The 57,671-nt window shown below is 58.2% G+C and carries 48 protein-coding genes and 1 tRNA gene (2 of these 49 only partly in view); 20 read left to right on the top strand and 29 right to left on the bottom strand.

What is annotated here, in order from left to right; genetic code table 11:
- On the bottom strand, window positions 1-281 hold the start of the coding sequence (bla, locus tag C7378_RS16085) for a class A beta-lactamase (RefSeq protein ID WP_131998994.1). It extends 643 nt beyond the left edge of the window; only the first 281 of its 924 coding nucleotides appear in the window; it begins with the start codon at window positions 279-281; its stop codon lies off the left edge, out of view.
- A 62-nt stretch (window positions 282-343) separates the two neighbouring features.
- Entirely contained in the window at window positions 344-1,000 is a 657-nt protein-coding gene (locus C7378_RS16080; RefSeq protein ID WP_131998992.1) for an NAD-dependent epimerase/dehydratase family protein, read from the bottom strand.
- Window positions 1,001-1,076: 76 nt separating this feature from the next.
- Between C7378_RS16080 and C7378_RS16075 the strand changes: the two genes are divergently transcribed.
- Both C7378_RS16075 and C7378_RS16070 read left to right on the top strand, forming a co-directional pair.
- Entirely contained in the window at window positions 1,077-3,053 is a 1,977-nt protein-coding gene (locus C7378_RS16075; RefSeq protein ID WP_131998990.1) for a M61 family metallopeptidase, read from the top strand.
- A 183-nt stretch (window positions 3,054-3,236) separates the two neighbouring features.
- A complete protein-coding gene (locus C7378_RS16070) occupies window positions 3,237-4,151 on the top strand; it encodes a LysR family transcriptional regulator (protein WP_131998988.1) in 915 nt (304 codons plus the stop codon).
- Window positions 4,152-4,232: 81 nt separating this feature from the next.
- On the opposite strand, the gene C7378_RS16060 is transcribed toward C7378_RS16070, so the two are convergent.
- The 4 genes from C7378_RS16060 to C7378_RS16050 all read right to left on the bottom strand — a co-directional run bounded on the left by C7378_RS16060 (window position 4,233) and on the right by C7378_RS16050 (window position 6,760).
- Window positions 4,233-4,970 carry a Crp/Fnr family transcriptional regulator gene (locus C7378_RS16060; RefSeq protein WP_131998984.1) on the bottom strand — a complete coding sequence of 246 codons (738 nt, stop codon included), beginning with the start codon at window positions 4,968-4,970 and terminating at the stop codon, window positions 4,233-4,235.
- Between the two features lie 51 nt (window positions 4,971-5,021).
- Window positions 5,022-5,534 carry a hypothetical protein gene (locus C7378_RS18010; RefSeq protein ID WP_243648306.1) on the bottom strand — a complete coding sequence of 171 codons (513 nt, stop codon included), beginning with the start codon at window positions 5,532-5,534 and terminating at the stop codon, window positions 5,022-5,024.
- A gap of 21 nt (window positions 5,535-5,555) precedes the next feature.
- On the bottom strand, window positions 5,556-5,891 hold the full coding sequence (locus C7378_RS18005) for a response regulator (protein ID WP_243648305.1): 336 nt from the start codon (window positions 5,889-5,891) through the stop codon (window positions 5,556-5,558).
- A 245-nt stretch (window positions 5,892-6,136) separates the two neighbouring features.
- Window positions 6,137-6,760, bottom strand: coding sequence for an NAD(P)-dependent oxidoreductase (locus C7378_RS16050; RefSeq protein ID WP_131998982.1), 624 nt, complete (start codon window positions 6,758-6,760; stop codon window positions 6,137-6,139).
- A 141-nt stretch (window positions 6,761-6,901) separates the two neighbouring features.
- Between C7378_RS16050 and C7378_RS16045 the strand changes: the two genes are divergently transcribed.
- Window positions 6,902-7,318, top strand: coding sequence for an Rrf2 family transcriptional regulator (locus tag C7378_RS16045; protein WP_131998980.1), 417 nt, complete (start codon window positions 6,902-6,904; stop codon window positions 7,316-7,318).
- Between the two features lie 16 nt (window positions 7,319-7,334).
- Here the strand turns inward: C7378_RS16045 and C7378_RS16040 are convergent, their stop codons facing one another.
- Complete coding sequence (locus C7378_RS16040) at window positions 7,335-8,681, bottom strand: sensor domain-containing diguanylate cyclase (RefSeq protein ID WP_165876853.1); 1,347 nt, start codon at window positions 8,679-8,681, stop codon at window positions 7,335-7,337.
- 220 nt (window positions 8,682-8,901) lie between these two features.
- On the opposite strand from C7378_RS16040, the gene C7378_RS16035 reads away from it, so the two are divergent.
- Together C7378_RS16035 and C7378_RS16030 are read left to right on the top strand one after the other, a co-directional pair.
- Window positions 8,902-9,432, top strand: a complete 531-nt coding sequence (locus tag C7378_RS16035) for a GNAT family N-acetyltransferase (RefSeq protein WP_131998976.1) — start codon at window positions 8,902-8,904, stop codon at window positions 9,430-9,432.
- Between the two features lie 110 nt (window positions 9,433-9,542).
- Complete coding sequence (locus C7378_RS16030; RefSeq protein ID WP_131998974.1) at window positions 9,543-11,621, top strand: glutaminase family protein; 2,079 nt, start codon at window positions 9,543-9,545, stop codon at window positions 11,619-11,621.
- Between the two features lie 44 nt (window positions 11,622-11,665).
- Here C7378_RS16030 and C7378_RS16025 read toward each other — a convergent pair whose 3' ends face one another.
- Genes C7378_RS16025 through C7378_RS16015 form a run of 4 tightly spaced genes read right to left on the bottom strand, consistent with a single transcriptional unit; the run spans window position 11,666 to window position 15,055 of the window.
- The gene (locus C7378_RS16025) at window positions 11,666-12,223 is read right to left on the bottom strand and encodes a hypothetical protein (protein WP_131998972.1); all 558 of its coding nucleotides are present in this window, start codon (window positions 12,221-12,223) and stop codon (window positions 11,666-11,668) included.
- A complete protein-coding gene (gene gltX / locus C7378_RS16020) occupies window positions 12,220-13,707 on the bottom strand; it encodes a glutamate--tRNA ligase (RefSeq protein ID WP_131998970.1) in 1,488 nt (495 codons plus the stop codon). The genes C7378_RS16025 and gltX overlap by 4 nt, the downstream gene beginning before the upstream one ends.
- Window positions 13,708-13,746: 39 nt before the next feature.
- Window positions 13,747-13,872, bottom strand: coding sequence for a hypothetical protein (locus tag C7378_RS18090; RefSeq protein ID WP_279388605.1), 126 nt, complete (start codon window positions 13,870-13,872; stop codon window positions 13,747-13,749).
- A 7-nt stretch (window positions 13,873-13,879) separates the two neighbouring features.
- Window positions 13,880-15,055 (bottom strand): M20 family metallopeptidase, encoded by a 1,176-nt coding sequence (locus C7378_RS16015; protein ID WP_131998968.1) that lies wholly within the window; start codon window positions 15,053-15,055, stop codon window positions 13,880-13,882.
- Between the two features lie 159 nt (window positions 15,056-15,214).
- Between C7378_RS16015 and lpxC the strand changes: the two genes are divergently transcribed.
- Complete coding sequence (gene lpxC / locus C7378_RS16010; RefSeq protein ID WP_424221498.1) at window positions 15,215-16,126, top strand: UDP-3-O-acyl-N-acetylglucosamine deacetylase; 912 nt, start codon at window positions 15,215-15,217, stop codon at window positions 16,124-16,126.
- A gap of 79 nt (window positions 16,127-16,205) precedes the next feature.
- Here the strand turns inward: lpxC and C7378_RS16005 are convergent, their stop codons facing one another.
- Window positions 16,206-17,468: a sensor histidine kinase gene (locus C7378_RS16005; protein ID WP_131998964.1), complete on the bottom strand. Its 1,263-nt coding sequence runs from the start codon at window positions 17,466-17,468 to the stop codon at window positions 16,206-16,208.
- A gap of 230 nt (window positions 17,469-17,698) precedes the next feature.
- On the opposite strand from C7378_RS16005, the gene ggt reads away from it, so the two are divergent.
- The 3 genes from ggt (at window position 17,699) to C7378_RS15990 (ending at window position 20,843) form a co-directional block, all read left to right on the top strand.
- Entirely contained in the window at window positions 17,699-19,438 is a 1,740-nt protein-coding gene (gene ggt, locus C7378_RS16000) for a gamma-glutamyltransferase (protein ID WP_131998962.1), read from the top strand.
- 36 nt (window positions 19,439-19,474) lie between these two features.
- Window positions 19,475-19,912 carry a DUF6526 family protein gene (locus C7378_RS15995; RefSeq protein ID WP_131998960.1) on the top strand — a complete coding sequence of 146 codons (438 nt, stop codon included), beginning with the start codon at window positions 19,475-19,477 and terminating at the stop codon, window positions 19,910-19,912.
- Window positions 19,913-20,075: 163 nt separating this feature from the next.
- A complete protein-coding gene (locus C7378_RS15990) occupies window positions 20,076-20,843 on the top strand; it encodes a sugar phosphate isomerase/epimerase family protein (RefSeq protein WP_243648304.1) in 768 nt (255 codons plus the stop codon).
- 78 nt (window positions 20,844-20,921) lie between these two features.
- Here the strand turns inward: C7378_RS15990 and C7378_RS15985 are convergent, their stop codons facing one another.
- The 4 genes from C7378_RS15985 to C7378_RS15970 all read right to left on the bottom strand — a co-directional run bounded on the left by C7378_RS15985 (window position 20,922) and on the right by C7378_RS15970 (window position 26,543).
- Window positions 20,922-24,509, bottom strand: a complete 3,588-nt coding sequence (locus C7378_RS15985; protein WP_165876852.1) for a TonB-dependent receptor domain-containing protein — start codon at window positions 24,507-24,509, stop codon at window positions 20,922-20,924.
- Window positions 24,510-24,961: 452 nt separating this feature from the next.
- A tRNA-Pro gene (locus C7378_RS15980) sits at window positions 24,962-25,038 on the bottom strand.
- Window positions 25,039-25,086: 48 nt separating this feature from the next.
- Complete coding sequence (locus C7378_RS15975) at window positions 25,087-26,010, bottom strand: cation diffusion facilitator family transporter (protein WP_243648303.1); 924 nt, start codon at window positions 26,008-26,010, stop codon at window positions 25,087-25,089.
- Between the two features lie 50 nt (window positions 26,011-26,060).
- Complete coding sequence (locus tag C7378_RS15970) at window positions 26,061-26,543, bottom strand: hypothetical protein (protein WP_131998952.1); 483 nt, start codon at window positions 26,541-26,543, stop codon at window positions 26,061-26,063.
- A gap of 316 nt (window positions 26,544-26,859) precedes the next feature.
- Between C7378_RS15970 and hslV the strand changes: the two genes are divergently transcribed.
- From hslV to C7378_RS15955, 3 genes are all read left to right on the top strand, one after another.
- Window positions 26,860-27,474: an ATP-dependent protease subunit HslV gene (gene hslV, locus C7378_RS15965; protein WP_131998950.1), complete on the top strand. Its 615-nt coding sequence runs from the start codon at window positions 26,860-26,862 to the stop codon at window positions 27,472-27,474.
- 28 nt (window positions 27,475-27,502) lie between these two features.
- Entirely contained in the window at window positions 27,503-29,053 is a 1,551-nt protein-coding gene (gene hslU, locus C7378_RS15960) for an ATP-dependent protease ATPase subunit HslU (RefSeq protein ID WP_131998948.1), read from the top strand.
- 95 nt (window positions 29,054-29,148) lie between these two features.
- Complete coding sequence (locus C7378_RS15955) at window positions 29,149-29,658, top strand: YciE/YciF ferroxidase family protein (protein ID WP_131998946.1); 510 nt, start codon at window positions 29,149-29,151, stop codon at window positions 29,656-29,658.
- A 23-nt stretch (window positions 29,659-29,681) separates the two neighbouring features.
- Here the strand turns inward: C7378_RS15955 and ligA are convergent, their stop codons facing one another.
- On the bottom strand, window positions 29,682-31,715 hold the full coding sequence (gene ligA, locus C7378_RS15950) for an NAD-dependent DNA ligase LigA (RefSeq protein WP_131998944.1): 2,034 nt from the start codon (window positions 31,713-31,715) through the stop codon (window positions 29,682-29,684).
- Window positions 31,716-31,859: 144 nt separating this feature from the next.
- On the opposite strand from ligA, the gene C7378_RS15945 reads away from it, so the two are divergent.
- From C7378_RS15945 to C7378_RS17780, 3 genes are all read left to right on the top strand, one after another.
- On the top strand, window positions 31,860-32,924 hold the full coding sequence (locus C7378_RS15945; protein ID WP_131998942.1) for a metal-dependent hydrolase: 1,065 nt from the start codon (window positions 31,860-31,862) through the stop codon (window positions 32,922-32,924).
- 107 nt (window positions 32,925-33,031) lie between these two features.
- Window positions 33,032-33,559 (top strand): DUF6580 family putative transport protein, encoded by a 528-nt coding sequence (locus C7378_RS15940; protein ID WP_131998940.1) that lies wholly within the window; start codon window positions 33,032-33,034, stop codon window positions 33,557-33,559.
- 177 nt (window positions 33,560-33,736) lie between these two features.
- Window positions 33,737-33,898 carry a hypothetical protein gene (locus C7378_RS17780; protein ID WP_165876851.1) on the top strand — a complete coding sequence of 54 codons (162 nt, stop codon included), beginning with the start codon at window positions 33,737-33,739 and terminating at the stop codon, window positions 33,896-33,898.
- Between the two features lie 6 nt (window positions 33,899-33,904).
- Here C7378_RS17780 and rocF read toward each other — a convergent pair whose 3' ends face one another.
- From rocF to C7378_RS15910, 6 genes are all read right to left on the bottom strand, one after another.
- Window positions 33,905-34,909 (bottom strand): arginase, encoded by a 1,005-nt coding sequence (gene rocF / locus C7378_RS15935; RefSeq protein ID WP_243648302.1) that lies wholly within the window; start codon window positions 34,907-34,909, stop codon window positions 33,905-33,907.
- 24 nt (window positions 34,910-34,933) lie between these two features.
- On the bottom strand, window positions 34,934-36,277 hold the full coding sequence (gene asnS, locus C7378_RS15930; RefSeq protein WP_131998938.1) for an asparagine--tRNA ligase: 1,344 nt from the start codon (window positions 36,275-36,277) through the stop codon (window positions 34,934-34,936).
- 276 nt (window positions 36,278-36,553) lie between these two features.
- Complete coding sequence (locus C7378_RS15925) at window positions 36,554-38,449, bottom strand: alpha-L-arabinofuranosidase C-terminal domain-containing protein (RefSeq protein WP_131998936.1); 1,896 nt, start codon at window positions 38,447-38,449, stop codon at window positions 36,554-36,556.
- A 157-nt stretch (window positions 38,450-38,606) separates the two neighbouring features.
- Complete coding sequence (locus C7378_RS15920; protein WP_243648301.1) at window positions 38,607-39,248, bottom strand: hypothetical protein; 642 nt, start codon at window positions 39,246-39,248, stop codon at window positions 38,607-38,609.
- A gap of 117 nt (window positions 39,249-39,365) precedes the next feature.
- Complete coding sequence (locus C7378_RS15915) at window positions 39,366-39,857, bottom strand: heme-binding domain-containing protein (protein WP_131998932.1); 492 nt, start codon at window positions 39,855-39,857, stop codon at window positions 39,366-39,368.
- Complete coding sequence (locus C7378_RS15910) at window positions 39,854-40,891, bottom strand: cytochrome-c peroxidase (protein ID WP_165876850.1); 1,038 nt, start codon at window positions 40,889-40,891, stop codon at window positions 39,854-39,856. Before C7378_RS15910 ends, C7378_RS15915 begins: the two co-directional genes overlap by 4 nt.
- 401 nt (window positions 40,892-41,292) lie before the next feature.
- On the opposite strand from C7378_RS15910, the gene C7378_RS15905 reads away from it, so the two are divergent.
- The 3 genes from C7378_RS15905 to dnaB all read left to right on the top strand — a co-directional run bounded on the left by C7378_RS15905 (window position 41,293) and on the right by dnaB (window position 44,237).
- Window positions 41,293-42,324 carry a YncE family protein gene (locus tag C7378_RS15905; protein ID WP_243648300.1) on the top strand — a complete coding sequence of 344 codons (1,032 nt, stop codon included), beginning with the start codon at window positions 41,293-41,295 and terminating at the stop codon, window positions 42,322-42,324.
- 62 nt (window positions 42,325-42,386) lie between these two features.
- Window positions 42,387-42,719 carry a PepSY domain-containing protein gene (locus C7378_RS15900; protein ID WP_131998928.1) on the top strand — a complete coding sequence of 111 codons (333 nt, stop codon included), beginning with the start codon at window positions 42,387-42,389 and terminating at the stop codon, window positions 42,717-42,719.
- A gap of 120 nt (window positions 42,720-42,839) precedes the next feature.
- Window positions 42,840-44,237, top strand: a complete 1,398-nt coding sequence (gene dnaB / locus C7378_RS15895) for a replicative DNA helicase (RefSeq protein ID WP_131998926.1) — start codon at window positions 42,840-42,842, stop codon at window positions 44,235-44,237.
- A 57-nt stretch (window positions 44,238-44,294) separates the two neighbouring features.
- Here the strand turns inward: dnaB and C7378_RS15890 are convergent, their stop codons facing one another.
- From C7378_RS15890 to C7378_RS15865, 6 genes are all read right to left on the bottom strand, one after another.
- Window positions 44,295-45,758: an efflux transporter outer membrane subunit gene (locus C7378_RS15890; protein WP_243648299.1), complete on the bottom strand. Its 1,464-nt coding sequence runs from the start codon at window positions 45,756-45,758 to the stop codon at window positions 44,295-44,297.
- On the bottom strand, window positions 45,755-46,930 hold the full coding sequence (locus C7378_RS15885) for an efflux RND transporter periplasmic adaptor subunit (protein ID WP_131998924.1): 1,176 nt from the start codon (window positions 46,928-46,930) through the stop codon (window positions 45,755-45,757). The genes C7378_RS15890 and C7378_RS15885 overlap by 4 nt, the downstream gene beginning before the upstream one ends.
- The gene (locus C7378_RS15880; protein WP_131998923.1) at window positions 46,927-50,193 is read right to left on the bottom strand and encodes an efflux RND transporter permease subunit; all 3,267 of its coding nucleotides are present in this window, start codon (window positions 50,191-50,193) and stop codon (window positions 46,927-46,929) included. Before C7378_RS15880 ends, C7378_RS15885 begins: the two co-directional genes overlap by 4 nt.
- 182 nt (window positions 50,194-50,375) lie before the next feature.
- Window positions 50,376-51,137: an SDR family oxidoreductase gene (locus C7378_RS15875; protein WP_131998921.1), complete on the bottom strand. Its 762-nt coding sequence runs from the start codon at window positions 51,135-51,137 to the stop codon at window positions 50,376-50,378.
- Entirely contained in the window at window positions 51,130-52,449 is a 1,320-nt protein-coding gene (locus C7378_RS15870; protein WP_131998919.1) for an FAD-binding oxidoreductase, read from the bottom strand. The genes C7378_RS15875 and C7378_RS15870 overlap by 8 nt, the downstream gene beginning before the upstream one ends.
- A 25-nt stretch (window positions 52,450-52,474) precedes the next feature.
- A complete protein-coding gene (locus C7378_RS15865) occupies window positions 52,475-53,929 on the bottom strand; it encodes a UbiA family prenyltransferase (RefSeq protein ID WP_131998917.1) in 1,455 nt (484 codons plus the stop codon).
- A 233-nt stretch (window positions 53,930-54,162) separates the two neighbouring features.
- Between C7378_RS15865 and C7378_RS15860 the strand changes: the two genes are divergently transcribed.
- Window positions 54,163-55,431, top strand: a complete 1,269-nt coding sequence (locus tag C7378_RS15860) for an MdtA/MuxA family multidrug efflux RND transporter periplasmic adaptor subunit (RefSeq protein WP_131998915.1) — start codon at window positions 54,163-54,165, stop codon at window positions 55,429-55,431.
- A gap of 15 nt (window positions 55,432-55,446) precedes the next feature.
- Window positions 55,447-57,671 carry the 5' portion of a multidrug efflux RND transporter permease subunit gene (locus C7378_RS15855; RefSeq protein WP_131998913.1) on the top strand. 889 nt of this gene lie beyond the right edge of the window, so 2,225 of the gene's 3,114 nt are visible here — the first part of the coding sequence; it begins with the start codon at window positions 55,447-55,449; the stop codon falls past the right edge of the window.

The following is a 57,671-nucleotide window of genomic DNA, read 5'->3' as shown; positions in this document are numbered from 1 at the left end:
CCATGGTCCACCTGCAAAAGAATCTTCCCCGCGGCCAGAACCTTAAAGGTGCTGCACATCGGGAAGCGCTCGTCTTCGCGATAACCGGCCCGCGTGCCGTGAGCCGTATCCAGATAAGCCACACCCAGCCGGCCTCCGCTCGCCTTCTCCAGATCTTCCATCTGCGCTCGAAAGGACTTTGTACGGGCAAAACCCGCATCAGCCGCCACAAGCCGGCCAGCGAGAATGACTCCCCCCGCTGCGCACACACTCGACCGAATCCACTCTCTTCTTGTAATCATATGGCTCCATTCGCCTCAAGCGAAAGATTAAAGCCTGTCTGCAGCGATCCTTCCAGCACCCTTCAGCCCCGCGCCAGCGCCTTGATGTCTTTTACCTCCAGCACCTGCCTCGGATAGTCCTTCAGCACGCTGTGAATCATTGCCAGCCCTACTTCCCGCAGGGTGCTTACGTGGTTCGGAAACAACAGGTGCAGCAATGGATAAATCCCGCCGATCACCCTGTAGTATCCCTTCACATTCCGCTGTCCCGCGGTCGGCTTCATAAAGCCGGGACGAAAGTTATAGACCTTCCTGAAGCCGCATCGCATCAGCTCGTTCTCGGTCTTTCCCTTCACGCGTGCCCACATCAGCTTTCCTTGTTCTGAGCTGTCAGTGAGCTCACCTGACACGAAATCGAAGATCATCTGCGGGTTCAGCCCTGCCAGCACCCGCGCAAAGTGCACGGTAATCTCGTAGGTCACATGCGTATATTCTGCTTCGCTCATGCCCCTTGAACTCACACCTGCACAATAAAAACAGGCATCGTAGCCGCTTAGCTGGCTAGTGCAGTCCTCAATACGCAGAAAGTCCGGGACGATGCACTCCTTCACCTTCGGGTGCTGCACCCCATAGGGTCTGCGGCTAACCAGCAGTACCGCCTCTATCGCCGGGTGCTGCAGGCATTCAAGCAGAACCCCTTCGCCGACCATCCCGGTCGCCCCCGTCAAGATGACTCTCATCGTCCCAACCTACCCTCCGGCCTGCACGCGCACAAGCGCAATCCACTCCCGGCCCGCTGCCATGCGATCATTTCTCATGAAGATTGCCCCGCGCTACGGCGCTTCGACTCTGCCCGCTGTTCTTCTTCTGTCTGCGATCCTTCCCGCAACCGCCGCCTTCGCGGCCAGGAAATCCAAGCCCGCACCAGCCGCAGCGCCACCGCAGGCGCCCATCCTGCTCCGCGTCGATATGACCGACGCTCCGCGCCATCTCATCCACGCGCATGAGCATATTCCCGTCGCTGCCGGGCCGCTCGTCCTCGAATACCCCGAGTGGATTCCCGGCAATCACCGCCCTACCGGCCCCATTGACAACGTCGCGGGCCTCTTCATCAAGGCCAACGGCCAGCCCTTACCCTGGCGTCGCGATGAAGTAGACATGTACGGCGTACACGTCGATGTGCCGCAGGGCGTGACCACCCTCGACGTTGACTTTGACTACCTCGTCACCCCCGGCGGTACTGGCGCAAGCGAAAACTACTCCACCAGCAAGAACCTCGCCGTTCTTGAGTGGAACTCCGTCGTGATGTACCCGGCTGGCATCCCCGTCCGCAACATCCCCATCACGCCGTCCATCACCCTCCCCGCTGGCTGGGGCTTCGGCACCGCGCTCGCACCCGCAGGTCAGGACATCAAGACCAGCAACGGCAGCACGCATCCGGCTGGCGGCGACTCCCCCCAGACGGCCAGCTTCGCCACCGTCGGCGTCAATATGCTGGTTGACTCGCCGCTTATCGCCGGCCGCTACTTCAAGGAGATTCCTCTCGCGCCCGGCGTCACTCCAAAGCACTATCTGGACCTCGCCGCCGACGCACAGGAGGACCTCGACCTCAAGCCCGCGACGCTCACCGCCATCAACAACTTAGTCCACCAGGCAGGGACCGTCTACGCCTCGCGGCACTACTACACCTATCACTTCCTCCTCAGCCTCAGCGATGAGATCCGCGGCGAGGGCCTCGAACACCACCAGTCGAGCGACAACGGCATCGAGGAGCACGGCTTCAGCGACCCTCAGCTCGCCATGCTTAACGCCGATCTGCTTTCGCATGAGTACACCCACTCCTGGAACGGCAAATATCGCCGTCCCGCTGGCCTCGCCACGCCCGACTACAAGACCCCCATGCGTGGCGACCTCCTCTGGGTGTACGAAGGCATGACCCAGTACTGGGGCGGCGTTCTCGCCGCACGCAGCGGCCTCTGGACGCCCCAGCAGTACCGCGACGCGCTCGCCTTCACCGCGGCCAACATGGACAACCGCCCCGGCCGCACCTGGCGCAATGTCGAGGACACCGCCATCGCCGCCTCCATCCTGCGCGGCGGCAGCCCCTGGTGGAGCAGCTGGCGTCTTTCTCAGGATTACTACCCTGAGGGCGACCTCATCTGGCTCGATGCTGACACCACCATCCGCCAGCTCACCCACGGCCAGAAGTCTCTCAATGACTTCGTCGCCATCTTCCTCGGCCTCAACGGCAACACCGGCCCCATTACCGTTCCCTACACCCTCGATGACATCGTTACCGCCCTCAACAAGGTCGTGCCTTACGACTGGCGCGGCTTCCTCACCTCCCGCGTCGAGTCGCACGAGGCGCACGCCCCGCTCAACGGCATCGAACATGGCGGCTACAAGCTCGTCTATACCGATCAGCCATCTGATTTTGAGAAGGCAGCCTACGGCCATCGCGGCGGTGTCGACTGCATCGCCTCACTCGGCATGCGAATCGGGAAGAACGGCGCCATCGCCGATGTCCTCATGAATTCCCTCGCTTACAAGGCAGGTCTTGGTCCCGGCGTAAAAATTGTCGCCGTCAACAACTTGGCTTACAGCGACGACCGCATGAAGCAGGCTCTCCGCGCTGCCAAAACCAGCCAGGATCCCCTCCAGCTCATCGTCACCAACACCGATGAGTTCCAGGTTGTCCATCTCGACTACCACGGTGGCGAGCGCTATCCTCACCTCGAGCGCGATTCCACCCAGCCCGACCTGCTCGACGACATCATCAAGCCGTTGAACTAACCCCTCATCGCCTGCCTGCGCCCGAGCCGCCCGGTTCGGACGGAGGCAGGCGGCAACTCCTATCCTCCCCATAAACGTCTTTTATGATCGACCCTCCCGTTTATTCGCGATATAAGCTAAATACAGCCCCCGAGATAGCTTTTCACCCCGATCGCTGCTGTTCTACTCGAACAGGAGGACGCAATGGACTTTGAGCAGTTAAGAACATTCCTTGAGGTCAGTCGGCTCAAGAGTTTCTCCCGCGCCGCCGAAAAGCTCGGCGTCACCCAGCCTGCCATCTCTGCGCAGATTCGCTCGCTTGAGAACGAGTCCGGAGCGCGCCTCTTCGACCGCGATGGAGGCAAGGTCACCTTCACCGCAGCTGGCAGGGTCTTCGAGCCCTTCGCCGAGCACTGTCTTCAGATGCACAGCCACATCATGGTCACCATCGGTGAGCTTCACCGCTCCCCGCGTGGCGAAATCTCCGTCTCCGCCAACGAAGCGACCAGCCTTTATGTGCTACCCACTGTCTTTGCTCAGTTCCGTCGCCAGTACACTCGCGTCGCGCTCAGCATCGTTCGCGCCGACCGCTCCCGCACCATGGAGGGAGTCCTCAACCGCGAAGTCGACTTCGGCATCGTCTCCGTTCCGGTCAAGGATCCGCGCCTCACCGTAGACATCATTCACAAGGATGAAGTGGTCCTCGTGGCACCTTCCGGCCACTCGCTCGTCCCGCGCGGCAACATTCGGCTGGAGGAGCTGCCTCAGCAGCCGCTGCTGCTGCCCAAGCAGGGCCGCCAGCGCGACCAGATCGACGACCTCTTCCGCAGCCACGACCTCAACCCCCGCGTCGGTATGGAAGTAGAGTCCAGCGAACTCCTCAAGCGGCTCGTCATCGCCGGCCTCGGCCTCGGCTTTCTGCCCCGCGCCAACGTCCTCACCGAGGAGCGCGCCGGGCTGCTCAAGATCCTCAAGGTTGATGGCGTCCGCCTCATCCGTGAACTCGCGCTCGTCTATCGCAAGGACAAGACCCTTACCCGCGCAGCTCACGCCTTTTTAGAGATAGCCACCGGCCGCGCCCGCCCTCACAACTCCCCGTCGGCAGCGAAAGCAAAGTAGCCCTCAAGCGAAAAGGATGTGCCACGTTGTAGTCGCGGCACATCCGTCGTATCGGTTCAGCGCACAAGCTCCGCAGGCTGGCTAGTTACAACTGACGGCTTTTGCTTTTTCCCGATGATGCGGCAGAGAGACGGTTTCAGTATTCTGTTCAGGCACCTGATCGTACAGAACCACATTCAGCAGCGATTTGTGTACCCGAATACGGCCGTTGTATTCGATGAAGCCGAGCTTCCTGAAGCGATTCATAAAGAAGCTCACGCGTGAGCGGGTTGTGCCGATCATCTCCGCCAGCGTCTCTTGCGTAATCTTTGGAATCAGGGTTTCGGGCTCTCCCTGCTTGCCGAACTCTGCCATCAGCAAGAGAATTCTCGCCAGCCGCTTCTCGCTTGAGTTGAAGAGCTGATCCACCAGATCCGCCTGCGTCCGCATACTGCGCGCCAGCATAAACTTCAGAAACAGATCTGAAAATACATGCTCATCGTGCAGCACCCGAATCATCTCATCTCTTTGAATCTTAAGTGCTGTACAGGCGGCAATGGCCGTAGCCGTAGCCATCCGCAGGCCGACGGCTCCCGCAATCGATTCCTCTCCAATAAAGTCTCCCGCTGAGAGAAGGGCGAGCGTCGCTTCCTTGCCCCGCGGGGAGACAACGGTGAGTTTTGCTCGACCCTTTTGAAGATAGTAGACGCAGTCCGCCGAATCCCCTTGAGAGAAGAAAGGATCCTTTGTCTTCAGGTGAACTATTCTGCGGCCTAACCCCGCGCTCGCGAGAAACGCGGCGGCGTCAAAGACATTGACAGCAGATGCTCCATCGGCCACTTGAAGGGCCTCCTAACGTCTCCGAACAGCTTACAGGGAGTGTTCTCTATCCTACGCTCTGCCTTCCGCAGCAGGTCCAATGCGCAGCCCCTCCGCGTCAGTAGGGTGGTGGCTCGATACAGCGACAAAGCGCGTCATTGCCTGCGCCAGCTGCGAATCCACCTCATCCGCTATCGCCATCACGCCCACTAGCAACAGGCTGAAATCCACCTTGTTGAGATTATTCTGCAATGTCTGAAAGATGCTGACCTGCAACATACGGGATTCCTCGACCAGCATGGCGGCGCTGTATCCCTGCCTTTGGCGTATCTCGCCGTGCTCACTGGCAGCGCGGGATACGAGAGCATGGGTGCCCAGAGGCAGTGGGTAGCGAAGCCGGGACACCAGGTCGCGGAACAACTGCGGCAGGTGAGCGGAGCGCTCCGCATCCTCCATCGGGATGCCTACTATGCGCGGCTCAACCTGAACCCGTTCAAGCCATTCGGCGATGGTGGATTCTGCCTCAGCTTCCAGGATGGTCGCGACACTCTCCATCACCCGCGCCGGCGCCGCCTCTTTCGCCAATCGTTGCCTGATCGTTGCAACCTATGTTTCGGACGCTAGCGGCTTGGTAAGGATTCCATCTGCCTGCAGCAGGATCGCTGACGCTGCTCCCTTCATCTCGGGATATCCGCTGAAGATGAGGGTGATCGCCTTGGGATGGGAGTGTCGCATTGCGCTTACAACGGTCAAACCATCCCCTGCGTCAGGCATGTGCAGGTCGCTCAGCAGAACATCGAAGACCTGGCTGTGGATGAGTCCCAGAGCCTCGTGCACACCGGCTGCCGCGACCACCTCAAAGCCGTTGTATTCCAGAATCATCTTGAGGGACATCCGGACACTCTGATTGTCATCAACAAGCAGAATTCTCGGTTTTGCCATCAGCGGATTATCACGCGGGGAGATTTGCTCTTCAAAGAGATACATCGATGCCTTTCTTGAAGATCTACGAACTTACATTTGCCCCTGCGCTAATCATGCCCCCTCGCGTGACCCAATTCTGTATCGTTTTGCTCTCTCCCCGCGCATGTCGATCGGATGCCGAAGGCCCCTCCCGGGCTCAGTCCGGCATGCCTTATACGCAAAAGGAGCACTGCGCCGCAGTGCTCCTGTGCGCCGTCCTCAGCCTAGTAGCCGATCGTAAACCGAGCCTTTTCATAGCTCGGCTTTTCAAGCTCGTCCACCAGGGCAATCGCATAGTCTTCCATTGAGATGCGGCTCTCGCCCTTGTCGTTCGCGATCAGGCTGCGGCTTCCCAGCCGGTATTTGCCCGTCCGCTCGCCAGGCTCGAAGAATGCCGCTGGGCTGAAGTAAGTCCAGTTAATATCGGAGGCCTCAAGCAGTGCCAGCGCCTTGGCATGCGATGTGGCAATGGGCACCCACGGCGCAGGCAGATGGCCTGACTCCAGCAGCGTCACCCCCGGCGCAACCTCCAGCGAACCAGCACCGCCCACCACGATCAGCCGGGGATTTCCCGCCTTGCTTACCGCCTCGATCTGCCGCTCCGTCACCCCAATCAGCTGGTCTGTGTCGTTCTGCGGAGGAGCGTACGCACTGATCACCGCATCCGCGCCCGCAATGATCTCCGCAATCCGGTCTGCACTGCTCAGGTCGTCGCTCTTGCTCTTCACTCCTGCCGCCAGCTTCTCCGGGTTCCGAACAACTGCCGTCACCTCATGTCCCCGCGCCTTCAACTCCTCATAGATACGCTGCCCCGCATTCCCCGATGCGCCATACAGTACAACTTTCATCTTGAAAACCTCTGAGTGGATTGATGCTGCTGTGTCTTGGATGAAGGGATCCAGAATCCGTCACAAAAAAAGTTACGCTAGCTCACCTGGTTCCAGCTCGTCCATCTTTCCGGCTTCTCCACCCCGCTGTATTGTCTTTGTATGAACTCCCGATTCTCGACAGCGGTTCACATCCTTACGCTGCTTGCATCTACGCCTCAGGAGCGGCTGACCTCGGAGTTCATCGCCGCAAGCGTCGGAACCAACCCCGTCGTCATCCGCCGCCAGCTGGCCCTTCTCCGGCAGGCCAACCTGGTTTCATCCAAGGGTGCCCGCGGAGGCGGCTGGGAACTGGCCCGCGACCCGGCACGGATCACCTTGAAGCAGGTTCGCACCGCGCTCGGCGTCGAAGCAGCCTTCCGCATGCACCGCAACGAACCCCATCCGAACTGCTCCGTAGGCCAGGGTATCCGCGGGGTCCTCGAGAACGTCTATGAAGAGGTAGAGAAGTCGGTTATGCGCAGCCTTGCGCACTGGACCATCGCTGACATGCTCAAGCGAATCGAGCCCAGCTCCTAGGCCGGGTTAGGCAATCTCAGCTGCCTTCTTCCCCGCATATTTGGAGTCCATTACGGCCCCGCCCCTTCACCATATACATCGAGGCATCTGCCTTCCTCAGCAGTTCATCGCTCCCGGCGCCGCAGTCGGGATAAAGAGCCAGTCCCACGCTGACCGTCACCTTGATTTCGCGACCCCCCAGCGGGATAGGTTTCGCTGCGCTCCGCACAATCTGCCACCCGCAACGCCGCACGTCCTCCAGGCTCTTGAACTCCGGCATCACGATCACGAACTCATCGCCCCCGATGCGCGCCACGGTATCGGTCTCCCGCACCGTCTCCAGCAAACGCTTCCCCACTGCCGCAAGCACCGCATCCCCCTCCGCGTGGCCATGCGCGTCATTGACTTCTTTGAAGTGGTCGACATCCAGGATGAAGACCGCCACCCTGTTGTTATGTCGCTGCGCATAGGCAATCGCCTGTTCCAGTCGGTCCCGCAACAGCGTGCGATTGGGCAGTCCCGTCAACTGGTCATAGTGCGCGAGATAGTGAACATGGTCCGTCAACCGCTTCTGCTCCGTCACGTCGCGGCTCGTAACCGCGATCCCGCTACCCAGCTTCACCACCTGCACACTCAGCCACGTCGCCTTGATTCGTTCATCGTCGAGATAGACCTCGCCGGTAAAGGGCGTTCCCGTGCGAACTACTTCCCTGTATCTCTCGATCAGCCCCGAACGGATTACAAACGGACGCTCCTCGGTCAGGATCTTCCCGATCATGTTTTCGCGACGTGTACGCAGCCGCCTCTCGGCATTCGGATTGATGTAGCTGAAGCGGAAATCCTTGATCTCTCCCTTCTCATCCGGCACGCCGTCGAAGAGGTAGAAGTCATCCAGGCTGCTCTCAGCCGCTGCCAGAAACTTGTCCCGCTCCATCCGCGCCAGGGCGGACCCTTCTCTCAGCGAACGCAGGTGCGGCAACACGATCAGCGCGCCACCTGCGGCCGCCATCGAGCCCAGAACCTGTAGAAACGCCGCGCCATCCTGGGTGAGCCACGGCGGTTCAGGCCACCGAACCGCCATCAATGCGCAGCGTTCGATCACAAAAAACATCAGGAAGGAAATGAGAACGTAATAGGTAAAGATGAAGCTCGGGCTCTCGCGAAACGAGTTCGCGATGCGCCACAAGAGCAGCAGGCACAGCACAACGGCTGCTCCCTCCAGCAGGCTATTCAGCGGAAAATGCGCAACCCCTAAACTGCGACCCGCCGCTTGCTTCAGATGGTAAGTAAGGATGCCCAGCGCCGCTGCTCCATAGAGAAACAGGGAAAGGCCCAGTCTGGCTCCCCTCCTTGCAGAGACGATCTTTTGGAGAAGAGCAGTCACCATTCACCCGGGGATAGAGGCCTGTCCGCTGGAGCGGCATAAGAGCAAGCATCAACTTCTGCCATGGGCAGCACGCTTCGCTCTGTTATCCATCAACTAACGGAAGAGGATTTATAAATCATTTTTTCAAATATCTCCACTGCAAAAGAGAGTTCAGTCGTCAGATCGCTCCTTATTCCTTTGGTAAGGCCCCATACACGCGGACAGATAATAATGGAGCATGCAACTGCGGGCCGCCCAACCGGAAGATGCACTCGGCGTCGCCCATGTCCACGTCCGCTCGTGGCAGGCCGCCTATCGCGGGCTTCTGCCTGCCGAATACCTCGACCGGCTTCGTCCCCAGGATTGGGCTTCGCGGTACGACTTCGGGAGCCCGGACGATTGCAAACCACAGACCATCCTCGCGACCGGGAAGGGATCCATCCACGGCTTTGTCACCACAATGCCCTCGCGCGATTCCGACCTGCCGGAGCACGGAGAGCTCTGCGCGCTCTATGTCGACCCCACCCAGTGGGGCCGCGGAATCGGCCTCGCGCTCATCACAGCTGCCCGCGCCCGCCTTCTTGAACAGGGCTTCCGTAATGCGCTCCTCTGGATTCTCGCAGGCAACGTACGCGGCGATCGCTTCTATCAACTGGACCACTGGGCCCCTGACGGTCAGCGGCGCACAGACACGGTATGGGGCATCACCGTAGACGAGCTTCGCTACCAGCGCTCCCTCGGAACACCACCAACTCCTCCCGGGCGTTAGCAGCGCACGCTCTCGCTTCCGGCAGTTGAAACGAATACCTAGGCCGTTCCGCCTATTCCGTTGGAGGCCAGGATTGATGTAGAACTGGTCGCTGGAGAACAGTGAAACAAATGAGATCGATCGCACGAAGCGCAGTTGTTTCCATTGCAGTTTTGATCGCGGGCGGGGGCAGCGCACTTCATGCGCAGCAGGAACGGCCTCCAGCGGTCCCGCTGATTGCACACGACCCCTATTTCAGCATCTGGTCGATGACTGACCACCTGACCGATGGGCCCACCCGCCACTGGACGGGTGAACGTCAGCCACTCACCGGCCTGATTCGTATCGACGGCAAGCTGTATCGCTACATGGGCGGCGACAGGCACAGCGCTACTCCCGCCATGCAGCAGACCGCGCTGAAGGTCTCGGCAACGCATACTGATTATGAATTCAGCGCAGCCGGCATCAAGCTGCAGCTCACTTTCTTTGCGCCAGCATTTCCGCAGGATCTTGACCTGCTCTCGCGGCCTGTAACCTACGTGAGCTGGAAGCTGAGTTCCACCGATGGCAAATCTCACCAGACGTCTGTGTTCCTTGATGTCGATCCGGTGATCGCCGTCGACCAGGACAACCAGAAGGTGACGTGGGGCAGATCGAATGATGGCGAGTTACGCGTCCTGAACGTTGGCTCACGCGATCAGCAGGTACTGAACCGCTCCGGCGATAACCTGCGTATCGACTGGGGATATTTTCACCTCGCCGTACCTCAGAACGAGCAGGCCATGCTGGTCAATGCAGCTGCCGCGCGGCAGAGCTTTGAGAAGACCGGCACGCTGCCGACAGCTGATGACATGGACATGCCGCAGACTCCCCGGGACGGCGCCGCTCATCTCGCGCTCGAATTTCCGGCGCAGGAGATCTCAGCAGCCCCTGTGACGAAACATGCTCTGCTCAGCTACACCGCAGGGTTCCAGATCCAATATCTCGGGCGCAATATGCGTCCCTATTGGCAGCGCAACAACGAAACAGTTGAGGCGATGCTGGCTGAGGCCGAGGCTCAATATAGCGAACTCGACCAGCGCGGACGCGACTATGACGCGAAACTGACTACCGATCTCACCAAAGCCGGTGGCGCGGATTACGCGGCGTTGGCGCTCCTCGCCTACCGGCAGACGATCGCGGCCCATGGGCTCGTCGCTGATATCGACGGCACGCCGATGCTCTTCGCCAAGGAAGACTTTTCCAACGGCGACATCGCCACCGTGGATGTTCTTTATCCGTCCGCGCCCTTCTTCCTCTTCTTCAATCCGAAGCTGCTTGAGGCCCAGTTGAAGCCGGTGCTCGAGTATGCTTCGCTCGCACGCTGGAAGTTCCCTTTCGCACCGCATGATCTGGGCCGCTATCCGCTCGCGAACGGCCAGGAGTACGGCGGCGGCGAGAAGACGGAAGAAAACCAGATGCCAGTAGAGGAGAGCGGCAATCTGCTGATCTGCGCAGCGGCTCTCGGACAGACAGAGGGCAACTGGCATGTTGCGCAACAATACTGGCCGCAGCTCAGTCAATGGGCCGCATACCTTCGCGAGAAGGGCCTCGACCCTGAGAACCAGCTCTCGACCGATGACTTCGCCGGACACCTGGCGCATAATGCAAATCTCTCCATCAAGGCGATCGATGCTCTGGCCGCCTATGCAGAGATGGCTAAGGCGCTCGGCCACGCTGATGTAGCCCGCGGCTACGCGGCTGCAGCCAGGGATATGGCGGCAAAGTGGCAGCAGATGGCGATTGACGGAGACCACTACAAGCTTGCCTTCGACAAGCCCGGAACCTGGAGTCAGAAATACAATCTGGTATGGGATCAGCTGCTGGGACTGAATCTCTTTCCTGCCAAGGTGCGCGAGACGGAAGTCAGCTTCTACCTGAACCACATGAATCAGTACGGAGTTCCGCTCGACAGCCGTGCCGATTACACCAAGCTCGACTGGGAGCTGTGGTCCGCAACGCTCGGGACACAGCAGCAGTTCACTCAATGGATGGGCCCCATCTATAAGTGGATCAATGAAACCCCAACACGGGTTCCGCTGACTGACTGGTACGACACGAAGAATGGCAAGCAGATCGGCTTCCAGGCGCGTTCAGTTGTTGGCGGCGTTTACGTCAAGGCGCTCTCTGACGCTGAACTCGCGAAAAAGTGGCGAGCTATGTCGAAGTAGCCAGGAAGGCCCCACTTCTCTAACCGGGAGGTGGGGCCTTCTGTTTAACTCAGTCGTTCGCCGCTACGCAGGTCGATCGTGAAGGGCACATCGCGGTCAGTAATCAGATCCCATCCGGCGCCATGCAGTCGATCTCCCTCCACTTCGCCAAGCTGGACGCCTTCTGAAGAGAGCCTGACGCTCTGCCATGCGAAACCCTCTGCGTTGTAGGCGAGAAGCGAATGATGCCCGGCAAGGAGCAGCAGCCCATGCTCAGGCAGAGCCTGCACAGCCAGCACCGGCCGATACTCAACCTGGACGAACTTCGCCGGGTTGAGCGTGTCAACGATGTAAGCATAGCCCCCCGCAACAGCGCACATCGCATCCTTGTCAGGACAGCTCCACACTCCGGTCGGTGCCGAGGGGTCGGCAAACCCGAGCGCGCAGGTAGCGAGAAACGTGTCGCCCTGGGCAGGCTTCACCAGCACTTCAAGAGCGCCACGTTCCACCTCTTCAGCCTGACGCGGATAGACAAATTGACGCGACGGAGGAATGAGCGGACGGCGCTCGAGCAGAGTAGCCGTCCACGTGTGAGGAAAGCTCAAGTCCACGGCTGCTGTCATGCGCCGACGAAGCGCTCAATGCGCGCGCGAATGTTGAGGATGGAAAGCCCCAGCTGGCTTCCCTCTTCAATCACGGGGATGAGCTTGTCGAACTCCGGCCCGGAATGCGCTCCGGTCAGAGCAATACGTACGGGGTGAAAGAGATCTTTACCTTTGGCTCCGGTCTCAGCCTTCACTTCATTCATCCACAGCTTGAACTGCTCTGGTGTCACCGCCCCGGAGAAAGCCGCCGCGCGCGCAGCAAACGCAGACAGCACCTTCTGCGCAATTTCACTGGAGAGAAGAGGCGCATTCTCAGCGTTTTGTTTGGCTGCGGTCTCGTCAAAGCGAAAGATGAACTGTGTCTTCTCGCTGAGTTGATCGAGCCGGTCGAGCGCCGGCAGAAAAAGCGCGATAAGTCGCTCCACCCATGCCTGCAGCGCAGGGCTGCTGGAGTCGGCAGGCGGCAAAGGGAGATGCGGCCACGCAAGTGCTGCCAGCCGCTGCGGCTCAGACTGTTTCAAGTAGTGACGGTTGAGCCAGTGCAGCTTGTCCCAGTCAAAGACTGCGGGGGAAGCGGTCACACGCTCCAGTTTGAAGACCCGCGTGAGTTCCTCGGGCGTAAAGGTCTCAGTCTTGCCATCTTCAGCACCCCAGCCGAGCAGAGCCAAATAGTTGACCAGCGCCTCCGGCAGAACCCCCATCTCTCGGAAGCTGGCGATCGAGGTTGCACCATGCCGCTTGGAGAGCCGCTCGCGGTCGCTGCCGAGAATCGTCGACAGATGTGCAAAGACCGGCACCGGCCATCCGAACGCCTCGTAGATAGCCACCTGTTTCGGCGTATTGGAGAGGTGGTCGTCACCACGGATGACGTGGGTGATCTGCATCAGCGCGTCATCGACGGTCACGACATAGTTATAGACCGGAACGCCGCTGGAGCGGACGAGCACCGGATCACTGACAGATTCGCTGGTGAACTCAACCTCACCGCGCACCAGGTCGTGAAAGCGAAGCGGACGCTCTGGAATGCGCAGACGCACGGCAAAGGACTCGCCTGCGCTGGCGCGAGCAAGGCTGTCTGCGGGGGAAATGCGGCTGCACTTGCCGGAATAAACCTGCGGCTGATGGAGTTCTGCCGCCCGGCGACGCTCAGCCTCAATCTCCTCGGGAGTACAGAAGCAGCGGTAGGCCTTGCCCTCGTTGAGCAGCTGCTCGGTGTGGCGAGCATAAATATCGAGTCGGTCAGACTGCCGGTAGGGCCCATACTGTCCGCCGACGTCGGGGCCCTCATCCCAACCAAGGCCAAGCCAGCTGAGGTCTTCCATCAACTGTGCCTCGTGGCGCGCCTCGCTGCGTTCCAGATCCGTATCTTCGATACGGAGCAGAAAGTCGCCGCCCGTGTGGCGAGCGAAGAGCCAGTTATAAAGTGCCGTGCGGGCGTTGCCAACATGCAGCAGGCCTGTCGGAGAGGGGGCGAATCGAACGCGGGTTTTATGAGATTGCATCACTGTAGATGCTAACAAGGACGAGCGGCCGGCAGGCGATCAAGGCCGCTTGACGGGTTCACTCTGCTCGGCGTCACGCTCGCGTTCAGGGGGTCTGGCCGCAGCCAGACCAAAGACAATGAGCAGCGTGACAGCCAGCAATCCGAACTCGATCAACTTCAGCATGCGATCCTCAGTTCTTCAACGGTAGAGAAGCAATCATTGCGGCCAGCAGGGCCGTACGTGGCGCCAGATGCGCCAGCAGCAGGGATTCGTGCCGGGCGTGCGCGGCTTCGCCCACCGCCCCCATGCCGTCCAGGGTGGGAACCCCCAGAGCGGAGGTAAAGTTGCCGTCCGACCCGCCACCGGTGGAGGCCTCTTCAAGCGTAAATCCGAGTCCCGCCGCCAGGGTCGTCGCATGGCGGAAGAGTGCAGCTGTCGCGCGGGTACGCTCCATAGGCGGACGGTTGATGCCACCGGACACTGTCAGCTTGCAGGCCTTGTCTACCGCGCGCAAGGAACGGAAACGGCGATCGATCCTCGCTGCGTCTGCTTTCCTGGCGATCCGCACGTCCACCTCCGCCTCTGCTTCGGCTGCTATTACGTTAGACCGTGTTCCGCCGGAAACGGTTCCGGCATTTACTGTGATGCCCCGGTCAAGCTCAGTGAATTCGCTGAGGATCGGGATCTGCCGTGCCAGTTCGAGCACCGCTGAATGGCCCTTTTCAAAGTCGACACCGCTATGGGCCGCGATGCCCTCCACGCGAACCGTGTAGCTGCCGACGCCCTTGCGTGCCGTCTTGTAGGCGCCGCTGAGCCCCTGCGCCGGCTCCAGCACAAACACTGCAGAGCACGCCGACGCAATCCGCTCGATCATAGCGCGCGAGTCGCGGCTGCCCGTCTCTTCATCGCAACTCAGCAGCAGAATCACCTGACGGTCGAGCATCTGTTTTTCGGTCAGGATTTGAAGCGCAACGATCGCCATAGCGACACCGGCCTTCATATCGAGCACCCCGGGACCGGCCACCCGCTCCTCCGTGATGCGAAACGGCATCACTCCAAGCGTGCCCATGGGCCACACAGTATCCAGATGGCCAAGCAGCAATAGGGGCTTCTGGCCTCTCCGCACAGGCCCAAAACGAGCTTCCAGCATACCGCCACTGCTCTTGCGGCGGTGGACCCGGACGCGCGCGCCAGCCTTGCCGCACTCTTCCGCTACAAACGCCACGCAGCGGCTGCACGCCGCTCGATCCTCGCTGGGGGATTCGATTTCCACCATCTGGCGGAGCAGAGCCAGGAGTTGTTTCTGCTGCTCGTCAGCGGCGATTCGCAGCGCGCCAAGGACAGACGAAGTGAGAATTGAAGTCATAACTTTAAGGTAAGCCCCTTCTGGATGAGCTATTTACTGTCTTTGTACCCAGCCGTCTCGTGAGTCATATTCCGCCACGCTAATGTGGCGAATATGCCACAGCTAAACTTAATTCGCAGAGGGTAGTCTATTGGTTCATGCCCACGGGCGAGGAAAATTTTGTCAGAAGCAGAATATCTCGAACACACGATAGCGGCAGTTGTTGAGTTCTCGGGGGTAGGCCTGCACAGCGGCGCTCCCGTCTCGATGCGGCTGCTGCCTGCACCCGCGGGCTCGGGCATAGTCTTCCGCAGGACTGACCTGGACAATTTTGAGATAGCGGCCACCAGCCGCAATGTCGCCAAGGTCAGCTATGCAACCAGCCTGATGCGGAAAGGCGTTCTGATCCAGACGACCGAACATCTGCTCTCGGCGCTTATCGGCATGGGGGTCGATAACGTCATCGTCGAGCTCGACAATCTGGAACTCCCCATCCTCGACGGAAGTGCGATCCCTTATGTGGACGCCTTTCGCAACACCGGCCTCAAGACCCAGCGGCGGCGGCGTGAATACATTCGCATCCTCAAGGACGTTGAGGTGCGCGAGGGTGACAAGTTTATCGGCGTCTATCCGGGCGACGGCTATAGCATCAGCTACAAGATCGACTTTCCCCAGCCCATAGGGAAGCATGGCTTCGAGGTGGATCTTGCAGCCCGCACCTATGGCGTGGAGATAGCTCCGGCGCGAACCTTCGGCTTCAAGGAAGACGAGCAGAAGCTTCGCGATATGGGTCTGATCCGCGGAGTATCAGAGTCCAGCGCAATCATTCTCGACAGGGAAGGTGTGCGGAACGGACCCCTGCGGTTTGACGATGAGTTTGTCCGGCACAAAGTGCTGGATCTGATCGGCGATCTCGCTCTGGCAGGTCACCAGATTCTGGGACGCGTTGTTGCAGAACGTGCTGGCCATGCCATGCACACCGCACTGGTTTCAAGACTGATGCGCGACCGCTCCGCATGGAGCCTGACGACGCTGGCTGCGACGCAGCGGGAACCGTTGGCACGGCGATCTGCTTCCCTTGCAGTGGTCTAACACGCTGCTTTCGTTTCCGCCGACTAATGCGATACGCGGTCGGTTCCATTCCTGGCAACAGCTCTCTTTTATGGCAAACCTATCTTGAGGCAACGGAAGCTGTCTTCTGCATCTGGCGGCGTCCTGCCTGAACCGAGCTAAAGGGAGCCAGAGGAACATAGGGCGGCGTTCCTAAGGGTAGCCAGATATTGAACAGAGTTCCGCGAATTGCGGCTTCACCAGCCGTCCTCGAGCGGAACTTTATCCTCCCCCCCAGCTTCTCAATCAGGGAATGGGCAAGCCAGAGACCGAGCCCGGTTCCCTGTTCTCCCTTGGTGGTGAAGAAGAGGCTGAAGAGGCGGGTGCGGTCAGCAGGCTGCACACCCGGGCCATTGTCGGCAACGGTAATGGAGTATCCTCCGCGGCGGGGTTGAACGCGAACGAATATCTTCCCATCCTCTCCAATAGCCGCTGCGGCATTCTGAATCAGGTTAATGAGAACCTGGCGTAATTCTCCCGGGTAGGCTCGGATAGCTACGGTCGCCCGCATTCGAGTTTGAATCTGAATATTGTTGCGAACCAGAGCCGGGGCCTGCAGATCGATAATGCTCTGCAAGAGTGGAACCAGGGATACCTCAACCGGCGCGGCCGATTCTCGATAAAGTGAAAGCGTACTGCGGGCTATGTCGCCCGCGCGAATAATTTCGCCCTGCGCAGAGTCGACCAGCCGTTGCATTTCAGGGGAAAGTCCGGCGCCTGTACGAAGAAGATGAAGGACGTTCCCCACTGACTCAAGCGGATTACTGATTTCGTGCGCAATGGAAGCAGAAATTCGCCCCGCGACCGCGAGCTTCTCAGACGCGATCAGCGACGTGAGCGCTCTGTCTTTCTCCTGCTGTGTCGTGGAGAGCATGAAGATGAAGCGCTCCATGTTACGCGTGAGAGCAGGCGCAATTCGCACGAAGAGGATGGCCGTAGGAACCGAGGCGGCCGCACATATGGTTTTGACTACCGTTGAAAAACGATAGATGGGCCACCACAGGGTAATAACTTCCATGACATGCGTCATGCCGCATGCAACGATAAAGGTGCCGAAGGCGACGAAGATCCAGACGTAGCGATTAATTTCCGCAACTTGGCGAAGTCTTGACGACATCCAGAAAAGCGCCAGGAAGATCAGCAGATAGGAAGCCGCGATCAGGCTGTCCATTACGACATTTGTCCAGATCAAGCCCGGCTGCAGAAGATAGCAGAACCGGTGGGCCATGTAGTTGGACGAGAGGATGTAGTCCGTGGCTCTATGCCAGAACATGACGACAGGCATCCAGGACAACAGCACTGCGGCTAATGCAAATTTCTTCACCGGACAGAGTCACCCCGGAGGAATTTAAAAGAACGATTTGGAAAGCTGTCGAACATCACAACCAGCTATGCACCTTACCAAACGAATTTCTTTTGTAGCCTTACGCGTCACCGTACTTGCGCATAATCTTAAATGCCTGCCGTTCAATACGCGAATCCGTCTTTCGGACTAGCATAATCCCGTCAAATCATGCGGCAAAACACCAAAATCACGCTACACTAGCGCGTACAATGATGCGATTTGCCGTCTCTGCCCTGGCCGCTTCTCTTACCTTCAGTTCCCTGCTCTATGCACAGCCTGCAGCGGTTCCAAATTACCGCAGCGAGGTTCCTGAGCGCGCTCCGCATGCCATGGTCGTATCCATTCACCATCGAGCTACCGATGTGGGCGTACAGATATTGAAGAACGGTGGTAATGCGGTCGACGCTGCCGTCGCCGTGGGATTCGCGCTGGCTGTTGTCTACTCGGATGCAGGCAACCTCGGCGGAGGTGGCTTCATGCTCATCCACCTCAAGGACGGGCGATCCACTTTCCTGGACTATCGCGAGCGCGCTCCATTGGCGGCCACCCCCGATATGTACCTCGATGCAAAGGGAAATGTGGTGCCGAATGAGAGCATCGTCGGCTATAAAGCGATCGGCGTGCCCGGCTCAGTTGCAGGGCTTGTTTATGCCGAGAAAAAATACGGCAAATTGACCTTGGCCGAGGTAATGGCCCCCGCCATCAAACTCGCCTCCGACGGCTATGTGCTGACCGATGAGGAAGCCGCCATGCTCCACTATCCCTCCCTGGCAGAGTTCCCGGCATCCCGGCGAATCTTTCAGCGTGATGGCAACTTTTACAAGGCGGGAGAAACCTTCAAACAGCCGGAACTGGCACAGACCCTCAAGGAAATTGCCCGGGACCCGGATAGTTTTTACCACGGAGCGATAGCGAAAAAGCTCGCTGCGGACATGCAGAAGGGCGGCGGACTCATTACCGAAAAGGATCTGGCAGCCTACACGGTTAAGGAGCGCGAACCGCTTCAGGCAAGCTACCAGGGGTATGACATCATCAGCGCGCCGCCGCCGTCTTCCGGCGGAGTGGCGTTGATCGAGGCCCTCAATATTCTGGACGGCTATAACCTGGCGCGGCTCGGAGATCGAACGCCTGCGGAGATGCACCTGATACTGGAGGCCTTCCGGCGCGCCTACATGGATCGGACCGATTATCTCGGCGACCCGGATTACGTGAAAATTCCGATTCAACAGATGATCGATCCGCGCTATGCCGCCGCTTTCAGAGCAAGCATCAAGGAAGATGCGGCGACACCATCGGCAGAGTTGAAGCGCCCGGAGGGTTATCTGCCGCCTCCTCCAAAGATTGCGGCTATAAAGCAGGAAGCAACGGATACGACGCACTACTCCGTGATGGACGCTGACGGCGACGCCGTCTCCGTAACCACAACTCTCAATAACTACTTCGGCTCGGGCGTGACTGCGGAAGGGCTAGGCTTCCTGATGAATGACGAGATGGACGACTTCACCTCCAAGCAGGGAGTACCAAATATGTTCGGGCTGATCCAGGGACCGGCTAACGCTATTGCCCCTGGCAAGCGGCCTCTCTCCAGCATGACGCCAACCATCGTACTCAAGGACGGCAAGGTAAGCATGGTGCTCGGCTCCCCTGGCGGCTCACGTATCATCACCACCGTGGCGAACATCTTCCTGAGCGTTGCTGACGGGGGTTTGAATATTCAATCGGCAGTGGATGCACCACGCTTTCACCATCAGTACCTGCCGGACATCGTCTATTTGGAGCCCGGCTTTCCTGATGCGTCCATCGAGGGCCTGCGATCGATGGGGTATAGCGTGGATGTTGGAAAACAGGTCTGGAGCGACGGCGAGTGCATAGCGGTCAACCCGGTCACTGGCATGCTGGAAGGCGGCCAGGATCACCGGCGTCACTTCGGAAAAGCTGCGGGGTATTAGACTGGCTCTGCAAGCTGCGCCGAATGGAGTACACCGATGAGCGAAAAACGTCCCCAGACATTTGCCAACCATGCCAGGCTGGATCCATGGTTCCACTTCATGGTCGCGCCCATTTTTCTGCTCTGCTTCATCTTCGCGGTCTGGCTGCTGGTGCAGCATCCTGACAGCTTCCATGTCTGGCTGGCGCTCCTGAGTTTTGGGCTGCTGCTGCTCACCGGCATCGCCCGGCTCTACTCGCTCAAGGTGCAGGACCGCGTCATCCGCCTGGAGGAGCGGCTCAGGCTGACCGCACTCCTGCAGGAGCCTCTCAGATCACGCATCCATGAACTGACGGAGAGGCAACTGATCGCACTGCGGTTCGCGCCGGACGCTGAGATCCCTGCGCTGGTCGAAAAAACATTGCGAGACCATCTGAAACCGGCGGATATCAAGAAATCAATTGAGGTCTGGAGACCCGATTACTGGCGCGTCTAGGCGTAATCTTGGATATACATTAGAGCCCTATACATGACTTCTGCCCCGGCGCACTTGTCTCGAAATGAGAAGATAAGGAGAAGCCAGATCGATCGGGGTATCCCGCACCATGTTGAAAGTCATCTCTTCTCATATATTTCTCCGCAGTCGTTTGCATCCCGGCATGCTTGAAATTTTTGCCCGTGCCGGCGCCCAGGGTGTAGAGCTTTTCGCAGCAAAACAGCACTTAGACTATGCCAATCGTGTGGCAATTCGAGAGCTGGCAGATTGGTTCAGATCAAACCCGCTTGAGCCATTCTCCATGCATGCGCCGCTCTACCCCGACAGCGAAATGGGCCGTGCAGGCGCACCGGCCGTAAATCTTATTCATCCCGATAAGTCGCGACGCATTGACGCGATGGATGAGATTAAGCGCGCACTTGAGGCCGCCGAACTGATTCCCTTCCGTTTCATGGTCATCCATCTGGGAGAGCGGGACGATCAGTGGAGCCCGCGGTCGCTTGAACACTCGCTTACCGCGCTCGAACACCTGAAGGCATTTGCAGGGCCGCTCGGTGTGAAGCTGTTGATCGAGAACCTGCAGAATGAGGTCACGCGCCCTCAGAATATCCTTGAGATCCTGCATGTCGGCCACTTCGATTCGATTGGCGTGTGCCTGGACGTAGGCCATGCAAATCTCACCGGCGGCACTGCCTCTGCATTAGCGGAACTGAAACCCTATATCCGCTCCGCCCACCTGCACGATAATCACGGGGAACGCGACGAACACCTGTGGCCCGGCGAGGGAACGATCGCATGGGAAGAAACGATGAAGGAGCTGAAGACTGCCCCGCAGACACCCGCCGGCGTGCTTGAGATTCACTACTCGCTGGGGGATTCGCCAGAGGAAGTAACGACTAAGATGAGCAAGGCATTTTCTCTTCTAGATTAAGAAGATTTATTCACTCAATCGAAGCTTAAGTTATAGGACGGAGATATCAATCTCCGTCCTATAACTATTTGGAGTGAGTTAGAAGCTATACTTCATCGCTACCTGAATGACACGCGCATTCGGCTCAAGCGCGCTGAAGCGGGTAGAAGTAATGCTGCTGGCATTGGCTCCCTGCAAACCGTTGTTCGGGTTTCCGAACGAGGGGTGATTGAGAACGTTGAAGACATCTGCGCGGAACTGCAGAGCAGACTCGCGCAGCGGAATGGCGAAATCCTTGAACAGGGACATGTCCAGACCATTGAAGCCAGGACCGTTCACAGAGACGCGACCCGGAGGCCCAAAGGGTATCGTTCCTGCGTGCGTTATATCGATCAGGTTATGAGCCGGATCATCCGGACCGTTATAAGCCTGTGGAGGATTCTTGTAGGCACAAGGGTTGTACCACGACTCCAGGGTGCGGGTCTTGGTAGCGCAAACCTCATGTGGCTGTGTAACTGGATCCGGTGAGCCGCCAGGAGAGAACGGATCGCTCACCCGGATAGGATAGCTCGCACCCTGATTCGAAGAATTCAGGAAAATGGGAGTTCCCGTCTGGACCTGGAAGATAAAGCTCGTCTTCCAGCCACCTGCAACTGCGTTTGCAATCCCTGGACGATTCAGGAATTTATGTCCGACTCCAAATGGAAGTTCGTACTGCGGTGAGAAGGTGAAGCGGTTGCGCACATCCTGCGTGCAGGCTCCGTAATCGTAGCGAAGGCCGAGATAGTTAGGATTGCGATAGCCTCCATCCTGCGACTGCCCAATAGGACCGAAGGCATCATCCAGGCAGTGAGACCATGTGTACCCTGCAAGGAAATACAGCCCCCCGCTGTAGCGCTTCTCTATCTTTGCCTGCAGTGAGTCATACCGGCCAACACCCGAGTTACCCACCATGACTACACCGAAATCATGAAAGGACTGGTAGAGCTGGCCATTCGCTCCGCGAGGTACGATCCCAGCGTACTGGTTAGCGTTATAGCTCTCCCTCAAATGCCGGCTCTGATTGCCCTGATAGCCGATGGTGAAAGAGAGTGAATCAGTCAGCGAATGCTGAATGTTGAGGTTATAGGCAACCGTGTAAGCAGGCTTGTTGCTTTGTTCGGCCGCATAGATCGTCGGCAGATTGGCGAAGTTCACCAGGCCGCCGTTAGGCGCATTCAGTGCCTGACTAAAGCCGGTTTCCAGTGTCTGCCCATTCGTCGGACACGTGATCGCACCGTTGATATTCTGGCAGACATTTGGATTAGGGATAAAGTTTGCGTTGACGTTAAACGGCGCATTGTTACCCAGATTCAGCCCCAGCCCGATATCTTCCAGATCTCCATAGAAGAGTCCGCCACCGGCACGAAGGACGGTCTTAGGATCGAGCATGTACGAAAGCCCCACGCGCGGTGCAAAGTTCAGCTTCTTCAGATCCACAAGGGACCGGTTGGAAACATACTGCACAGTAATGTGGTCTGCTGTGAATGCGGATTGCAGCTGCGGTGGTATCGGATAGTTCTTCTGCGAGTTGGGAATGAGGTATGTGCCGCTTCCCTGGTTGAGTCCGGCGTAGTTACCAACGAAGTTAGCTTGGTGATCAAACGCCTCGACAAAGGGTTGAGCATATTCCCAGCGAAGTCCAAGGTTGAGAATAAGACGCGAGTTCACTCTCCAGTCATCCTGAACGTACGCCGCCTCATACCAGCGCAGATTGGTGATAGGCGTAATGCTCGTTATCGAAGAGCTGTTCATCTGATCCAGCATGAAGTCAGCTACACCCGAACCGGAGATGATGTTTGGGTTGCCGGGATCCGAAGTATAAACACCGGAGAAGTTTTCACTTCCCAGACCATTGGGCGGCTGCAGCCCATAGAAGCGAATGTGCTGCAGATTCACTCCAACTTTAAGAGTGTGCTTACCAGCCACCTTTGAGACGTTATCAATGATCTGAAGTACATTCTGTGTTTCCACCGAAGGTACATAGCCTGAAACACCTACGCTGTTGATGAAGCCCCCGAAGCTGAGATCCGGCATGCCTCCTAGATTCGGCCCAAAGGGAATTCCACCCAGCCCTAGTTGAGCTGCAATATTCTGCGTGCTGTTCACCTGCAGATATGCGGCATGGAGCCAGTTGTACCCTACGCGAAATTCGTTGGAGAGTGTCGGAGAGAAGAAGTGCGTTTCGCTGATGACGCCGCTCTTGCTGTAGTTAGCATTCTGGCCGCCACTGCCAAATCCACCGCCGTCGAGAATTCCAAAGGGTGGTGTATAGTTTGTCGGGTTATTCGAGTAGCTGTAGCGTCCGAATGCCTGATCGTTCTGCGAAGGGTTATAGTCTACGCGAACATCATATTGTGTCGTGTTATTGGTGAAGGATGTTGCAGGAATCGTGTAGTTATTGAATACCTGATGGGGACTTCCCTGATTCGGCTTGGGAAAGAGCTTCAAAATGTTTTGCGCGACGGTGTTGACCTGCGTCGGGCAGATGACATTCTGGGCGCCATTGCAGCCAAGATAGCGCTGCTGTACATTCGGATCCTCCGCTGCACCAGGAGCGCTGGTTGGATTGCCTCCTAGAAGATAGAGCGGAATTGAACCATTTCCATTCGTATTGTTCGGATCGAGCATTTCGGAGAAGTCTCCGTTGCGAATCGCATCCGTAGGTACGGTGTTGTTGGGCTGTGCAGGGACATAGGAAGAGATACGCGTGCCCTGCGCATCAGCGAAATAGAACAGCTTATCCTTGATGAAACGGCCACCAAGAGTAGCGCCAAACTGGTTCTGGTGATAAGAAGTCCTTCCGCTATTGAAGTAATCGATTGCAGCCATACGATCACTGCGAAAATACTCCCAAAGGCTTCCGTGCATTTCATTCGAGCCGGACTTGATTGATGCGTTGACAGCCGCACCGGTTGACCGTCCCAACTCTGCACTGTAATCGCTGCTCTCGACCTTAAACTCTGCGAGTGCATCCGGAGGCGGCCTTACTGCGTAGGTAGCTCCGTTGAGAAAATCCTGCATGTTTGAGTTATTGTCAACGCCATCGAGGATGAAGTTGTTCTGCGACACGCGGCTTCCGTTCGAACTGAAATCGCCTGCGCCAGCTACTTGCCGGAAACCCTGATTTGGAGCAGCTACGCCGGTAGCAAGCTGCGCGATAAAGACATAATTCCGCCCGTCCAGAGGCGTGTCGTTAATAACCTTGGTTGAAAATACCTGTCCAGTCGAAGCATCTTCCGTCTGCAACTCCGGGGCTGACGTCACCGTCACCGTCTCAGTGGCGGCGCCCGGCTTCATCTTGAAGTTCACCGCGACCCGCTGGCTCACATCAACCTTGATGTTTTCTCTTCTAATATTTGCAAAGCCGGGAGCGGTGGCTTCCAGCGTATAGTTTCCAATCTTAATCGGCGTGAAAACAAAGAAGCCGCCTTTGTCCGTCTGCCGGGAAAGCACCAGGCCCGTGGCCGTATCAGTGATCGTCACGGTTGCATTGGGTATGACCGCGCCGGTGGTATCGACGATGGTCCCGCTGATACCCCCCTGATCGACCTGCGAAAAGCTCTTGAGCGGTGAAAACAGGAAAAAAAGCATAGCCACGCATAACGTGGCGAGAAACACACCACTGCGGGCATTCTTACTTTGCATGACTGGCTCCGAAACGGGCCCAATTTGAGATGTATAGATGTCTACCCGGGCTCCGTGAAGGAAATTATTGACTGGCGTACACATTTTCGCAAGCGAAATATTAATTTCTCTTACGAATGACGCTCGCCATGTCCTTCGACCACCAAAAATGCCTGGAACAACCCCAAGAAGACCGCGCGGGGCGCCGCTCGATGCTGAAGAGGAAGACAGCTAAAGGGAGAACTGCCGACGGAACAAAAGCAGCGCCCCCTCAGTCGCTCTACTGCTGAAGCGCTGAAGCGACGGGCAGAGCAACTTCCTCACAGGGTGGGTGAGGTAAAAAACTTGGAATGGCCCTTGGAGAAGTAGCCGAAACAGCGTGGCATTTAGGTAGGAATTTCCTGGAGAGAGTCACTGTTTACGCGTCCGCCGCCCGCTTGTGAGGCAAACCGTAAACGAACTCATTCTTCGGATGGTCGGGGCGGAGGGATTCGAACCCCCGGCCCTCTGCTCCCAAAGCAGATGCGCTACCAGGCTGCGCTACGCCCCGACTCTTTCAAATTGTACCCCAGGGTTCCACTGCTGCTGAAGTTCACGGCTAATGCGAATGGCTGTGGCCGTGATGATGGTGGTGATGCCCATGCGCGGAGACTTCTTCGATGGCCATCACGCATCCGTGAACGACTTCACACTCCACATTCTCAAACTGAATTGTGGTGTGATTGATGTGGAACTTGTCCCGCAGCATTGCCTTGATTTGCTCAAGAATCTGGGCACTGGCTGAAGGAGGAATGTCGGCAATAGTCACATGGGTAGCCAAGGCCCGTGTCTGCGAACCGAGGCTCCACACATGGAGATCGTGTATATCTTCGACACCTTGAATGGTGGCGAGTGAATCCCGTATTTCCTGCAGAGAGAGTCCACCGGGCGTGCCCTCGAGCAGGATATTCAGGGTTTCACGGACGATACCGATAGAGGACCAGAGAACCAAAGCCGCAATGAGGAGTGACAGTAATGGATCAATCCAGTGCAGGCCTGTAAGCAGGATTGCTGCGCCGCCGGCAATCACCGCCGCCGTCGACAGAGTATCGCCCAGCATGTGAATGAAGACGGAACGGATATTCACGTCTCCGCTCGACTTCCAGAGGAAGGCGGCAATCACGCCATTCATCACCACGCCGGCAGTCGCCACGATCATCATGATGCGCGGCTGCACCGTTTCGGGCGAGCCCAGCCGGTGCACTGCTTCGATCACGATCCAGACAGCGATGAAGATCAGCGCCAGGGCATTGAGGAAGGCAGCCAATACGCCGGCGCGCTGGTAGCCGAAGGTCTTGGTATCTGTTGCTGGCCGCCCCTGGAAATACACCGCGACGAAGGAGAGCAGAAGCGCGAGGGCGTCAGATGCGTTGTGGCCCGCCTCCGAGATCAAAGCCAGCGAATGGGCACGCAGTCCTGCCACCAGCGTAAGCACCACATAAGCAAGAGTCGCCACCACGGAGAGGCGCAGTACCCGCTTCATACGCTCAGTCGGCGCGCCGTGAACATGCATGTAATCAGTGTATAGCGGGCCTAGAGAAACGGCGCAGCTTTTACTCTGGGCCGCCGCGGTGTGCGCCGGATAGGAACTGAATTGGCCGTATCCCTCAGGCCGCTCCAACCCTCCGCCACGATGATCGAGTTCTCCGGCCGGTGCGTGTCATAGCGGACCGACGCCGGAAACCCAATGCGGCATTGGTGAATATCAAGGTGTTCCTTGAGGGAAGTAACGTCCTGGGAGCACTCGTAGACCACTCCCGCTATTTCGTACTGATAGAGGATCAGCTGCAGCCCGCCGGCTCGTCCACTCTCCTGCTCATCGAGGTCGGAGATATCGATCACCGTGCCGTCGATGATGCGTCCTCCCTGCACCAGTTCCATCCGGCGCTGGCGCTCCAGTTCGGCTTCATCAGGAGCTTTGCGTAGAGCAACATAAGCAGCAATTCCACCGATACAGAGCCCGGCGGCGAGGAGCGTTCCGAGCAGTTGAGGATCGCGTAATGATAGACCGGTCATCTATTTTGTCCGTCGGCGGCTATGCAAACGAGTATAGATGGAAAATACTCTCTTGGAGCAGCGCACAATGCCTTTGGTGGCACCTCTTCGGCTTCCCCTGTAGGACGACTTGCAAACAGCAGTCCGACCAGATGCATCGACGCCCGCAAAATCAGCAACTTGCCTTAGGATGGCAACGCTGGGCGGCCTTCGTCCGGGATCGGAGCCGATGAGAGACATTGACTGCTTGCCCATTGGATCCTCCCGAATCTGCGAGTGTAAAGCAGAGGCAGCGGCCTCTCGCTGAAGGCTCTGGAGCGGTATACTTCTAATAAGCATGTCGAAACGAAAGTCTTCTCCCGCTACTCAGCGGGGCGGTATCTCAGCCTCCCATTCTGACCCGAGCACAGGCCTCAGGCGCATCCGCTCCACCACCGTCATCTGCGTGCGCCGCAACGGCAGCGTAGCCATGGCCGCCGACGGACAGGTCACGCTCGGCGAAACCGTCATCAAGCACTCCGCGCGCAAGATACGCCGTCTCTATCAGGATAAGATTCTCGCGGGCTTCGCCGGCTCTACTGCGGATGCATTTTCCCTCTTCAGCCGTTTCGAGGCAAAGCTTGAGCAGTACGCCGGCAATCTTGGCCGCTCTGCCGTCGAGCTGGCTAAGGAGTGGCGCACCGACAAGATGCTTCGCAACCTTGAGGCTCTGCTCGTTGTCTCCGATCCGCATCAGACTTTTCTCCTCAGCGGCTCCGGCGACGTAATTGAGCCCGATGAGGGCATAGCGACCATCGGCAGTGGCGGATCCTATGCGCTCGCCGCGGCGCGTGCACTGATGGAGAACACGCAACTCAGCGCGCGCGAGATTGCCGAAAAATCCCTGCACATCGCCGGACAGATCTGCATTTACACCAACGAGCAGATCACCCTCGAAGAGCTGCACGCTTAAAAACAGCCCCCGGAAGGAACAGGCGTTCATGGCCATTTATTTACCCGGCACCACGGAAGATCAGGAACTCGCGCTTGATGACCTTACCCCGCGCGAAATCGTCGCCGAGCTCGATAAATATGTCGTCGGCCAGAAGGCGGCCAAGCGCGCCGTCGCAATAGCGCTGCGCAACCGCATGCGCCGGCAGAAGCTGCCGCCCGATATCGCCGATGACATCATGCCCAAGAACATCATCATGATCGGGCCGACCGGCGTGGGCAAAACGGAGATTGCACGCCGCCTCGCGAAGCTCACCAACTCCCCCTTTCTCAAGGTCGAAGCCTCTAAATTTACCGAGGTCGGCTATGTAGGCCGCGATGTGGAATCGATCGTGCGCGACCTCGTCGAGATAGCCATCGAAATGGTGCGCGAAGAAAAGCTTGAAGAGGTTGAGGATAAGGCTGAGCTCAATGCAGAGGAGCGCCTTCTCGACCTGCTTCTACCGCCGCCGACGCCTGCGCCCACCCCTGCCGCATCTGCCCCTGCAGCGCCGGCCACTGAGGTCAGCAACAACAACACAATTGCTTTCCCATCGCCCGGCAATGAGAGTCATCAACGCACCCGGGAAAAACTGCGGCAGCAGTTTCGCGAGGGCAAGCTCGACGACCGAACGGTCGAGATTGACGTTCGCGAGCGCAATGCCCCGTCGTTTGAAATCATCTCGAATCAGGGTGTCGAGGAGATGGACATCAATCTCAAGGATGTCCTTCCCAGCCTCTTCGGGCAGCGCACCAAAAAGCGCAAGATGAAAGTCGCCGAGGCTTTCGAATACCTCGTACAGGAAGAAGAAGGCCGCCTTGTCGACATGGACCAGGTGACGCGTATCGCAGTCGAGCGCGTGGAGAATTCGGGCATCGTCTTCCTCGATGAGATTGATAAAATCGCCGGTCGCGAAGGCGGCCATGGTCCTGATATTTCGCGTGAAGGCGTCCAGCGCGACATACTCCCGATCGTCGAGGGTACGACCGTCAACACCCGCTACGGCATGGTGCGGACGGATCACATCCTGTTCATCGCCGCGGGAGCGTTTCACGTATCCAAGCCCAGTGACCTCATCCCTGAGCTGCAGGGGCGCTTCCCCATCCGCGTCGAACTGCAATCGCTCACGGTGGAAGATTTCATCCGTATTCTGACCGAGCCCAAGTCCTCGCTTACCAAGCAATACACAGCACTGCTCGAGACAGAAGGGCTGAAGCTGGAGTTCACCCGCGATGCACTCGCAGAGATGGCTCAATTTGCTTTCCGGGTCAATGAAACGACAGAGAACATTGGCGCACGTCGTCTGCATACCATCATGGAGCGCGTCCTCGACGAGATCAGCTTTCTCGCCCCTGACCTGACTAAGGCTCCGCGGAGCGAGGGCAACGTAATTGATCTTGCTGCGGTAGCCAGCGAATACGGTGCTGTCACTCCTCTTCCTGTTGTGGAGCGTGAAACAGCCACCGGCATGGAAAAGGTGGTTGTTATTGACCCTGAGTACGTACGCCAGATGGTTGCCTCCATCGTGAAAGATCAGGATCTCTCGCGATACATTCTTTAATTCTGTAAAGAATCAAAATCGCGGCAACAGCTACAGGGCCAACAGGCTTCCTATGGAGTAACGGAAGAGTTATTACTCTCCTAGAGGATATTCCCATGGCCCTGTTTGCAGGCAATATAGACGATCTACGTTCGCTCTACACAACACAACTCAAGTACATGCTTTCGATGGAAGAGCAGATCACCAAGGCACTGCCCAAGATGGCCGATGCCGCAACTGATATGCAGCTGAAGAAAGCTCTTGAAACCCACCTTCGTGAAACTGAGGAGCATGTTCGTCGCGTCCAGCAGATTCTGAAAGATCAGACCGGCGATGCCGACGACAAGAAGTGTGCCGTTACCGCCGCACTCATCAGCTCCGGCGAGACAACAATCAAGGCCGCCAATGATGATGCCGTTCGCGACGCTGGCATCATTGCAGCTGCTCAAAAAGTCGAGCACTTTGAAATGGCGTCCTACGGCTCAGCCCGCGACTGGGCAAAGCTGCTAGGAGAAACCCAGGCAGCTACCCTGCTCCAGAAGACACTGGACGAGGAGAAGCACGCTGACGAAATCCTTACCAAGGTCTCTCATGAGCGGAATCCCGAGGCAACGAGAGCAGCCTGATACCTATCCTGCAGGGAGCCGCGCTATTGCTGCGCGGCTTCTTCCAGCATTCCAAGCAGACCGGCTTCGTCGATCACTTTCACGTTAAGCGTCTGCGCCTTTTCTAGCTTTGAACCAGCTTCTTCGCCCGCCACCACATAGCTGGTTTTCTTGCTGACGCTCCCCGAGATTTTTCCTCCAGCCGATTCGATCTTTTCCTTGGCTTCCTCGCGCGTAAGGGTTGGCAGCGTTCCTGTCAGCACAAACGTCAGTCCCAGGAGAGACGAACTTTTCCTTCTTTTCTCCGCCGAAAATTGGAGACCAGCGATCCGCAGCTTCTCAATCAATTCGCGATTACGCTCTTCCTCGAAAAATTCCCGAATCGCTTCCGCCACGCGCGGCCCCACATCGTTTACCCGCTCCAGCTCTTCCTGGTTGGCTTGCATCAGGGCATCCATTGAGCCGAATTCATCAGCCAATAATTTGCCCGTCCGTTCACCGACAAATCGTATGCCCAGGCCAAAGATCACTCGATGAAGCGGCGCCTGCTTGGAGCGGTTAATCTCAGCCAGGAGCGCATCCGCCGTCTTCTCACCGATACGATCGAGTGAGAGCAGCTGCTCGCGCGTCAGCGAATAAATGTCAGCCAGTCCCGCGACCAGTTTGCGCTCCAGCAATTGGTTGACGACTGCCTCGCCCAGTCCCTCAATGTTCATGACGCCTCGCGAGGCGAAATGCAGCAGACTCTCCCGCAGCCGGGCCGGGCAGTTGATGTTTACGCAGCGGTAGTCCGCCTCGCCCTCTGCACGATGCACATCGCTGCCACACTCCGGGCAATGAGATGGAAATGCGAATTCTCTGTTGCCGCGCGGATGATCCTTGTCCGCAACAACCTCGACGATCTTTGGAATTACGTCTCCTCCGCGCTCAACGCGCACCCAGTCGCCGATCATCACGCCGAGCCGAAGAATCTCGTCTGCATTGTGCAGGGTTGCACGGCTAACGGTCGTTCCTCCAATCGCTACCGGCGTCAGGATGGCAACAGGTGTCAGCTTGCCGGTCCGCCCCACCTGGATAGCAATATCTTCAATCCGTGTGACCGCCGCCCGCGCGGTGAATTTGTAGGCAATCGCCCACCGCGGGGCTTTGCCCGTGTAGCCCAGTTTTGCCTGCAACGCGGTTGCGTTCACTTTGATAACTACGCCATCTATTTCGTAACCGAGACTGTCACGTTTCGCTTCCGCACCGCGAATGAACTCCATCAGCCGCTCAACACTGGTAATGGCTTCGCGATGCTGATTGACGCGGAAGCCTGCACCTGCCAGCGCATCCAGGGCTTTCGACTGCTCAGGAAAGAGACTGCTTCCATCCGGCGTGAGCACAAAATAAGCGTAGAAGTCCAACCGTCTCGTAGCCACAATGTTCGGTTCAAGCGTGCGCAGTGTGCCCGCCGCTGCATTGCGCGGATTGGCCGCCGGCGGCAGTCCCTGCGCCTCCCGCTCTTCATTCATTTTCAGGAAGGATGCCGTGGGCATCACGACCTCGCCACGCACTTCGAAATCTGGCGGCAATCCCGCCTTCTGCAGCTTCGCCGCGGAGATCGAGAGGGGCACCGAACGGATAGTCCGGACATTCGTCGTCACGTCCTCGCCAATCGCACCATCGCCCCGTGTCAATCCTCGCTCCAGGCGCCCATTGGAATAATGCAAAGCGATCGAGAGCCCGTCCAGCTTGTACTCGGCTACATACGCGAGCTCTGCATTCCCGGCCAACTCAACGACCCGCGCGACCCATGCGCGCAACTCCTCTTCGTTATAGGCGTTGTCGAGCGAGAGCATGGGCCGCGAATGCGCGACCTTGGCAAAGCCTTCCTTCGGCTTGCCGCCTACCCTCATCGTCGGGGAGTCTGGCGTAACCAGCTCAGGGTGCGCGGCTTCAGCCTGCCTCAGTTCCAGCATCAGCGCATCGAATGCAGAGTCTTCTATCGCAGGCTGATCAAGAACGTAATAGAGATACTCATGGCGCCTGATCGTTTCCCTGAGCTGCTCAAGGAAATCTGCTGTCACTTCCTTTTCCATAGAGCCGATTATAGGTACCGCGCCCGCTCTCAGACACTGCAGCGACGGGCAATATTCTTCCCGCTCTACCCGGCGGCTAAAAATTCGCAAATGACTGATATTGCATCTGCGCGGCAACGAATGTACCGTTGCCTCAACGAGCTTATGGAACCGGTAACGCACTTTCTCACCGGAGCGTGTCTTGGCCGCTCAGGCTTCAACCGCAAGACTGCCTACGCTACGCTGGCCATGACCCTGGCGGCTGAAGCTCCCGACCTCGATGTGTTCTGGGGTTTTCGCGGACCAGTTGCCGCTTTCGAGCACCATCGTGGCATCACCCACAGTTTCCTTGCAGCTCCCGTGATTGCGCTGGTCACGACCGCCTTTGTCTGGCTCGTCCACAAGCTCAGCAGCAAGCCGCCCGTGATCCCTCCGCGATGGGGCCTCATCTGGCTCTTCGCCATGATTGCCGATCTCAGCCACCTGCTGCTTGACTACACCAACAATTACGGCATCCGTCCGTTCTATCCATTCGATGCGCACTGGTATGCCTGGAATATTGTCTTCATCATTGAGCCGGTAATCCTCCTGGCCCTGCTGGGAGCGCTGATCATGCCCTGGCTGCTGGGCTTGGCTGACAGTGAAATAGGCGCACGCCGCAAACTCTTTCGCGGCCGCGGCTGGGCGATCAGCGCGCTCATCTGCATGGTGCTCGTCTGGGCGGTCAGGAATGCTGAGCACGCTCACGCCATCGCCGTTTTTCGCAGTGCAGACGTAACCCGCGAGGCTGCTATCCGGGTCGAGGCAGAGCCGTATCCGATCAATCCATTCCTGTGGCGTGTCATGGCGGAGACATCGGACTATTACCAGACAGCGACGGTACGCACCCTATCTGATCAGGTGCAGACAGACGGCTTGGAAGACATTGTCGACAAGCCTCCTGTAACCCTGGCCACCTTCGCGGCCAAACGTTCCTGGCTTGGACGTGTCTATCTCGACTGGTCAAAATGGCCGCTCGTGGTTGATCGTGGAACCCAGGCGCCAAACGATCTACCCTCACTTCCTCCGGGCGCCTCGGCTGTGAGCTTTGAAGATCTTCGCTTCGCCTATTCGCCTGTTTCCGCCAGCTCTCACCCTGAGCAGCAACCTCCTCTCTCCGGCTGGGTCTACGTGGGAGCACAGCGCGAAATTGAAGGCATGTTCATGGGGAAAAAGGAGCAGAAGCCATAGCCGCCTGGGAGCCTCATTCAACCGGACAAGTCACTTTTCCGTCTGACACTTCGTCTTCGCTCTGCCATCTGAGGGGAATGCGGGTAGAATAGTAAGGTGAGGGTGTAATGTCTGCATATCTCCTGATTCTGGCAGCTGTCTTCAGCCGCATCATGCCGCACTCCTGGTTGAACTTTACCGCCGTTGGCGGAGGGCTGCTCTTCTTCGGCGGACGTCGTCCTCTGCGCCAGGCCTGGATTCCGGTGCTGCTGATGGCCGCGACGGACTACTATCTCACCACCTTTGCCTATGGCTATTCCTTCCACGCGCAGGACTACCTCCTGACCTGGACCTGGTATGCCGCGGTGGTTATCCTGGGCCATCTCATGTTGCGTGGCCGCCCCTCCCCTGCACGGGTAGGTGGCGCAGTGCTCCTGGCCTCTACATCCTTTTTCGCGATCAGCAACTACGCCGTCTGGATAGGATCGCTGCTCTATCCGCACACTCTCTCCGGTCTGGCTACCTGCTACGCAGCCGCCCTGCCTTTCTATCGCAATGATCTGCTCTCGACAGCTCTTGTTGCAGGATTAGCCTATGGTCTTCCGGAGGCAGCCTCGAGGCTTGCCGCCCAGAGATCGGTACGCAGCGCTGCCTGACGCTGGCTCTCAGGTGAAAAACGCGTTCAACTCTTCTGCTTTCAGCTGCAGCAAGACCTTGTCCGTCCTTTAAACAACGGCAACACAGCCAAACGAGATGAGGTCTCAATGCGCTCTTTTCTGGTTTACTCCGCAGGTATACGAATTCAAAATCGGTTTCTGCTCGCTACAGTCACAATGCGAGCCGTCAGAAGGCTGCACATCACGGCGACGCGCACTGAAGACACCGCGAACCGGGTGCTCACAGAGGTCGCTTCCGGGAAATATCTTGAAGTAGGACTGCCGGAGCTCAAGCCCCTGCAGCCCATCGATATCCCTTTGACCGCCCCGGCTGCCTGATCCGGTTTAGAGAATCTTCTTCCCAAACGCCGATGAGATAAGCTCAACCGCCAGATCTGCTGTGCGGTTGTGCTCATCGATCACCGGGTTGACCTCTACAATCTCAAAGCTCAACATGCGGCCGTGATCGGCGATGATCTCCATCGCTAGGTGTGCTTCGCGGTAGGTAGCTCCCCCGCGTACGGGCGTGCCCACTCCGGGCGCATCTTCCGGATCGATCCAGTCCATGTCCAGCGATACGTGGTAGCCCGCAGTTCCGCGTCCCGCTGCTCGCAGCGCCTCTTCCATCACGGTGCGCATGCCGCGCTCATCGATATCGCGCATCGTGTAGACCTCGGTCACCCCGGCTCGCTTGATGTTTTCCTTCTCCGTCGCATCGATATCTCGCACCCCAACCAGCACCGTATTTTCAGGCGCTACTTTTGGCGACCAGCCGAAGATATTCGCGAGCGAAGCCGGCTCCAGCCCCAGCAGCGCCGCCAGAGGCATTCCATGCACATTGCCCGAGGGGGATGAGGCTGGCGTATTGATGTCCGAATGTGCGTCGATCCAGATCAGGCCTATCTTCTGATGCTGGCGCCGGTAGAACTCCGCCACCCCTGAGACGCTGCCTGCTGCAACCGAGTGGTCGCCGCCCAGAATCACCGGAGTCATTCCTTCCTCAAGGGTCTTGACGACCATTTCCGCAGCCTTGGTACAGGTCTCGGTAATCTCCTTCAGGTAGCGGGCATTCTGCTCTCCCACCGTCTTCGTCTCCGCAATGGCGACGCTGATGTTGCCGCCATCGGTGACTACATGACCCAGCGCTTCCAGCCGAGCCTCCAGCCCGGCCACCCGGACCGCCGACGGCCCCATATCGACTCCGCGCCGCGATGCTCCCAGGTCGAGGGGGACACCGATCAAACGGATTCGACGCGGCGGCAGCGATTGGACGCCGCTGTAAAAAGGTCCCATCGCGCTGCCTGTTGTCATTGCTTTCTCTGTTGCCAGCAGTTCACTTGCTTTGGACATAAAATCTTTCAGGTCTCTCTCGGTTTACGGATACATCCGGTTCAGCGTACGTGCGAAGGGAATCGTCTCCCTCACATGGTCGAGGCCGCATATCCACGCCACGGCACGCTCGATGCCCATGCCGAAGCCGGAGTGTGGCACTGAACCATACCGCCGCAGATCAAGGTACCACTGGAAGGCCTCAATCGGCAGCTTGTGCTCCTCGATCCGCTGTTTAAGCAGCTCATAGGAGGCAATACGCTGAGATCCCCCGATGATCTCGCCATAGCCCTCCGGCGCCAGAACATCCACGCAGAGCGCATATTTCGGCTCAACCGGGTCCGGCTCCATGTAGAAAGCCTTCACGTTCGCGGGGTAACGGTGAACCATCACAGGACGATCGAATTGTGAGGAGAGATAGGTTTCATCCGGTGAGCCGAAGTCATTGCCATATTCGAACGGATGCTCGATAAGCCCTTTGGCGTGTGCCTCGTTCAGCATGGCCACAGCATCGTCATAGCGAAGACGCGGGAAGGGAGCCTTAATAGTCTCGAGCTTGGTGATGTCGCGCCCGATCACCTTCATATCAGCAGCACGGCGCGTCAGCACCCGGTCGACAATAAAGCTGATGAACTCTTCGGCCAGCACCATCAGATCGTCGAGCCCCGCATAGGCCATCTCCGGCTCCACCATCCAGAACTCGGTCAGGTGACGGCGGGTCTTTGACTTCTCAGCACGAAAGGTCGGCCCAAAACTATAGACCTTGCCCAGCGCAAGCGCCGTGCTCTCGATGTAAAGCTGACCGCTCTGGGTCAAAAACGCCTCATCGCCAAAATAGTCGACCGGGAAGAGCGTGCTGGTGCCTTCGCATGCCGCCGGTGTAAGGATCGGCGGATCGGTCAGCGTGAAGCCATTGTCATCGAGAAAGTCGCGAGCCGCCTTGATGATCTCTGCGCGAATACGCAGGATCGCGGACTGTCGCGGCGTGCGTATCCACAGATGCCGGTGCTCCATCAGAAAATCTGTACCGTGTTCCTTCAGGGAAATCGGGAATGGCGCCTCCTCCGGCACACGCTGGATGACCTCGACCTTTTCCACATCGAGCTCATACCCGCTGGGAGCGCGCTTGTCGGCGCGAACCTTCCCCGTCACGATTACGCTCGATTCCTGGGTCAGGTTTCGCACCGTATCGAAGGTCTCGGGCGTCACCGCCGCCTTGGGCACGATGCCCTGGATCGTCCCGGTTCCATCACGAAAGATGGGGAAGAGCAGCTTGCCACTCTCTCTCAGGTTATAAAGCCATCCGCGCAGGGTAACGGTCTGGCCCTCATGCGCGCCGATAGAGGCGATCGTGGTCACGGGAAAAGACATGGTCGATGAGTCGGTCATAGTGGTCCTGCTTTCAAGGCTAACGGTTTCCATAGCCTCGGGTCTAGCGGAGTCAAACGGCTGCCCATCGCGCCGCCCTTGGGCTCGGGTGCGCAGAGGGATTCCCGCGGCAACAATCGCTTATTGTGGCTGGCTGAAACGATCAGAAGGAGTACGGAAGCTTAAGGGCAGACGGGCCCGGGAAAACCATGGATCCGGCTTGCTGGAGCCGGCTCTAAAAATCGCACAACAAGAGAGGAGAAGCTTGGAAGATCCGGCTTCCCCTCTCTTGCGCGTTTACTTCGTCTTCAGCTCCAGCACCTCAATGGAGTATGCCGGAATGTTGTGTGTGAAGTTTGCGCCGAGACCGTTGATCTGGCTTTCGACCGGCACAATCCGCTTCGGATCGGAGATCGAATTTGTCTCCTGCGTGCTGTGTGCGCTCAGGCTGATCAGGGTTCCGGAGGAAGCCACGCTGCCGCCATCGAGTTTTACGTCGACAGGTTGAGCCGTCGATGTCGCGTTCACCATCTTCAGGTACAGGATCCCCTTCGAGGGGTCAGCGGTGACCGAGTAAAACAGGCGCGGGTTAGCCCCTGTAAGGTCAGACGCCAGCACCTCGGTGCCGATGTGCCCTGCGAACATAGCCTGCGCGTAGTAGCTGGGCGAGCCGTAGCTGTTCAGCGCATCGTAGCCGATCAGGTCTGTCTCCCACTGCATTCCGCCAGGGTTCACGTTGGTCAGCAGAGGCGCATAGGATGCCATCACAATCACATCGCTGTTGCGCTCCATCCCCGTCATCCACGCCGCATCGCCCAGCGCTGAACCGAAGTTCGGAGTGGGGCTCCCTTCGCGCGTGGCCCACTCGCCCACAAAGATCTTCGGGCCGTTACGGTCTGTCTTGTCGTAGTGGTGCACGTCGTTATAAAACTCCGTCGCGCGACGGTAGTAGTGGTCGTCGATCACATCCGGTCGGACGCTCTTCACCGGCGTCGTGGCGATCAGCTGCAGCTGCGGATACTTCTGCTTGATCGCCTGGTAGAACTGCGCGTAGCGTCCGTCATAGCTGCCGGAGCGATCAAACCAGTCCTCATTGCCGATCTCTACATAGGTCAGGGGGAAAGGATTCGGATGACCATCCTTCGCACGCACGGCGCCCCACTTGGTGCTCGTGCTGCCGGAGACGTATTCAATCTCATCGAGCGCATCCTGCACATAAGGTTCAAGCGCCGGTCCCGGCTCTACATGCTCCTGCCGCATTGAGTAGCCTGCATACACAGCAAGCACGGGTTGGATCTTCAGATCTTCGCACCACTCCAGAAACTCGAGCAGGCCCAGGCCATCCGAGGATTGATAGCCCCACGGGCTGGGATGCGTGGGACGATCCACCTGCGGCCCGATGGTTGTCTTCCAGTCGTACCGCTCGTAAACGTGGTCGCCCTCAAGGAAATTGCCGCCAGGCAGACGCAGAAAGGTCGGGTGCATCCCGGCCATCTTCTCCATCAGGTCGCTGCGGTTGCCGTTGGGCGTGTCTTTATAGGTCGGAGGAAAGAGCGATACCAGCTCCAGCCACATGGTGCCTGCGTGGCCGACGGTAATCACCAGGTGGTTCGCGGCGGAGGCCTCAACATCACTGCCTGTCTTCAGCGTGAACTCGTGCTTCTGCCAGCTGCCGGTCAGTTCTGGAACCGTCGCGGTCGCTACCGCCTTGCCCGTATTGTTGTTCACCAGGCTCACAGTCACGGGGCCCATATCCGTGGCAGCAGCCTTTGCGTAGAACGACCCCTTATAAACCGTATCGGGACGTACAGCCATGCCCCAGTAGCCATCATTGAGCACGCCGGCCTGGTTGTTCGGGTCTGCCTTCTGCACGTTGACCTCAAGGCTGCGGCTAAGCGCTTCGCTCGGCCCGGTCAACCGATCGATACTGATCGAAGCCTGGGAATTGCCATTCTCCACCAGGAACCAGTGCCGCGGTTCACGCCCATCCTCCGTCATCGCGCGATTACGCACCATCTCGGCATAGAGACCGCCGTCATAGGAATAGTTAATCTCTTCCGTCATCAGCCCGTAGAGCATGGGGCTGACCTTGGCAACAGGCTTCTGCGTCTGAATCGTGAGCGTCGCCGGGGACTGGGCGCCGGCGACAAGTGGGATGGCTACGAGGGCCGCCGTCAGGCAGTTCTTCAGCATGATCTTTCTCCATGGAGCAGGTGCATTCTTCATTGACTATAGAAATCGTTTTCCGGACGGCCCGCAACTCCGCCCGTTTTGACAACCGATGACAAACATATACCATTTCCCCCTCCGACTGCCATATGCCGTTTCAGCTGCACCTGCCTGCAGGAGATTAAGGTGCTTTCGGAGGCGCAGGGTCCTCGTCGCCATCCTCCACCAGCACCGCAGAGGAGCCGACCAGGTTGAAACTCGACTCTGCCGCGCCTGCCGGATGAAAGACGACGCGCAGCGGATCACGCTGCCACACCGCAGCCTGGCATGGCTCAGGCGCATGATCGACCGGGTTCCAGTCGGCAAGTTTCTTCGCCAGCAGTGGCTTCCGCGCGGCCACCTGAGCGACCACCGCGTAGAGATGTTTGCCGCCCGCATTCAGGCCGCAGTAGGCCGCATAGTCGCGAAACCAGACCACCTCCGAAACAGCGGGATCGTAGTCAGGCAGGCGTAGCGCGATCACATGCCCGCTCGTCCGGTCAATGAGCAGCCACGGTCCACGCTGCCAGACCCAGTGATCGGCCTTGTCGCCCGGCAATGCATCATTCAGCCTTACCGCCCGCCGCACCGCAAAGCTGCGATCCGTAACGTCGTGGGCGTCGCCTGTCGTCCACTCCTTGACCTTGCCATCCACGACCAGCGGACGAACATGCAGTTCCTTCTCGTCAGGCCGAGCACCTGCAGGGTCGCCCTCGATCGAGTAGGGAACTTTCTTGATCGCGCCCAGCACAGCAGAATGCGGCTTGGCCGCAGCAGACAGCATCGGTGGAGCCATAAGCAAAGCGAACGTGACCAATCCCAGCTTGTGAAGAAACATGCTGACAGGCTATGGAGGCCCGCGGTGCCGGGCAAGTCTCTTTGGTCACGTTCCCCGGCCGGTTTATCTCGACGCGCTTTGGGTAGTCAGCGCTATTGGCATCTGGTTTGCCCAGTTGCAGATGGCTGCCGCCTGCTGCTTCGTCACCTTCGCCTCCGGGTGAAATGGCTTGTAGTACCAGATCGGCATCTTGTCTTCGCTGACCATGGTGCAGACCTGATTCATCCGAATCCGCGACATCTCGGGACTGAGCTGGTCCCACTCGGAAAAATTCAGCCGGGCGCCTGCGCGGTGGATGTCGTCCTGCACCTGCGCGGAGCTGGGCCAGACATAGCCATACCAGGGAAGATCGGGGTGATCGGAGTGGCAGTTATAGCAATCCTTGTGGAGCGTAGTCATCACCAGCGCGGGAGGATGCGCGACCATAGCAATATCCGCCCCTGGACGGGTGGGCGGCAAGGGCGGCCACCCCTGATAGGGGTGATGACCCAGCGCGAGCCCAACTCCCAGCGCGGCCAGCCCGCAAAGAGCAACCATCAACAACAGTCTTTTCACGAGCGTCCTCCTGAACTCTCCCGAATGGATGAAGTTTTGTTCCCCTCAGATTGCCCTGCGGATTGCGACCCGGATGGCGGCTCGGCAGGGGCAGCTATGTAACTTGCCGGGAGAGTACCCGTCATCGACCCCAGGAAGGCAGCGATCGAGGCAGCATCGCTGTCGCTGATCGTCTGTCCGGCCTGGAAATCCGCCATCAGGTGGATAGCGTCCGTCAGAGTCGGCACGCTGCCATCATGGAAATAGGGCCCGGTCTTAGCAATGTTTCTGAGCGTCGGCACCTTGAAGAACATAAAGTCGGTCGCCGAATGCGTCACCTTCTCGCGACCAGGGTCGCTCTTGTTTCCCCAGCGGTACACGTCCCCCAGCCGCTGATAGGAGATGCCGCCCATGTCACGGCCAGCGTGGCAGGTGTCGCAACCATCAGCCAGATACAGCTTCAATCCCTTCTTCTGGGCCGGTGTCAGCGCCGCAGTATCGCCCTGTAGATAGCGGTCCCAGGGCGAGGGGGTGATAAGCCCCTGCTCAAAGGCTGCAATCGACGCTGTGATGTTCTCAATGTTGACAGGATCCTGCTGGCCCGGAAACGCCTGTCTGAACTCCGGGGCATACCCGGGAACGCGTGCTACGATGTCCACCGCTTCCTGCAGATTGTGGAGAGCCATCTCCTTTGGCGCCACCAGCGGACCATGAGCCTGAGCGATCAGGTTAACGGCACGGCCATCCCAGAACTGGGAAAGCTGAAAGGCCGCGTTGTAGACCGTGGGAGTATTCCGCGGCGTATCAATCGCCCCCGGCATGCTGCCAGGCGAGTATTGCTTGTTATCCACTCCATAATTAGTCAGCTGGTGACATGAGTTGCATGACTGGTTACTCTCTCTCGAGAGACGCTTATCGAAATACAACTGACGTCCGAGATTGATGCGAGCCAACTGCACTTGGTCGGCCGGGTCGGAATTCTGCGGCAACGCCGTGAATCGCGCTCGCAACGCCGCGGGATCGATGTTCGAGGGAGGCGTGCTGCTCAACTCCATCCGGCTGCACCCTGCGAACACCAGCGAAGCGAGGGCAGATGCAATGAGAACGGCACAACGATGCAGTCTTTTCCTTCTGCTTGCCCTGGAACATTCGGAGCGAATGAGAGACATAGGTATCCATTACTAATAGCTAGAAATTGAATGCTTTTCTTGATTGATTACTTTCTTGTTACTTAAGTTGCAGAGGCCCGGAATCATTACATGGATTTAATGCTTCTGTATTTTCCATAGGCCTCACCGGCAGATATCCAGCCACATCGGCGGCTTAGTTCCCGCTGCATGCAGCGAACGGCCAAGTGTGGCCTTCATTCTCGTTTAAGCAAGATGGACTAGGCTCATAGTCGCCCGCCCAGGTTCCGGATATGGCCGAGCGGCGGCCAAGGAGCACGCGAATACCCATGAGAAATGCGCTAAAACTTACTGCCGGCCTCGGGCTGGCACTGATGACCGCAGCGGCGATTCCGGCGATCGGACAGACTCATTACAAGATTCAGCAGGAGTGGAAGCTCGGAGGCGATGGAGGCTGGGACTATCTTGCTGTCGATCCGGTTTCCGATCTGATCTATATCACCCGGGGAGATCGGGTAATGATCGTCGATCCCGCGACCGGCAAGGAAACCGGTGAGATCACCGGCCTCAAGGGTACGCATGGGGTGGTCTTCGACAGCATAAACAAGTACGGCTATATCACTGACGGCGGCGCAAATGTGGTCCGCGTCTTCGATCGCAAATCGCATGCAGTGGTTAGTTCGATCCCTGCCGGAACCAATCCGGATGGCGCAGTCTTCGAGCCGGTGACTGAGACTGTATGGGCTTTCAATGGCCACAGCAAAAATGCAACCGCCATCGACACGAAAACCAATACAGTTGTGGCCACCGTCGGCCTCCCAGGCAAGCCTGAGTTCCCTGTGGCTGACGGCAAGGGCACGATATTCGCCAATATCGAGGACATGAGCGAGATCGTCCGCATCGATGCCAAGACCCACCAGGTGACGGCAACCTGGCCGCTCGCGCCCTGCGAGAGTCCATCCGGCCTGGCGATTGACGTCGCCCACCGGCGCCTCTTCTCCGTCTGCGACAACAAGCTGATGGCGGTAGTGGACACGAATACAGGCAAAGTAATCGCCACGCCTGCCATCGGCGATGGGCCGGACGCTGCCGGCTTCGATGCGAACAGGCAGCTCGCATTCAGCTCGAACGGCGAAGGAACTCTGACCGTCGTAAAGGAAGACTCACCATCGAAATTCACTGTTCTGCAAACGCTCGCCACCAAACGTAGCGCACGCACAATGACGATTGATCCCAAAACAGGAAAGATTTATCTCGTCGCGGCAGAGTTGGGGCCACGTCCTGCGGCAACTCCGCAGAATCCGCACCCGCGGCCGACCATCATGCCGGGCACATTTGAAGTTATTGTCGTTGGCCGGTAATGCACTAAGACAGCGGCTGCGGTGTCGCCCGCAGCCGCTGATTGACGAAAAAGGAGCCTCACATGATCACACGTAAAGCACTCTCCATCGCTTTCATCCTACCTCTTTTAGCGCCGATTGCCCTCACCGCTCAGCCTGCCGCCAAGCAGGCAAAAATCACCAAAGCCAAAGCAGAGCAGATCGCGCTGGCCAGAGAACAGGGAAAGATAAAAAGCGGTGAACTCGAAAAGGAACACGGCCGGATGATTTACTCCTTCGACATTCAGACAAAGGATGCGATCCACGAGGTCAACGTAGACGCCAACACGGGGGTCATCGTCGAAGACTCCGTTGAAAATCCTGCAGATGAGGCGAAGGAAGCCGCCCAGGAGAAGGCAAAATCACCCCGCCCGTAGGCTAGTTTTCCTTCATTTGCACAGGCTTGCAGGATATACACAGCCCTTGTTCTCTCACCGGCCATCGGAGCGGGCCTAATAACTTTCATCGCCCGCCCCGATGGGCCTAAAATTTGGAGAATGGCTACTCCTGAAGTTGCATTTGAGCGCGGCCTGCCCGCCTCCATCGATGCCGAGCGATCCATCCTCGGCGCGGTGCTGCTCGACAACAACGCCTACAACGAAGCAGCAGAGAAGCTGCACGCAGACGACTTTGCGCTTGACTCTCACCGGCGCATCTTCGCGCGCATGGCGGAACTCATTGACTCCGGCCGGGCCGTTGACATCGTCACGCTGGCCGAGGAACTCGCCCGCCGCAAAGAAGTCGAGTCCGTCGGCGGCGTTGCTTATCTCGCGTCTCTGACTGAGGGGCTGCCCCGTCGCATCTCGATTGACGAATACGTCCGCATCGTCAAGGACAAGTCTCTTCTGCGACAGCTCATCAATATCTGCTCGAGCGCCATCACGCGAGCCGCCGATCAGAGTGAGGAAGCGCTCGAAGTACTGAACGCCGCCGAAAGCTCCCTGCTTGAGGTGACCGAGCGCGGCATCACGCGAGGCTTCGCCGGCATTCCGGAAATTGTCCGCGACTCCTTCGGCACGATCGATAACCTCTATAAGGAAGGCCGCGAGGTTACCGGGCTCGCGACCCACTTCATCGACTTTGACCGCATGACCAGCGGCCTCCAGGAATCGGAACTGATCATCATTGCCGCGCGACCCTCCATGGGTAAAACGGCGTGGGCCATCAACATCGCGCAGAATGCCGCAGTGATGGGCGGCAAGACGGTAGCAGTCTTCTCGCTTGAAATGTCAAAGGAATCGTTGCTGCGCCGCATGCTTGCCTCGCAGGCCATGGTCGATTCGCAGAAGATTCAGAAGGGATTTCTGCTGCGCGAGGATCAGGACAAGCTTACCCGCGCGCTCGAAGCACTGGCCGAGTCAAAAATCTTCATCGACGATACCCCCGGCATTTCGCTGACCGAAATGCGCGCCAAGGCACGCCGGCTGCGCCAGATGAACGGTGGCCTCGACCTGATCGTGATCGACTATCTGCAACTCATGACAGGCAGCAGTGGCGGCCCGGCAGGCAAACGATTTGAGAACCGCACCCAGGAAGTCTCGGCAATTTCGCGCGGACTGAAGGCTCTGGCCAAAGAAATGAAGGTGCCGGTGATCGCGCTCTCCCAGTTGAGCCGTGCCTCAGAACAGCGCGGCGGCGACAAGAAGCCGATGCTCTCCGATCTTCGTGAATCGGGTTCGATCGAACAGGATGCTGACGTCGTCGCCTTTATTCATCGCGAAAGCTATTACAACCGCGATGAAAATGGCCAGCCCGATCCGGACACGGAGGGCAAAGCCGAAATCATTATTGCCAAGCAGAGAAACGGGCCAACCGGCTCTGTGCAGCTTGCGTACATGTCCAAATGCACACGCTTTGAAAACCTCGCCCATGGCGGAGAGGACGGCGGATACTAAGTCCGCTTGAACGCGGGAGATGCCACATCGACTGCTTCTCCCGCGTTCGCTGTTTCCTTACGGCTTCGGCAGCTGAGACGTATTCCACCCTCCGCCAAGAGCCTCGATCAACTGGACACTGGCGACAAACTGGCGGGTGGAGATGCTTGCCTGGGTGCGTTGATTGGTCAACTGCGCGGTCTGTGCAGTGAGCACTTCCAGGTAGTTCACCAGCCCTTGCTTATAGCGGCCAGTACTGATCATGAGCGATCGCTCTGCGGCGGCAACCGCCGCGTCCTGGGTCGTTGATTCCTGATTGAGAATGCGAAGGGCAGCAAGATTGTCTTCGACCTCCTGGAATGCAGTCAGGACGCTCTGGCGGTAGTTCGCCACCGTGACGCCATAGTTATCGCGAGCCTGCTGCGTCACAGCATGGCGACGGCCTGCGTCGAAGAGAAGTTCGGTAGCTTGACCGCCGAGAGACCACAACTCGCTTGGCCCCTGCAGCCAGATGCCCGGACGCTTCGCTTCGAAGCCGCCGCCGCCTGAGAGCACGATGCTGGGGTAATAAGCAGCGATGGCAACACCTATCTGCGCGTTGGCCGCATCCACTCGACGCTCAGCGGCAGAGACATCAGGGCGACGCTCAAGCAGTTCCGATGGCAGGCCGGCAGGAATGGCAGGCACGCTGTTGCCCAGCGGCATCTCCGGCAGGCTGAAGGTGGAAGCAGACACTCCGATAAGAGTGGCGATAGCATGCTCATATTGAGCGCGCGCGACAGCGATATCGATGGCCTGCGTACGCGTGCTTTCCAGCTGCGTCTGTGCCAGTGCGACATCTGACTCGGTGGCGACGCCACCCTTGAAACGTATCTGCGTCAGCTTCAGGTAGTGCTCATAAGCGACAACCGTATCGTTGAGCAGCTGCTGCTGCGTATCGAGACCGCGCATCTCGAAGTAATCCACTGCCAGCTCGGCTCGTACGCTTAGCTCCACGTTGGCCAGGTCCGCGGCGGTTGCCTGTGCAGAGGCGCTCGCGGACTCTACGGTACGCCGCACGCTGCCCCAGAGGTCCGGCTCCCAGCTCGCCTGCCCTTGCAGGACGAAGTCGTTGTACTGCGAAGGCGCGCTCGGGAAATACACCGGCCTGTTGTAGGAGAGCCTGCTGCGCGCTCCGGTGAGTCCTGCACTTAGGGTCGGGTAGTAGTTCGAGCGGTAATACTTCACTGACTCACGCGCGGAGAGATACTGCTCCGTGGCCGCCTTGAGCGTCTGGTTGGAAATAGCAATCTTGTCTTCGAGATCGTTCAGTTGTGGATCGTTGTAGATCGTCCACCAGTTGCCCTTGAGCGCAGTGTCCTCCGGCTGCGCAGACTTCCAGTTACCTCCCGGCGGATTGGGCGGCGGCGTCAGCTCCTTATACGCCGGCGGGGGCGGAGTAACAGTAGGGCGGTGATAATTTGGCCCCACTGAGCAGCCCGCCAGCAGAAGGCAGAGGACTGCTGAAGCCGCGAGAGATAACTGAGTACCCTTCATCGTCATTGACCGTTGGCCTGCTGCTGACGAGGATGAACAATGTGTACCGTCTCCCCATCCACAATTGAGTCCGGCGGATTCTGCACAATTTCATCATCCGGTTGCAGACCGTCAATAACTTCGACGACTCTTCCGTCGTCTTTTCCAATAGTGATCTTAACCAGCTGCGCTTTATTATCGACAACCTTGACGACCCGCAGCCCTTCCGAGCGGAACATGAGCGCCGGCACAGGGATGATCATCGACCGCCGGTCCGTGTTTAGGTTGAAATGAACGAAAGCGTACGATCCGGGGAACAGTTCCCCTTTGCGGTTATCTACATCGACCTCAACCAGCAAGGTGCGTGAGTTGGGATCGATGGCCTTCGCGGTGCGGACTACCTTGCCTTTGAATTCACGACCCGGATACTCCGCAAAGCTAAGCGTCGCGACGACGCCCGGGACGCACGCACGGGAGTAGACCTGCGGAACATTAACGTAGACGCGTAGTACGTTTTCCTGGGCCATGTGAAACATTTCACTGGCAGCGCCGGCATTGATCAGCTGGCCCACGTCGATATTGCGAGCGGTCACAGTGCCGTCGAAGGGCGCGTAGATTTTCTCGAAGGAAACAAGCTCCTCGAGCCTTTGAACATTGGCCAGCGCCGACCGGACCTGGGTGTTTGAGGCCGCGGCCTGTGTGTAGAAGTTTTCTGTATCCTGATGCGATACGGCATCTTGTTTCAACAAGTCCTGGTAGCGCGAAGAGGTTGCCTGCGCGAACTTCTGGTTGGCCTCCGTCGTGAGCAGGTCGGCCTTCGCCTGCGCGAGTTGTTGATCGACCTCGGGGCTTTCAATAACAGCCAGCAGTTGGCCCTTTTTCACATGTGCGCCGATGTCGAAGTACCACTTCTTCAGATAGCCGTTGGTGCGCGCATAGATGGGCGAATCCATGTAGGCCTGAACGCTGCCCGGCAGCGAGACATCCTGCTCCGGTTTGCCCAGCTGTGGCTTGGCAACCATGACATTGGGGGCGGCCAGTTCACTGGTGCTCGACTGCAATGCTGTGCGAGCGCGTACACGTGGAACAATGCCGCCAGCTGCCAGCAGGGCAGCAGCAACAAAAAGAACGACCACCAGAATAAGGACCGTCCTGGGCGAGGCGCCCTTTTGCTTCTGTTCATTCGCCTGGTGATTCATCGCGATTGGCTCTCCGGTAGTGCGGCGCGCTTCTGCCGCTTGCGTTCGCGGCGGCTATGCAGCACGCTGAAAAAAGTCGGCACAAAAAACAAGGTTGAAACTGTAGCAAAGAGTAGTCCACCGATAACTGCGCGGCCCAGCGGCGCGTTCTGCTCACCGCCATCACCTAGACCGAGCGCCATCGGCACCATGCCGATAATCATAGCGAGCGCTGTCATGATTACAGGGCGGAAGCGCGTAAATCCAGCGAGCAGAGCTGCGTTGCGCGCATCTCCTACGCTTTCTTCCAGCTGCTCACGCGCAAAGCTGACCACAAGGATTGAGTTGGCGGTGGCGACTCCCATGCACATGATCGAGCCGGTGAGGGCCGGCACGCTGATGCGAGTGTGGGTCAGGAAGAGAAACCAGACTATTCCGGAAAGCGCTGCCGGCAGGCCGGAAACAATGATGAACGGATCGAGCCACGATTGAAAGTTAACCACGATCAGGAGATACACCAGCAGGATTGAAAAGATCAGCCCTCCTATCAGCCCCACAAACGAGGTACGCATCGTCTGCACCTGCCCACGAATCACCAGCTGCGCCCCGTGTGGCAGTTTCCCCTTCATATCCTTCACGACTTTCTCTATGCCGCGATCCACGCTTGCCAGGTCTGTACCGGAAACATTGCCATAGATATCGATTGCCGGCGCGATGTTATAGTGCGTGACCGTTGCCAGTTCCTCGCCCTGGGTTATCGTCGCCAGGTTGCCGAGAATCTGCACAGGCTTCCCCATCAGGTAGCTGCCCGGCATCACACTGCCTGGGCCGCGCCCCCCGGGCGTTCCAGCTGGAACGCCTCCGCTTCCACTGCCCGGATTGACAGGGATATTCTGCAGATCCTGCAGCGTGTCCAGGTTGTACTGAGGCGATTGCGCTGCGATGCTGTATTCGACTCCGTTGCGGGGGTCGAGCCAGAAGGTTGGCGCAGTCTGGAAGCTGCCGCTGCTCGCGACCAGCAGACTCTGCGCCACATCCCGCTGCGATAACCCGATTTGCTGTGACTTCGTGCGGTCGATGTCGAGAAAGAGCTTCGGCTCGTTGAACGGCTGCTGAATGCGCATGTCCGCAGTTCCGGGCACATACTTCACCCGTTCCAGCAACTGTTCCGCAAACTTGCGGTTTGCTTCCAGATCCCTCCCGACAATCTGAATATCGATCGGCGCAGGCATGCCGAAATTCAGAATCTGCGTCACCATGTCGACCGGCAGCGTGTAGAACTCAACGCCCGGAAACATCCGCGGCAGCCTGCGTCGAAGCACGTTCACATAATCATCTGTCGGGTGGTGCTTTTCTGTGAGCTGCACCTGTATATCGGCATCTCCGGAACCCACCGTGCCTGAGTTGCTGTAGCTCAGGTTGAGGCCGCTGTAAGGTATGCCGATGTTGTCGATGATGGTGACAAGCTCATCCTTGGGAATCACTTCGCGGATTGCTGCATCGACCCGGTCGCTCAGGGCTGCAACATCTTCAATGCGCGTGCCTGTGCGCGCACGCATGTGGAGCTTGAACTGCCCTGCATCAACCGATGGAAAAAAGTCCTGTCCCAGAAAAGGAAAGAGTAAGGCAAAGGACCCGATACAGAAGACAAAGAAGAGGAGCATGAAGATGCTCGCATGCTCGACACAGAGGATAAGGAGGCTATGGTAGCCATGCCGCAACTTTTCGAAGTAGTGCTCAAAGCGAAGCTGGAAGACGACGAGAGGATTGCGACTCTGTTTCTTCCGTTCGGCCTCTTCGTCGTCGTGCTCGTGGAGCAGGTACTTCGCCATGGTCGGCACGACTGTGCGCGACAGCACATAAGAGGCGAGCATGGCGAACACGACGGCCTCACCGAGCGGTACGAACAGATATCGCGCCACGCCGGTCAGGAAAAACATCGGCACAAAGACGATGCAGATGGAGATCGTGGAAACAAAGGCCGGAATCGCGATCTGAGCCGCGCCGTCGAGGATCGCCTGCTCGATCGCCTTCCCTTCTTCCAGGTTGCGATTGATATTTTCAATCTCGACCGTCGCGTCGTCGACAAGAATACCCACAGCGAGCGCCAGGCCGCCGAGGGTCATGATGTTAATCGTCTCGCCTAAGGCAGCCAGCACCATCAAGGAAGTAAGAATGGACAGCGGTATCGAAACCGCGATGATGATCGTGCTTCGCCAGCTTCCCAGGAAGAGCAGAATCATCAAGCCGGTGAGGCAGGCTGCGATGATCGCCTCGCGAACGACACCATTGATCGACGCACGGACGAAGATGGATTGATCCGCAAGCGGGGTGATCCGCAACTGCGGCGGCAACTGCGCCTTGATCTGTGGCAGCTTGCTCAGTACCCCGCCAACAATATCCAGGGTCGAGGCGTCGCCAGTCTTGATGATGCTCATCAGGGTGGCTCGCTGCCCATCCACCCTGACAATATTTGTCTGCGGTGGAAAGCCATCGCGAACATGAGCGACATCGTGCATGTAGACCATCGCGCCGTTGACCGACCGTACAGGAAGGTCATTCAGCCCCTTGATCGTGGTGGGTGCGCTGTTGGTCTCTAGTTGATATTCGAAAGTGCCGATCTTCGCTGTACCCGACGGCAGGATGAGATTCTGTGCCGCAATGGCATTCACAACATCGGCCGGAGAAAGCCCCTTGGCCTGCAAAGCGCGCACGTTAAGGTCAGCCTGGACCTGGCGCTGCTTGCCGCCATAAGGGAAAGGAATGCCCGCACCGGGGATGGTCACAAGCTGCGTGCGGATAAAGTTCAATCCCATGTCATTGAGCTGTTGCTCGCTGAGCCCCTGCCCTGAGAGAGCCAGCTGCAGAATGGGAACGCTGGATGCGCTGTACTGAATGATGAGCGGAGGAGTTGTACCGAGCGGCATCTGGCGCAGCTCGGTCTGCGCAATGGCCGTTACCTGGGCAACCGCGGTGCCGATATTGGCGCGCGGCTGGAAGTAGATCTTGATAACCGATACGCCGTAGAGCGAGTTCGACTCGATATGCTCGATATCGTTGACCGTCGTAGTGAGCGCACGCTCGCTGAGATAGACGATCCGGTTCGCCATATCCTCAGCAGAGAAGCCCTGATACTGCCAGACAATCGAAACTACGGGGATGTTGATATTCGGAAAAATATCAACCGGGGTACGCAGGATTGAAATCGGCCCGAGAATGAGCAGCAACAATGCAAGGACAGCAAATGTGTAGGGCCTTCGCAGTGCGAGGCGAACAATCCACATGGCTCGTTGATTTCTCCTGCTACAGCCGGGCGGATTGAGCACGGCCTGAATAGCGTGGCGACGCCTCGAGAGCGCCCGGGTGTGCCGTCTTCCCGACCGGCACTGTTTCAATGGACGAATCTACAATTTCAGATGTTTCAAATCACAAAGTGATTCAGCGCAATAATTTGGCTGGAGCAAGCCTACATATTCATTTTCTTGAAAATGCTGCCTGGCACACTCCGGACCACGAACATGATCAGCCCCCAGAAGGCCGGGACGTAGACCACGTCCTTACGCTTCGCAATGGCTTTCAGGATGCCGTCGGCAATCGCATTCGGGTGAGCGAACAAGGCGTTCTGCGGTAGGTGCGCGGTCATCGGCGTGGAGACAAAGCCCGGCTTGATAGTGAGCACCTGGACGCCGCTGCGGTCGATGCGGTTGCGAACCCCATCCAGAAACACATTCAACCCGCCCTTGGAGGCCCCATAAACATAGTTGCTCTTGCGCCCGCGATCTCCTGCCACCGAGGAGATGACAGCAAGGGTTCCCTTGTGCGCCGCCTCAAAGTAGTTCGCAAGCCACGTGATCAGAGAGACAGGCGAGAGCAGATTGGTCCGCAGCACTGCCTCAGCGTGAGAATAATCCGTTTGCGCATCCGCCTGCTCCCCCAGAACTCCGTGAGCGATGAGCGCCAGATCGATTGTGCCGAGCGCCGCTGCAGAGTCGGCCAGCATCTGCGGATGGAGGGCGGTATTATCGAGGTCCAGCACCCGCGTATGGACGGCGCTTGCTCCGCGAACCCGCAGGTCCGCGGCCACGGTATCGATCTTTTCGCCATTGCGCGCGACGAGGTAGAAGCTGGCGCCCTTGACGGCCAGCTGCCGCAGGACCGCAATCGCGATGGCCGAGGTCGCTCCAAGAGCGAGTACGCGGCTGGGTAGATCACTCTGCGACTTAGCCATTCGTAACCCTTTTCCAAAAAGCCGAGCCGAAGGCTGGATCGATATAGCGGGAAAACTCACGCCACTGTGGATAGAAAGCCTGAAACTGTGCAGCGGTCATCCGTGCGTCCTTGGCCGGGTACATGCGGCCTCCGTGATCGAGCGTGATATTGGCGAGCCGGTCGAGCAGGTCGAAACTGACCTCCTCGCGGATTGGAAAATCGAGCGCAAGCGTTATCCCGGGCTTTGGAAACGACATCAACCCCGGAGATGGAACATCGCCGAAGACCTTGATGACAGCCAGGAACGAGGCGAGACCCGACGAGGTGATCGCTTTGAGGATCTGCGTAATCCCCTGCTGATCGCCCTCCCATGGAATCACGCACTGGAACTGCAGCAGTCCGCTCTTTCCATACATGCGGTTCCAGTGCAGGACCTGATCGAGCGGATAGAAAAACGGCTCGTAGTCCACCAGGGCGCGCTTCTGCTTCGCCTGCTGCTTGCTGTAGTAGAGGGTGTTGAAGGCAGCGATTGAAAGGCGGTTGAGAGCAAACTCCGGCAGGTCGATTGGCAAGGTAAGCCATGGCTCAGAACTCGGAACCAGGGGCTCGGCAATCTCCGAGTGATCGCCGGCCATGAAAATACCGCGCGCGAAGTTCTTCCCGGTGGCTACACAGTCGATCCACGCAACCGTGTATTCGGAGTTGGCGCTGGAACGCGAGAGCGCGACAAACTCTTCAATGCCGACAAATTTATCTCCCTGGTACTTGATCTTCCGCGACACGATGGGGCGCAACCGGATCTCCGCCCAGGTGATGAGGCCAGTCAGTCCCATGCCCCCAATGGTGGCCGAGAACCAGTCGGAGTTGCGTTCGGCGCTGCAAAGCAGGTGGTGGCCATCTGAGCGCACAAGCTCAAACTGGATCACATGATTGCCAAACGTTCCGGCAACGTGGTGGTTCTTGCCATGAATATCATTGGCAATCGCCCCGCCCACGGTCACGTACTTGGTGCCGGGAGTCACCGGCAGGAAAAAGCCTCGGGGCACGGCAAAGTCGAGAATCTCCGCCAGCGTAACGCCGGCCTCGCATCGCAGCACACCCGTCAGCGGGTCGAACTGCAGCAGGCGGTCTAATCCGCGGGTGGCGAGGAGCGTACCGCCATCCAGCAGGCAGACGTCTCCATAGCTGCGTCCCGCACCCACAGGCAGCAGGGGGGCTGGCGTGGGTCGCTTCAGCGGGAAGTCACTCGCCCAGCTGAGGGGAACCACATCGGCATAGAGTTTCGGGTATCTGCCCCAGGATTCGAACCGGGGGCGGGGATTGCGTGCCATATTCCTCTAATGTTAGCGGTAAATCTTAAAGCGCGAGCAGCGCAATGACCAGAACTGCAGCTCCGATCAACAGGCTCATCTTATCTGTGAGGGCAAAGATGACCGGATCTTCGTCGAGTTCGCCGCGCGACGCCAGCAGCCAGACGCGGCTGATCCACAGAATCATCAGGGGGGTTATCAGCCACATGCGCTGGGCATGCGAATAAAGTCCCGCAACGTCCTTGCCGCTGATGTAGAGGGAGAACACCACGACCGAGGCATAGGCGCTGGCGGTTCCAAAACTGCGCATCTGCTCGATATCCACCAGCAGATAGCCTCGCCCGTTGGAAGGCGTGTGCCCGCGGTCACGGGTGTTCTGCAGCTCGCTGAAGCGCTTGACCATGGCCAGGCTGAGGAACAGAAACAGAGAAAAGGCCGCCAGCCAGGGTGAAATGACAACCTTGGTTGCCGCTCCTCCCGCCAGCATACGGAGGGTATAGAGGCCGGAAAGAAGAATCACATCGACCAGCACGACCCGTTTGAGCACCAGCGAATAGCTCAGCGTGGTGACCAGATAAAGCAGAAGCCAGCCGAGAAAGGCGTGCGCGAGGAATTGCGCGCCGAAAAAAGACACCGCCATAAACACGGCAATGATCCCCGCTCCGGCCTGCGGAGAAAGGTCTCCAGAGGCAAACGGGCGATGGCGCTTCTTCGGATGCCTGCGATCCGCTTCAATGTCCAGCAGGTCGTTAACAATATATGTAGCCGATGCACAAAGGCTGAAACAGAAGAATGCCAGGATCGCATTGAAAATCACCCCGGCTCGAAGGGTGTGGGCCAGAAGCAGCGGAACGAAGATCAATACATTTTTCGCCCACTGGTGAAGGCGAACCGCCTTCAGAAAAACCTTTGCGGCAGGCCGGCGGTCTTCAAAGGTCCGGCTGATGCGTAACTTGCGCGAGCGAACCAGCCCTCGCAAACTCCTGTCGGGGTTCGCCAGCATCGCCTCGCCGGCCTTTTCAAGCAGAGGAAGATCGGGCCTGGCATTACCGACATAATCAAAGCCCAGGCCCTCGAAACGGGCTTCCAGGCGATTCAGCTTGTTGTGGCTCGTCAGGTTGGTGCTTCCATCGCTGGCCAGCACCTCTTCAAAAATCCCCAGATGGGCAGCAACGCGAACAGCTAAATTGCTATCCGCCCCTGTCGCCAGATACAGTTTGCGACCATTGCCGCGCTGCTCCTCCAGAAACTCGAGCAGAGGGCGGTTATAGGGCAAATGCGCAACGTCCAGCGCGACCTCGCGGGTTACCCGGTCTTTAAACGCTGCCTTGCCACCCCGCAGCCAGCCTGGCAGCTTCGCCAGGGCTGCCGGCCGCTTCCTGATCATCAGCAACAGAGAGTCGATCAGCGTGTCGCTCTTGACCAGCGTGCCATCAAGGTCGACACAAATGGGTCTGGAAGCTGCCACCGGCGTGACTTCTTGGAGGTAGGTCTGACTCATCTGGCCTGCTCCTCAGCAGTTTGGCTTGGTGTGGATAAAAGAGGCTAACGTTGCTGAAATAGCGTATCATCCCGTTTACGGGTCACCAATTCAATTCTGGCGCAATCAGACGGTGCCCGGAATCCCGAAATTAAGAAACCTTTAGTCAAGCTGATCCGTCACATCAGGGTAGCCGGCTGAAGTTATCTTCCGCCCTGTCCCGATCCACTCCTCCAAGGAATGCAAAAGGGTTTATGTCATCGACTCAGATACCACCGCCTGCTTATAAAGTCTCCGAGAGCAACGATGCTCCGCCGAAGAGACACAAGGGCCTCACTTTCATCATTCTGCTGCTTCTGGCAGCGGTCGTAGGCTATTTCATCTGGCGCATTGCTACGGCCAACAATAAGGTGAAGCAGGAAGCGGCGCAGAAGCAGGAAGCCCTTGTCAACATGGCCATGCCGGTGCAGGTGGCGGCCGTACAGCAGCAATCCATTCCGATTTATGTCACTGCCCTTGGAACTGTTACCCCGTACTATACGGTCACAGTTAAGGCGCGAGTCACCGGTGAGCTTCTGAAGGTCAATTTCAAAGAAGGCCAGGATGTGACAAAGGGTGATGAGCTGATGGTTATCGACCCACGTCCCTATGAGGCGGCTCTCGCCCAGGCAAAGGGACAACTCGCGCGGGATCAGGCCCAGCTGCGCAACAATCAGGCAGAGTACAACCGCTACAAAGCTCTTTATTCCGAGGGTGTCGTCTCGAAGGAGCAGCTCGACCTTTACGAGTCCAATCTAGGTCAATACCAGGGTGCGATCCAGGCAGATAAGGCCACGATCGACACGGCTGCTCTGAACGTCGCCTACTGCCACGTAACCTCACCTATCAGCGGACGGGTTGGTCTGCGTCTCGTCGATCCCGGCAACGTCATCACGGCGAACACCACTAACCTGATCATCATCAATCAGTTCAAGCCCATAGCGGTCGTGTTCACTCTGCCCGAGGACCAGCTTCCCAGGGTGCTCAACAAAATGCGTGGCCGGCAGGCGCTTGAGGCTGAGGCCTATGACCGCAACGACATTGAACACATCGCGTCCGGTGAACTCCTCACTGCGGATAATCAGATCGACACCACCACCGGCACCGCCAAGCTCAAAGCTGTCTTCGCTAACAAGACCGAGTTGCTCTTTCCCAATCAGTTTGTAAACGTGCATCTGATCCTTGAGACGCAGCCCAAAGCGATCACCATGCCGGCGGCAGCCCTGCAGCACGGCACCAATGGCGATTATGTCTGGGTAGTAAACTCCGGCAACACGGTTGCCATGCGACAGGTGACGGTTGACCTGACAGAAGGCGCAACCACCATCCTCGCCAGCGGACTCAAGCCCGGCGATCAGGTTGTGACGGATGGAGCAGATAAACTGCGGGACGCCATGAAGGTGATCCCGCGCCAGATGGACATGAAGCGACAGACCCGCCCAAGGATCAGCTCGGGCAGTGATTCCGGCATGATGGGCTCCTGAGGTCCCCGACAGAGTATGAGCCCTTCGCGACCATTTATTCTTCGGCCCGTAGCCACCTCTCTCTTGATGGCGGCCATCCTGCTCGCGGGCTTCGTGGCTTATCGACAGCTTCCGGTTTCGGCGCTTCCTGAGGTCGATTACCCGACGATCCAGGTCGTCACCTTCTACCCCGGCGCAAGCCCGCAGGTCATGGCATCCTCTGTCACCGCTCCTCTGGAGCGCCAGTTCGGGCAGATGCCGGGCCTCAACCAGATGACCTCGACCAGCTCAAACGGCGGGTCAGTCATCACGCTGGAGTTCAGTCTCGACGAAAACATCGATGTATCCGAACAGGAAGTACAGGCTGGCATCAATGCCGCACAGAGCTTCCTGCCGGCGGACCTGCCTAACCCTCCGGTCTACAGCAAGGTCAACCCCGCCGATCAGCCCATTCTCACTCTGGCCCTCACCTCCGACACGATGCCGCTCACCAAGGTTGAGGATCTGGCCGACACCAATCTTGCCCAGAAGATCTCCCAGGTCACCGGCGTAGGCCTTGTTTCGATCGCTGGCGGCCAGAAGCCGGCTGTCCGGGTACAGGCGAACCCAACTCAGCTCGCCTCCTACGGCCTGAGCCTTGAAGACATCCGCAATACCCTGGCGGCCGCAAATGTCGATCAGGCAAAGGGCAACCTCAACGGAACCCGCCAGTCCTATACCATCGGCGCAAACGATCAGCTGCTGACCAGCAGCGCCTATAAGCCCATCGTCATCGCCTATCGCAATGGTGCGGCAGTCCGGGTCCAGGATGTAGCCAATGTTGTCGACGGCCCTGAGAATACGCTGCAAGCCGCATGGATGAACGAAGTCCCGGCCGTCATCGTCAACATTCAGCGACAGCCGGGCGCAAATATCATCGGCGTTGTCGACCGCATCCAGAAGCTGATGCCTGCCCTCAAGGCAAGCCTTCCGGCCTCCATCAATGTAGTTACGCTGACCGACCGGACCATCACCATCCGCTCCTCGGTTAAGGATGTTCAGTTCGAGCTGATGCTGACCATTGCGCTCGTCGTGATGGTGATCTTCGTCTTCCTCCGTAACCTGGCGGCGACGATTATCCCCAGCGTGGCCGTTCCGCTCTCGCTCGTCGGCACCTTTGGCATCATGTACCTGCTCGGGTACAGCCTGAACAACCTCACCCTGATGGCCCTGACCATCTCGACCGGCTTCGTTGTCGATGACGCCATCGTGATGATCGAAAACATCAGCCGCTACCTGGAAGAGGGCGATTCGCCGCTGGAAGCAGCGCTGAAGGGCTCCGAGCAGATCGGCTTCACCATTCTCTCGCTCACCGTTTCGTTGATCGCGGTGCTCATTCCGCTGCTCTTCATGGGCGACGTGGTAGGCAGACTCTTCCGCCAGTTCGCCATCACCCTGGCCGTCACCATCCTCGTTTCCGCCGTCGTTTCCCTTACGCTCACCCCGATGATGTGCGCCAAGATCCTGCGCCACAAGCCGGAGCACGAGCGGGGCAGGTTATATCGCTGGTCAGAGAGAATCTTCGAGCGCATCATTGCCGCCTATGGCCGCACCCTTCAGGTCGTCCTTCGCTTCCGGCTAACCACGCTGCTCGTCACCATTGCCACGCTCGCTCTCACCATCTTCCTTTACGTCATCGTGCCGAAAGGCTTTTTCCCCGTCGAGGACACTGGCGTGCTGCTCGGCATCTCGGAAGCGCCCCAGACCATTTCCTTCTCTGAGATGGGACGCCGTCAGCAGGAACTCGCCCATGTGATCTTGCAGGATCCGGATGTCGAAAGCCTCTCCTCGTTCATCGGAGTGGATGGAGTCAACACCACGATGAACAGCGGGCGCATCCAGATCAACCTCAAACCGCTAGAAGATCGCAAGAGCCGCGCGCCCGAAATCATCCATCGCCTGCGGGACAAACTGGCGCACGTTGAGGGCATAACGCTCTACATGCAGGCGCTGCAGGATCTTACCGTTGCAGACAGCGTCAGCAGGACCCAATACCAGTACGTCGTAGAAGATGCGAATGGCGCAGAACTCAACGACTGGGTTCCGCGCCTCGTCACCGAACTGCAGAAGCTGCCCCAGCTCCGCGATGTAGCAAGCGACCTGCAGGATAACGGGCTGGAAACAGACGTGGTCATCGATCGGGACACAGCATCGAGACTGGGTGTATCCATCCAGACGATCGACAATACCCTCTATGACGCCTTCGGCCAGCGTCAGGTCTC

This window comes from Acidipila rosea, from assembly GCF_004339725.1.
Taxonomy (GTDB): domain Bacteria; phylum Acidobacteriota; class Terriglobia; order Terriglobales; family Acidobacteriaceae; genus Acidipila; species Acidipila rosea.
The sequence above is the reverse complement of the archived record's forward strand: the minus strand, read 5'-3'. Positions and strand labels throughout refer to the sequence as shown.

What these genes read in the sequence shown, in the direction of transcription:
- C7378_RS16080 (WP_131998992.1), bottom strand. Translation starts at nt 1,000, where the DNA reads ATGAGAGTCATCTTGACGGGGGCGACCGGGATGGTCGGCGAAGGGGTT.
- C7378_RS16075 (WP_131998990.1), top strand. Translation starts at nt 1,077, where the DNA reads ATGAAGATTGCCCCGCGCTACGGCGCTTCGACTCTGCCCGCTGTTCTT.
- C7378_RS16070 (WP_131998988.1), top strand. Translation starts at nt 3,237, where the DNA reads ATGGACTTTGAGCAGTTAAGAACATTCCTTGAGGTCAGTCGGCTCAAG.
- C7378_RS18005 (WP_243648305.1), bottom strand. Translation starts at nt 5,891, where the DNA reads ATGGCAAAACCGAGAATTCTGCTTGTTGATGACAATCAGAGTGTCCGG.
- C7378_RS16050 (WP_131998982.1), bottom strand. Translation starts at nt 6,760, where the DNA reads ATGAAAGTTGTACTGTATGGCGCATCGGGGAATGCGGGGCAGCGTATC.
- C7378_RS16045 (WP_131998980.1), top strand. Translation starts at nt 6,902, where the DNA reads ATGAACTCCCGATTCTCGACAGCGGTTCACATCCTTACGCTGCTTGCA.
- C7378_RS16035 (WP_131998976.1), top strand. Translation starts at nt 8,902, where the DNA reads ATGCAACTGCGGGCCGCCCAACCGGAAGATGCACTCGGCGTCGCCCAT.
- C7378_RS16030 (WP_131998974.1), top strand. Translation starts at nt 9,543, where the DNA reads ATGAGATCGATCGCACGAAGCGCAGTTGTTTCCATTGCAGTTTTGATC.
- C7378_RS16025 (WP_131998972.1), bottom strand. Translation starts at nt 12,223, where the DNA reads ATGACAGCAGCCGTGGACTTGAGCTTTCCTCACACGTGGACGGCTACT.
- gltX (WP_131998970.1), bottom strand. Translation starts at nt 13,707, where the DNA reads ATGCAATCTCATAAAACCCGCGTTCGATTCGCCCCCTCTCCGACAGGC.
- C7378_RS18090 (WP_279388605.1), bottom strand. Translation starts at nt 13,872, where the DNA reads ATGCTGAAGTTGATCGAGTTCGGATTGCTGGCTGTCACGCTGCTCATT.
- C7378_RS16015 (WP_131998968.1), bottom strand. Translation starts at nt 15,055, where the DNA reads ATGACTTCAATTCTCACTTCGTCTGTCCTTGGCGCGCTGCGAATCGCC.
- ggt (WP_131998962.1), top strand. Translation starts at nt 17,699, where the DNA reads ATGATGCGATTTGCCGTCTCTGCCCTGGCCGCTTCTCTTACCTTCAGT.
- C7378_RS15995 (WP_131998960.1), top strand. Translation starts at nt 19,475, where the DNA reads ATGAGCGAAAAACGTCCCCAGACATTTGCCAACCATGCCAGGCTGGAT.
- C7378_RS15990 (WP_243648304.1), top strand. Translation starts at nt 20,076, where the DNA reads ATGCTTGAAATTTTTGCCCGTGCCGGCGCCCAGGGTGTAGAGCTTTTC.
- C7378_RS15985 (WP_165876852.1), bottom strand. Translation starts at nt 24,509, where the DNA reads ATGCAAAGTAAGAATGCCCGCAGTGGTGTGTTTCTCGCCACGTTATGC.
- C7378_RS15975 (WP_243648303.1), bottom strand. Translation starts at nt 26,010, where the DNA reads ATGAAGCGGGTACTGCGCCTCTCCGTGGTGGCGACTCTTGCTTATGTG.
- C7378_RS15970 (WP_131998952.1), bottom strand. Translation starts at nt 26,543, where the DNA reads ATGACCGGTCTATCATTACGCGATCCTCAACTGCTCGGAACGCTCCTC.
- hslV (WP_131998950.1), top strand. Translation starts at nt 26,860, where the DNA reads ATGTCGAAACGAAAGTCTTCTCCCGCTACTCAGCGGGGCGGTATCTCA.
- hslU (WP_131998948.1), top strand. Translation starts at nt 27,503, where the DNA reads ATGGCCATTTATTTACCCGGCACCACGGAAGATCAGGAACTCGCGCTT.
- C7378_RS15955 (WP_131998946.1), top strand. Translation starts at nt 29,149, where the DNA reads ATGGCCCTGTTTGCAGGCAATATAGACGATCTACGTTCGCTCTACACA.
- ligA (WP_131998944.1), bottom strand. Translation starts at nt 31,715, where the DNA reads ATGGAAAAGGAAGTGACAGCAGATTTCCTTGAGCAGCTCAGGGAAACG.
- C7378_RS15945 (WP_131998942.1), top strand. Translation starts at nt 31,860, where the DNA reads ATGGAACCGGTAACGCACTTTCTCACCGGAGCGTGTCTTGGCCGCTCA.
- C7378_RS15940 (WP_131998940.1), top strand. Translation starts at nt 33,032, where the DNA reads ATGTCTGCATATCTCCTGATTCTGGCAGCTGTCTTCAGCCGCATCATG.
- C7378_RS17780 (WP_165876851.1), top strand. Translation starts at nt 33,737, where the DNA reads ATGCGAGCCGTCAGAAGGCTGCACATCACGGCGACGCGCACTGAAGAC.
- rocF (WP_243648302.1), bottom strand. Translation starts at nt 34,909, where the DNA reads ATGTCCAAAGCAAGTGAACTGCTGGCAACAGAGAAAGCAATGACAACA.
- asnS (WP_131998938.1), bottom strand. Translation starts at nt 36,277, where the DNA reads ATGACCGACTCATCGACCATGTCTTTTCCCGTGACCACGATCGCCTCT.
- C7378_RS15925 (WP_131998936.1), bottom strand. Translation starts at nt 38,449, where the DNA reads ATGCTGAAGAACTGCCTGACGGCGGCCCTCGTAGCCATCCCACTTGTC.
- C7378_RS15920 (WP_243648301.1), bottom strand. Translation starts at nt 39,248, where the DNA reads ATGCTGTCTGCTGCGGCCAAGCCGCATTCTGCTGTGCTGGGCGCGATC.
- C7378_RS15910 (WP_165876850.1), bottom strand. Translation starts at nt 40,891, where the DNA reads ATGGAGTTGAGCAGCACGCCTCCCTCGAACATCGATCCCGCGGCGTTG.
- C7378_RS15905 (WP_243648300.1), top strand. Translation starts at nt 41,293, where the DNA reads ATGAGAAATGCGCTAAAACTTACTGCCGGCCTCGGGCTGGCACTGATG.
- C7378_RS15900 (WP_131998928.1), top strand. Translation starts at nt 42,387, where the DNA reads ATGATCACACGTAAAGCACTCTCCATCGCTTTCATCCTACCTCTTTTA.
- dnaB (WP_131998926.1), top strand. Translation starts at nt 42,840, where the DNA reads ATGGCTACTCCTGAAGTTGCATTTGAGCGCGGCCTGCCCGCCTCCATC.
- C7378_RS15890 (WP_243648299.1), bottom strand. Translation starts at nt 45,758, where the DNA reads ATGACGATGAAGGGTACTCAGTTATCTCTCGCGGCTTCAGCAGTCCTC.
- C7378_RS15885 (WP_131998924.1), bottom strand. Translation starts at nt 46,930, where the DNA reads ATGAATCACCAGGCGAATGAACAGAAGCAAAAGGGCGCCTCGCCCAGG.
- C7378_RS15880 (WP_131998923.1), bottom strand. Translation starts at nt 50,193, where the DNA reads ATGTGGATTGTTCGCCTCGCACTGCGAAGGCCCTACACATTTGCTGTC.
- C7378_RS15875 (WP_131998921.1), bottom strand. Translation starts at nt 51,137, where the DNA reads ATGGCTAAGTCGCAGAGTGATCTACCCAGCCGCGTACTCGCTCTTGGA.
- C7378_RS15870 (WP_131998919.1), bottom strand. Translation starts at nt 52,449, where the DNA reads ATGGCACGCAATCCCCGCCCCCGGTTCGAATCCTGGGGCAGATACCCG.
- C7378_RS15865 (WP_131998917.1), bottom strand. Translation starts at nt 53,929, where the DNA reads ATGAGTCAGACCTACCTCCAAGAAGTCACGCCGGTGGCAGCTTCCAGA.
- C7378_RS15860 (WP_131998915.1), top strand. Translation starts at nt 54,163, where the DNA reads ATGTCATCGACTCAGATACCACCGCCTGCTTATAAAGTCTCCGAGAGC.